Origin of the sequence: Shewanella sp. 6_MG-2023 (genome assembly GCF_030547195.1) — a bacterium.
In the GTDB taxonomy this organism is placed as follows: Bacteria; Pseudomonadota; Gammaproteobacteria; order Enterobacterales; family Shewanellaceae; genus Shewanella.
In genome coordinates, this window is the sequence record NZ_JAUOQU010000039.1 from 1 (window position 1) to 43386 (window position 43386).

Annotated in this window: 40 protein-coding genes; 25 read left to right on the forward strand and 15 right to left on the reverse strand. The window is 42.1% G+C overall.

The features are described 5' to 3' along the window. Positions 1 to 100 precede the first annotated feature (100 nt). Entirely contained in the window at positions 101 to 1402 is a 1302-nt protein-coding gene (gene purD, locus Q4533_RS17685) for a phosphoribosylamine--glycine ligase (RefSeq protein WP_102476016.1), read from the forward strand. Positions 1403 to 1524: 122 nt separating this feature from the next. Here the strand turns inward: purD and Q4533_RS17690 are convergent, their stop codons facing one another. Next, positions 1525 to 2532 (reverse strand): DUF2955 domain-containing protein, encoded by a 1008-nt coding sequence (locus Q4533_RS17690; protein ID WP_102476017.1) that lies wholly within the window; start codon positions 2530 to 2532, stop codon positions 1525 to 1527. After that, a complete protein-coding gene (locus Q4533_RS17695) occupies positions 2522 to 3586 on the reverse strand; it encodes an HlyD family secretion protein (protein WP_102436946.1) in 1065 nt (354 codons plus the stop codon). Before Q4533_RS17695 ends, Q4533_RS17690 begins: the two co-directional genes overlap by 11 nt. 442 nt (positions 3587 to 4028) lie before the next feature. Here Q4533_RS17695 and nhaC point away from each other — a divergent pair, with 442 nt between their 5' ends. The 3 genes from nhaC (at position 4029) to Q4533_RS17710 (ending at position 6560) form a co-directional block, all read left to right on the forward strand. After that, positions 4029 to 5510, forward strand: coding sequence for a Na+/H+ antiporter NhaC (gene nhaC / locus Q4533_RS17700; RefSeq protein WP_303503580.1), 1482 nt, complete (start codon positions 4029 to 4031; stop codon positions 5508 to 5510). A 419-nt stretch (positions 5511 to 5929) separates the two neighbouring features. Beyond that, complete coding sequence (locus Q4533_RS17705) at positions 5930 to 6253, forward strand: hypothetical protein (protein ID WP_303503583.1); 324 nt, start codon at positions 5930 to 5932, stop codon at positions 6251 to 6253. A gap of 10 nt (positions 6254 to 6263) precedes the next feature. Continuing rightward, complete coding sequence (locus tag Q4533_RS17710) at positions 6264 to 6560, forward strand: hypothetical protein (protein WP_303503586.1); 297 nt, start codon at positions 6264 to 6266, stop codon at positions 6558 to 6560. 483 nt (positions 6561 to 7043) lie between these two features. On the opposite strand, the gene Q4533_RS17715 is transcribed toward Q4533_RS17710, so the two are convergent. From Q4533_RS17715 to Q4533_RS17725, 3 genes are all read right to left on the reverse strand, one after another. Beyond that, positions 7044 to 8354 (reverse strand): serine hydrolase, encoded by a 1311-nt coding sequence (locus Q4533_RS17715; RefSeq protein ID WP_303503588.1) that lies wholly within the window; start codon positions 8352 to 8354, stop codon positions 7044 to 7046. Positions 8355 to 8918: 564 nt separating this feature from the next. Next, positions 8919 to 10310 carry an FAD-binding oxidoreductase gene (locus tag Q4533_RS17720; protein WP_303503591.1) on the reverse strand — a complete coding sequence of 464 codons (1392 nt, stop codon included), beginning with the start codon at positions 10308 to 10310 and terminating at the stop codon, positions 8919 to 8921. A 105-nt stretch (positions 10311 to 10415) separates the two neighbouring features. After that, positions 10416 to 11006, reverse strand: coding sequence for a GNAT family N-acetyltransferase (locus tag Q4533_RS17725; protein WP_102436952.1), 591 nt, complete (start codon positions 11004 to 11006; stop codon positions 10416 to 10418). Positions 11007 to 11240: 234 nt separating this feature from the next. Between Q4533_RS17725 and Q4533_RS17730 the strand changes: the two genes are divergently transcribed. The 4 genes from Q4533_RS17730 (at position 11241) to Q4533_RS17745 (ending at position 14968) form a co-directional block, all read left to right on the forward strand. Then, on the forward strand, positions 11241 to 11891 hold the full coding sequence (locus tag Q4533_RS17730) for a spondin domain-containing protein (RefSeq protein ID WP_303446375.1): 651 nt from the start codon (positions 11241 to 11243) through the stop codon (positions 11889 to 11891). Positions 11892 to 11901: 10 nt separating this feature from the next. Next, a complete protein-coding gene (locus Q4533_RS17735; protein WP_198589304.1) occupies positions 11902 to 12639 on the forward strand; it encodes a spondin domain-containing protein in 738 nt (245 codons plus the stop codon). Positions 12640 to 12735: 96 nt separating this feature from the next. Next, positions 12736 to 13464 (forward strand): response regulator transcription factor, encoded by a 729-nt coding sequence (locus Q4533_RS17740; protein WP_102436956.1) that lies wholly within the window; start codon positions 12736 to 12738, stop codon positions 13462 to 13464. 49 nt (positions 13465 to 13513) lie between these two features. Continuing rightward, positions 13514 to 14968: a HAMP domain-containing sensor histidine kinase gene (locus tag Q4533_RS17745; RefSeq protein ID WP_303503594.1), complete on the forward strand. Its 1455-nt coding sequence runs from the start codon at positions 13514 to 13516 to the stop codon at positions 14966 to 14968. Between the two features lie 119 nt (positions 14969 to 15087). On the opposite strand, the gene Q4533_RS17750 is transcribed toward Q4533_RS17745, so the two are convergent. After that, complete coding sequence (locus Q4533_RS17750) at positions 15088 to 15297, reverse strand: hypothetical protein (protein WP_102476021.1); 210 nt, start codon at positions 15295 to 15297, stop codon at positions 15088 to 15090. A 290-nt stretch (positions 15298 to 15587) separates the two neighbouring features. Next, positions 15588 to 16652 carry a uroporphyrinogen decarboxylase gene (gene hemE, locus Q4533_RS17755; protein WP_102436964.1) on the reverse strand — a complete coding sequence of 355 codons (1065 nt, stop codon included), beginning with the start codon at positions 16650 to 16652 and terminating at the stop codon, positions 15588 to 15590. A 468-nt stretch (positions 16653 to 17120) separates the two neighbouring features. Here hemE and rsd point away from each other — a divergent pair, with 468 nt between their 5' ends. Continuing rightward, positions 17121 to 17597: a sigma D regulator gene (rsd, locus tag Q4533_RS17760; protein ID WP_198590413.1), complete on the forward strand. Its 477-nt coding sequence runs from the start codon at positions 17121 to 17123 to the stop codon at positions 17595 to 17597. 110 nt (positions 17598 to 17707) lie between these two features. Here the strand turns inward: rsd and Q4533_RS17765 are convergent, their stop codons facing one another. Together Q4533_RS17765 and Q4533_RS17770 are read right to left on the reverse strand one after the other, a co-directional pair. After that, a complete protein-coding gene (locus Q4533_RS17765) occupies positions 17708 to 18751 on the reverse strand; it encodes an MJ1255/VC2487 family glycosyltransferase (RefSeq protein WP_303503597.1) in 1044 nt (347 codons plus the stop codon). 41 nt (positions 18752 to 18792) lie between these two features. Next, positions 18793 to 19305 (reverse strand): phosphatase PAP2 family protein, encoded by a 513-nt coding sequence (locus Q4533_RS17770; protein ID WP_102436970.1) that lies wholly within the window; start codon positions 19303 to 19305, stop codon positions 18793 to 18795. Positions 19306 to 19676: 371 nt separating this feature from the next. Here Q4533_RS17770 and rraA point away from each other — a divergent pair, with 371 nt between their 5' ends. The 13 genes from rraA (at position 19677) to Q4533_RS17835 (ending at position 31351) form a co-directional block, all read left to right on the forward strand. Continuing rightward, positions 19677 to 20162 carry a ribonuclease E activity regulator RraA gene (gene rraA / locus Q4533_RS17775; protein ID WP_076539310.1) on the forward strand — a complete coding sequence of 162 codons (486 nt, stop codon included), beginning with the start codon at positions 19677 to 19679 and terminating at the stop codon, positions 20160 to 20162. 171 nt (positions 20163 to 20333) lie between these two features. Next, on the forward strand, positions 20334 to 21365 hold the full coding sequence (locus Q4533_RS17780; RefSeq protein ID WP_303503600.1) for a formimidoylglutamase: 1032 nt from the start codon (positions 20334 to 20336) through the stop codon (positions 21363 to 21365). 279 nt (positions 21366 to 21644) lie between these two features. Further along, positions 21645 to 22400: a bifunctional demethylmenaquinone methyltransferase/2-methoxy-6-polyprenyl-1,4-benzoquinol methylase UbiE gene (gene ubiE, locus Q4533_RS17785; RefSeq protein ID WP_102436973.1), complete on the forward strand. Its 756-nt coding sequence runs from the start codon at positions 21645 to 21647 to the stop codon at positions 22398 to 22400. After that, positions 22400 to 23020: an SCP2 domain-containing protein gene (locus tag Q4533_RS17790; protein ID WP_102476025.1), complete on the forward strand. Its 621-nt coding sequence runs from the start codon at positions 22400 to 22402 to the stop codon at positions 23018 to 23020. The genes ubiE and Q4533_RS17790 overlap by 1 nt, the downstream gene beginning before the upstream one ends. After that, the gene (ubiB, locus tag Q4533_RS17795) at positions 23017 to 24666 is read left to right on the forward strand and encodes a ubiquinone biosynthesis regulatory protein kinase UbiB (protein ID WP_303503603.1); all 1650 of its coding nucleotides are present in this window, start codon (positions 23017 to 23019) and stop codon (positions 24664 to 24666) included. The genes Q4533_RS17790 and ubiB overlap by 4 nt, the downstream gene beginning before the upstream one ends. 105 nt (positions 24667 to 24771) lie before the next feature. Then, on the forward strand, positions 24772 to 25005 hold the full coding sequence (gene tatA / locus Q4533_RS17800) for a Sec-independent protein translocase subunit TatA (RefSeq protein WP_076539319.1): 234 nt from the start codon (positions 24772 to 24774) through the stop codon (positions 25003 to 25005). 6 nt (positions 25006 to 25011) lie between these two features. Then, complete coding sequence (gene tatB, locus Q4533_RS17805; RefSeq protein WP_102436979.1) at positions 25012 to 25410, forward strand: Sec-independent protein translocase protein TatB; 399 nt, start codon at positions 25012 to 25014, stop codon at positions 25408 to 25410. A gap of 12 nt (positions 25411 to 25422) precedes the next feature. After that, positions 25423 to 26181 (forward strand): twin-arginine translocase subunit TatC, encoded by a 759-nt coding sequence (gene tatC / locus Q4533_RS17810; protein ID WP_076539321.1) that lies wholly within the window; start codon positions 25423 to 25425, stop codon positions 26179 to 26181. A 52-nt stretch (positions 26182 to 26233) separates the two neighbouring features. Next, entirely contained in the window at positions 26234 to 26752 is a 519-nt protein-coding gene (locus tag Q4533_RS17815) for a hypothetical protein (protein ID WP_303503605.1), read from the forward strand. 3 nt (positions 26753 to 26755) lie between these two features. Next, positions 26756 to 27553 (forward strand): TatD family hydrolase, encoded by a 798-nt coding sequence (locus tag Q4533_RS17820; RefSeq protein WP_102436983.1) that lies wholly within the window; start codon positions 26756 to 26758, stop codon positions 27551 to 27553. After that, positions 27553 to 29457, forward strand: coding sequence for a diguanylate cyclase (locus Q4533_RS17825; protein ID WP_303503607.1), 1905 nt, complete (start codon positions 27553 to 27555; stop codon positions 29455 to 29457). Before Q4533_RS17820 ends, Q4533_RS17825 begins: the two co-directional genes overlap by 1 nt. 26 nt (positions 29458 to 29483) lie before the next feature. Continuing rightward, positions 29484 to 30494, forward strand: coding sequence for a porphobilinogen synthase (gene hemB / locus Q4533_RS17830; protein WP_102436987.1), 1011 nt, complete (start codon positions 29484 to 29486; stop codon positions 30492 to 30494). 305 nt (positions 30495 to 30799) lie between these two features. Further along, positions 30800 to 31351 (forward strand): thioredoxin family protein, encoded by a 552-nt coding sequence (locus Q4533_RS17835; RefSeq protein ID WP_102476031.1) that lies wholly within the window; start codon positions 30800 to 30802, stop codon positions 31349 to 31351. Positions 31352 to 31450: 99 nt separating this feature from the next. On the opposite strand, the gene Q4533_RS17840 is transcribed toward Q4533_RS17835, so the two are convergent. Together Q4533_RS17840 and rhlB are read right to left on the reverse strand one after the other, a co-directional pair. Then, entirely contained in the window at positions 31451 to 32377 is a 927-nt protein-coding gene (locus tag Q4533_RS17840; RefSeq protein WP_303503609.1) for an exopolyphosphatase, read from the reverse strand. Continuing rightward, entirely contained in the window at positions 32378 to 33673 is a 1296-nt protein-coding gene (gene rhlB / locus Q4533_RS17845) for an ATP-dependent RNA helicase RhlB (RefSeq protein WP_102436991.1), read from the reverse strand. A 153-nt stretch (positions 33674 to 33826) separates the two neighbouring features. Here rhlB and trxA point away from each other — a divergent pair, with 153 nt between their 5' ends. Together trxA and rho are read left to right on the forward strand one after the other, a co-directional pair. Beyond that, positions 33827 to 34153, forward strand: coding sequence for a thioredoxin TrxA (gene trxA, locus Q4533_RS17850; RefSeq protein WP_055023577.1), 327 nt, complete (start codon positions 33827 to 33829; stop codon positions 34151 to 34153). Positions 34154 to 34498: 345 nt separating this feature from the next. After that, positions 34499 to 35764, forward strand: coding sequence for a transcription termination factor Rho (rho, locus tag Q4533_RS17855; protein ID WP_076539336.1), 1266 nt, complete (start codon positions 34499 to 34501; stop codon positions 35762 to 35764). A 128-nt stretch (positions 35765 to 35892) separates the two neighbouring features. On the opposite strand, the gene nrfD is transcribed toward rho, so the two are convergent. From nrfD to Q4533_RS17875, 4 genes are all read right to left on the reverse strand, one after another. Then, positions 35893 to 36840, reverse strand: a complete 948-nt coding sequence (nrfD, locus tag Q4533_RS17860; RefSeq protein WP_102436993.1) for an NrfD/PsrC family molybdoenzyme membrane anchor subunit — start codon at positions 36838 to 36840, stop codon at positions 35893 to 35895. Continuing rightward, entirely contained in the window at positions 36837 to 37409 is a 573-nt protein-coding gene (locus tag Q4533_RS17865) for a 4Fe-4S dicluster domain-containing protein (protein ID WP_144211395.1), read from the reverse strand. Before Q4533_RS17865 ends, nrfD begins: the two co-directional genes overlap by 4 nt. Positions 37410 to 37421: 12 nt before the next feature. Then, positions 37422 to 39698, reverse strand: coding sequence for a thiosulfate reductase PhsA (gene phsA, locus Q4533_RS17870; protein WP_303503614.1), 2277 nt, complete (start codon positions 39696 to 39698; stop codon positions 37422 to 37424). 260 nt (positions 39699 to 39958) lie between these two features. Continuing rightward, the gene (locus Q4533_RS17875) at positions 39959 to 41803 is read right to left on the reverse strand and encodes a sensor histidine kinase (protein WP_303503616.1); all 1845 of its coding nucleotides are present in this window, start codon (positions 41801 to 41803) and stop codon (positions 39959 to 39961) included. Between the two features lie 154 nt (positions 41804 to 41957). Between Q4533_RS17875 and Q4533_RS17880 the strand changes: the two genes are divergently transcribed. Next, positions 41958 to 42554 (forward strand): response regulator transcription factor, encoded by a 597-nt coding sequence (locus Q4533_RS17880; protein ID WP_303503617.1) that lies wholly within the window; start codon positions 41958 to 41960, stop codon positions 42552 to 42554. Positions 42555 to 43386 lie beyond the last annotated feature (832 nt).

Genomic DNA, 43386 nt, shown 5'->3' on the forward strand with positions numbered 1-43386 from the left:
TTGTTTCAAGTTCAATGAAAACACGCGGAGCTTATAAGCATAAGTGAGCATGTTTGAAGCAGAAATTGAGACCATGGCGCAGCTATAAGAGGATTAAAAGATGCAAGTATTTGTTATTGGTGGCGGCGGACGCGAACATGCGTTAGCTTGGAAAGCAGCACAATCAGCTCAAGTTGAAACAGTTTTTGTTGCACCAGGTAATGCTGGTACAGCCTTAGAGCCAAAACTAGAAAACATCGACATTAAGGTTGAAGCAATTTCAGAGCTGGTTAAATTTGCTCAAGATAATAAAATTGAACTCACCATTGTTGGCCCAGAAGTACCATTAGCACTTGGCGTAGTGGATGCCTTTAACGAAGCAGGTTTGCCTATCTTTGGTCCAACTCAAGGCGCTGCACAGCTTGAGTCTTCAAAAGCCTTCACTAAAGACTTTTTAGCACGTCATAACATCCCAACAGCTGACTACTCAAACTTCACTGAAATTGAAGCAGCAAAAGCTTACTCAGTTGAGTTAACCAACAAAACAGGTTTCCCTGTGGTGATTAAAGCTGACGGCTTAGCAGCGGGTAAAGGCGTGATTATCGCGGCAGACCAAGCTGAAGCTGACGCCGCAATCGAAGACATGCTAGCAGGTAACAAGTTTGGTGAAGCAGGTTCACGGGTTGTTATCGAAGAATTTTTAAAAGGTGAAGAAGCCAGCTTTATCGTAATGGTAGATGGTAAAAACATTTTAGCAATGGCCACCAGCCAGGACCATAAAGCCCGTGATAACGGCGATAACGGCCCTAACACTGGCGGCATGGGTGCATATTCACCTGCACCAGTAGTGACCCAAGTTGTTCACGACTGGACCATTGCTAATGTTATCCGCCCAACGGTCGACGGCATGGCAGCAGAAGGCAATGTTTACACCGGCTTCTTATACGCAGGCTTAATGATTTCTCCAGATGGCAGCGCAAAAGTACTTGAGTACAACTGCCGCTTTGGCGACCCAGAAACGCAGCCAATCATGATGCGTCTGCAATCAGACTTAGTTGAGCTTTGTCTAGCCGCTACCCGGGGTGAGTTAGATAAAGTGACTGCTGAATTTGATTCACGCGCAGCAGTCGGTGTTGTACTTGCAGCAGGCGGATACCCAGATGCTTACCGTAAAGCTGACGTGATTGACGGTTTATCATTAGGTGATAACAACGCCAAAGTATTCCACGCTGGCACCGCCATGAAAGACGGCCATGTTGTCACTGCAGGCGGCCGCGTTTTATGTGCCACAGCACTAGGTAACACTGTGACAGAAGCACAAGCTAGCGCATACAAGCTAGTCGATGCTATCCACTGGGATGACGTCTACTTCCGCACTGATATTGCCTACCGCGCTATCGCACGTGAGCAAGATAAAGGTTAATTTTTTTAGCCTAATGCTGAATTAAAAAAATCCCTGTGATGGCAACTAATGCCAAAAGTCACAGGGATTTTTGTTTTAGCGTTCAAAATTCAATTCCATTAAAGTATTAGGAGCTTATTAAACTATTTATCTTCCTTTACTAAAGGCACCGCCGAGTGTTTGCTTAAATTCAAAATCAACACCCCAACCAGTATGGCGATAACAATCGAGATTAAACGGGTAAATTCAGACGACAGTGAATCTGCCGCTTGGTGCTTAATGATTTGATACGTTAATACGATAAAATTAGTAAACAATAACTGGTAAATACTAAAGCGACATTGTCGACGAATGCCAAAGCAAGCTAACTGCAGCCCGCAAAATAACGTCACCCCAATTAACATCCAAGTTGAAACCCCAAAGGCAAACAGTAGCATCACAGGTAAGGTAAATAAGATCCCAGTGGCGGTGGTGACAATTTTATTCTGGCTATAAATACGATGATCATTCGCGATAGGAATTTTAATCAAACTGCCAATGGTGATGGCAATCAGCATGGTTTGCGTACTGCCAATACTGATAAGTACCACCAGCGTAATACACATGGCGGTGGCTTTAAACATGATAAGCCCAATGTTAGTTTGCGCCCCTTCTTTAACGGTTTCATCCATTAAAATATCTTGCTCATCACCTGGGAATAATAAAAAACTGATGTAGGTGATAACGATGGCAATTAAAAAGGCTTCAAACATCAACCAAGGTAACACGTCCACTGGCGCACCCATTTGGAAATTCATCACTGTCATGATAATCACCACCATTAAGGCTAAGGTGGCAAGCATATCTTTAGGATCGTGATGACTGCGGTAAAAGCACCAAAAAAATAATCCCCAGCAAAATAGCGCATAACCTGTGGGAGTGTCTTTTAACACCCCAGCAAGAAACACCAATATAAAGCTAAGAAAGAATAATATGATAAGCAGTTTAAGTAACATACTCATAGGCGGCTTTGATGGCATGATGGTTAAAAATATCACCACAAACATCGGCGCTAAAATAGGCATAGCCGCCCCAGAGTATTGCAAATAAAACAGCAAAAAGACCGGGAAAAATACCAGCCTGATGATCGGATTCACCGCATTACGAAACATAGGTCCACACGCTCACAACTCGGATCCAAATTTTAGCTAACCATTCGCCAAAGCTGCTTTGCTCTGTAAAAAAGGCAACGGTAGCTTGGGAGCCATAACGAATGTTTTGCGGTATATCATCGTTTTCAAAAACAATGTTAACCGGATAACGCTGGGCATTTAACGAAGTGGTATCTGCGGTTAAAAAGCCTGTTGCTTGGTCAATATTATTACTGCCACCAGTCCCCCAACCTATGCTATCGACTTTGCCATTCAACACCCTCCCTGGCAGTGCATCGAGCACAATTTCAACTCGTTGCCCCTCACGAATATGCTCTAGAGAGTTTTCTCTAACCAGTGCTGAAATCCAAATACCGCGGGGATCAATAAAGGTCAGCATCGGCGTGCCAACCGTGGCTCTTTGCCCTAGAGTAAGTTGTAAATTGGTCACGACACCTTGTGAAGGCGCAATCACTTCGGTGCGCTGTAAGTCTAGCTGCGCTTGCTCAAGGTTGGCCATGGCCGCCAATAACTGCGGGTTATTTTCACCCTGTGGGCCTAAATTTTGTTTGGCTTGTACTAATGAGGCTTCTGCGGCGTTATAACTGGCTTGGGTTCGATCTCGAGACTCAATTGCATTGTCTAAATCAGATTGGCTTAATACCCCCTGCGCTGCTAACTCGGTGATCCTTACCGCTTGCTCTTTGGCGTTATTGCGGGCTGCTAACGCATCAATCACATTCGCTTGAGCAACTTCAACTGCTGCAGTATTGGCGCCAATACTTTGCCCTGTGATAGCAAGGTTAGCTTGGGCTGACTGTAAGGCAATTTGATAGTTGCGTGGGTCGATTTTAAACAGCACCTCACCCGCTTCTACCACTTGGTTATTTTTGACATTAACATCAACGATATTACCAGCCACTTGGCTGGCAACTCTCACCAAATAGGAATGGACTCTCGCATCGCCTGTCATAGGGGTGACTCTATCGGCCCATAGGCTATACAACCACACAAACAGGATCACGCCGATAATATAAAAACTTAACTTACGAGATGATTTTTCCGCTGCGGACATGATATTAACTCTCTAACTGATGATGAAATAGTGATGAAATAGTGCTGAAACTGAGCGCTAAGCTCTCAATAATATAGTCTAGGATATAAGTGAAAATATACATACAAGTATTTGTAAGAGTGATAAAAATTTATTCAAACAAAGGCTAAGGTTTCGATAAGAAGCACATTATAAATATTACATAGTTATTCACTTTTATTAGCCTAAGCGAATAGCTATTTTACTCAGTTAGCTTAATAGTCACAATCGCCTCATCAGCTCCAAAGAGCCACATTTTTTATCACTGCTGGTCATTGCCATAAAACATCGACTTACCCCTTAGACCTATGGCAGGATGTCACCCTGTCACAAGTTAATAACAAATAATACTGACAGCGCAACAGCCAGCATAAATATAAAAAATCTCATCACACCCCAAAAAAATAATAATAGAGATCACTCAATGTCTGATAAGCAAAAGCTAAACAAACACAAACAGCCCAGTTTGCTCGATGCCCTTGCACCCGTCTTTGCCCTCATAGCAATGCTAGGCACTGCGGTGTATCTTTTCTCTTCCGATAGCTCATCTGGTGCCAACCAAATCGCGCTGATCCTCGCGGCCTGTATCGCCATTTTAATTGGCTATAAAAATGGCTATAGCTGGAATGAAATGGAACGCGGCATCATTAAAAGTATTGGTGTTGCCACTGGCGCCTTGTTAATTCTATTTACCGTGGGCTCGCTGATTGGCACTTGGATTTTGGCAGGCACGGTGCCGACAATGATTTATTACGGCATGCAGATTTTGCACCCTCAATATTTTTATGCCGCTAGTTGTATTTTATGTGCTGTGGTCGCGATCAGTATTGGTAGCTCTTGGACTGTAGCGGGCACGCTCGGTATTGCCTTAATTGGTATTGCATCCGCTATGGGATTAGATATTAATATCACCGCAGGTGCGATTATTAGTGGCGCCTATTTTGGCGATAAAATGTCACCGCTTTCAGATACTACTAATCTCGCCCCCGCTGTTGCTGGCGCTGATATTTTTAGCCACATCAAATATATGACTTGGACTACCGTCCCCAGCATTATCATTGCGCTAATAGTCTTCACCGTTTTAGGGCTATCAGCCGATGTTGCTAGCTTCAATTCAGATCTTGATAGCACCCTGTTGCTCCTCGAAGCAACTTATCAACCTGGCCTGCATCTGCTTATTCCTTTATTAGTGGTGTTATTTTTTGCTAACAAAAAAATGCCAGCCTTTCCTACCGTAATTCTAGGGACGATTGCTGGGGCTATTTGTGCGGCGATTTTCCAATTTGATAATGTGGTCAGCTACGTTAATGAGGACAACTTATTACCGATAGTAGCACTCATTAAAGGTATTTGGGTTGCGATGTTTGATGGTTATGTGGCCACCACAGGTGACACGGTTTTAGATAACTTATTAAGCCGCGGCGGCATGAGCAGCATGGTCACCACGGTTTGGTTAATCCTCTGCGCCATGACATTTGGCGGCGTGATGGAAGTGACAGGATCATTATCGCGCTTACTGGAAAGTATCTTAAGTTTAGTGACGGGGACTAGCAGCTTAATTATCACCACTTTGGGAGTTTGTATCGGCGCAAATATTATTACTGCCGATCAATATATTGCCATTGTACTGCCCGGTAGAATGCTAAAAATTGAATATCAAAAACGCAAGTTGGCGCCAGTTAATCTAAGCCGTACTCTAGAAGATTCAGCTACAGTAACTAGCCCACTTATCCCGTGGAATACCTGCGGCGCTTTCATGGCCAGTACCTTAGGCGTAGCAACCATTGCTTATTTGCCTTATGCAATCTTTAACTTAGTTTGCCCTTTCATCAGCGCATCCTATGCGTATTTTAATATCAAGATTCAGCCATTAGATGAATCACAAATACTTACTGAGAATTTGTAAATTTTATACCTGCGGCTATAAAGCCGCGATGTATTACAGAATAACTAAAATAATTAATCGTAGCTCATAAATATTTAACTAATTTATTTAATATAAAATTAATAATTATATCCAGACAGAATATCGGTTATCACTAGTTGCAGCATCAATTTAAGAGTAAATGATTATTCATAACCTACAAAATAAAATAATACACTGTACTATCGATATATAGGCTTCTAATAAATTAGCCAATACAAATATAACTCTATACTAATTAACAACTTAATAAAAAAAAGTAAAACATCCCTTCCATAAAAAACACAAAAACATTATTATAACCCCCTCTCAACATTCAACCTCATTATGGGCAGCGAAACGTTACCAGAAAGAAACATATCTGCCTTCAGGGTTTGCTTCCAATTATTAACGGATAATTAATGAACACTTTTAAATGTAGCTTTTTAGCAATATTACTCGCTCTCAGCTTCCAAGCTAAATCACAAGATATTCCTTTAGCTAATGTAACGGTTGAATCTATTATAACTAATGAAAAGATGGAAATTAATAACTTATCAAATGAGTCATTTACTATTGACCTATATGGTAAGCAATTTCAATTAGTTCCAACTTCAGGATTAACTTTTGAATGTCAGGGAAATACCTATATAGAAATATTATTACCTGAAACTATTCATGACTACTTTGAAGTTGAATGTCACAGTAAGGTTACTTTCACCCCATCTTTCATTATCTCAAAATAAGCCTATTAAAATGAAAAAAACTCTTTTACTCTCAATATTCTTACTTTCAGCTTGTGGCGGCTCTAACTCTGATGGTTCAAGCAAAGAGACATACTCTTCTTGTCAAATAACTGCATCATCAGCTTTACTTGCTAGCGATATGACTAAAGATTTAAGCCAATGTTGGAACGCCTCTGGTAACGGTTACGAAAGCCAAGAAGACGCCCTTCAGTGGTGCCGACAGACGGTAGAAAACTATATCGCTAGTACTTATATCGTTGGCCATGATGTTCAGTTCATAGCAAAATCAACTTACTGTGCTAATTAAAACAAGTGGGCTTTTAAAATTAAAGACATTCATTTTAACCAAAGCGAACTTTTAGCCAACCATAATGGGTGTAATCCCATTGCCCTATTTGTCTTACTTTGGCAAATGGGGCTATGGGTGTTGATATAGCGGTAAATTAGCAATGTCAGAGGCTGTATCACCGGCAACGCTTTGGGCGTATAGCCTTTAGCGGCCACTATCACTTTATTTGCGCTTAACTCACCATGCTCAGTTAACAGTCAATGCTTGCCATTTTTTCTGCCCAGTCAAGCACCATGAGCTTTCAGATACTGTGTAGTGGCATGGCTTGACCAGAGCATTAGTGGACAATATATCACTCAATGTTATCTGGCCAAGTATATGCAGATGAACCGCTGTAAATCTTGGGTTAAGGACTTATTGTTACCTTTAACTACCTTTGTACTATCATCTATGTACTATCTTTTAATAGATATTTTCAGGTAGCTGCGTTATAGGTTTTATTTAATAAGATACAGCGATTTTACGGGCAAAAGATTCCATTGGAATATCGGCAAAACCAGTCGCAAACCAAGCTACCACCACATCTTTGCTAGGTGATACATAGATACCTTGTCCATTCATGCCACCTTTATAGAAATCGCCGTCAGCAAAAACCGCATCCCATTGATAACTATTAAATAAAGGTTTTTCTCCAAACCTTTTAGTTAGCATTGCCCCTATACGCCCATCTTTTAAAAAGTTTTCTTCTTTACCGCCTGTTTGTATTTTAACTAAAGTATTTTTAGATACCACTGGCTCAGAAGCCGTTTTATCCCAGCTTGGCGTATACAGTAAACCAAATCGAGCCATGTCGACTAATCGTGAGCTGATTAATCCATGGATGATCCCATTCCCTTGTGGTGATAGCGCTAATGTTGCATCACCGGTCATTCCGGCATGACGCCAAATACGTTCAGTGACTAAATCAGCGATTTTTTTGCCTGTAACGGCTTCAATTAATAACCCTAACATTTGTGTGTTAGCAGATGAATATTCAAATGCTTTACCAGGCTCTTGCTGCGCTTTTATAGAAAATAAGGCTTGATTGTGTGTTTGTTTAATACCTTTACTGTTAGGCGCACCCAATTCAGCCGCAAAAAATTGCATGATGCTTGAGTTAGGGTTTTTACGATTTTTATAGTTTTCAGCTAAATCTAAACCAGTTTGCATGTTGAGAATGTCAATAATTTTGATATTTTCCCAAGCGGTTCCCTTAGCTTCATCCATATAAGTGGACAATGTGTTGTTAACGTCAATTTTTCCTTCATCTTCCAGTTGCGAAATCAGCAAACTGGCGACAGGTTTAGCATTAGACATCCACACATGATTATCATTTTTTCGCATGCCGGGGTATTGCTCAAAAACGACTTTCCCCTTGTGTAAAACCATCACGCCTTGTACTGGTGATGCCTTATCATTAATCATGTTTTCTAACGATAAGCTTTTACCGTCTTTATTTGACAAGGTGATTTGGTCAACTTTTTTATCTAATTCTTGCGCTAATAAACTAACGTTACCTTCTCGATAAATAATTGCTTGGGGTAAAAATTCACCTAAATGAAAATAAGAATATGCTCCTGATTCCGTAGGAACGAGGAATTTGGGTAAACTCCATTCGCTGTGAAGGGCATAGGCCTTTTCTGCTGAATATCCATGCTTAAGTTCAGAGACAAACTCGGTGGCATGCAGTGGAGCAGAAAGTGATATGAAAAGTGTCGCGATAGGGAGAAGAGAATTTTTTATAATTGAATTTTTGTATTTTCTATTTTGCATTACCGTTAACCTTTCTTGTATTAAAGTAAATTTTATTCTCCCACAAACTTCGGAATAAGATTGTCATCTACATAACAATTGAATTTCATCAAAATTAACAAAAATCATTGTTTTCACTGTTTTAGGCTGTCAACTGATGTTGCTAGCTTCAATTCAGGTCTTGATAACACCCTGTAGCTTTTAAAGATGCTGACCAACCCGGTCTGCTTATTCCTCTATTAGCGGTGCTATTTTTACCTATAAAAAGTTGCCAGCCTTTCCTAGGGTTATTTTAGCTAAGCTAGTAGGGCTATTTGCGCTGCTGAATTCCAATTCCATACATGGTCAGCTATGCCAATGAAGACAACCTGCTACCGATTGTGACGCATATTAAAGGTATTTAGGATTGCCATGTTTGATAGCTAGCTTACTGACCTTACGCAATCTTTAACTTAGTTTGCCCTTTCATCAGCGCATCCAATGGGTATTTTAATATCAAGATTCAGCCATTAGATGAATCGCTACATCTCACAGAAGGTTTATAAGTTTCAATAATGCCGGCTTAGCTTGCTGCGATATAAATGACTAACCCAAACGGTCTTTCAACCAACCATAATGGTAGTAACCCCATTGCCCTATTCGCCTTGCTTTAGCAAAGGGCAAACGGGGTAATGGGTTTTGATAAAGTGGTAAATTAGCAATTTCAGTTGGTGTTTCACCGGCAATACTTTGGGCTAATCGAAAAGCCGCTTGTGCACTAAAAGACACCCCAGCGCCGCAATAACCTAAGCTGTAACCCACGCCGTTTTTCTCAACTACATGGGGCATATCATCCATTGATGCCGCTATCCAGCCCGTCCAGTTATAGGCCACTTTTTTAGTCGCTAATGCAGGAAAGCATTTATTCATGGCCAGCTTGAGTCGCTGACCATAAATCGGATCTGCAGCGTCTTTCCCCCACACAGCGCCGCGGCCGCCAAACAGTAATCGATTATCAGGCAGTAACCTGAAGTAATATTTTAAAATGCGGGTGTCCATGGTTACTTGATGGCTAAATAGACCAGCGGCTTGCAGCTCATCAGCACTAAGTGGCTCAGTGACGATAATATTACTGAGTATTGGCAAAAACTTTTCATCAATGCGGTGATTAAACGCTTTGGGCGTATAGCCATTGGCGGCCACTATCACTTTATTTGCGCTTAACTCACCATGCTCAGTGAACAGACGGTGCTTGCCATTTTCCTCGATCCAGTCAAGCACGCATGAGCTTTCAGATAGGGTGACATCTTGATGCTCAACCATTGATTTATAGCCCAGCAATAACTTTAGCGGGTTTACCCCAAAGCCATCACTTAATCGCAGTGCGCCATAGGCTTGGTGATGATTTAAATAATCTCGGCGAAAGTCTGCAGCATTAATAAATTGCGCATGCTGATCCATATTTGCAGAGCCTGCTGACGAGGGTGATTTACTGTCTAATGGTGAAGGTATTAAATGCTGCTGAATAAAGTCAGCGGCTGTTTTAAGCTGCTGCAACGCCTTAGGGTTATGCGCCACCTTTAAGTAGCCTTTCTCCTGCGGATCACACTCTATATTGTATTTATGAATTAGTGATTCAACGCGCTCGACAGCTTGGCTAAACTCGCCATAAATGGCTTTAGTGGTGGCTAAATCCCAACGTTTTGCCATAGCGGCATAGCCCAACCTGCCCGAGCCCTTTAATACAAAACCTGCATTACGGGCGCTGGCACCAAAACCCACTTGGTTTGCCTCTAATACATGGCAATCTATATGGTATTTACTGGCGAGATAATATGCCGTCAGTAATCCTGTATAACCGCCGCCAATTATCGCGACATCCGTTTGCTGATGACCACTTAGGTGAGGTAAGCGTGGCGGCAAAGCTTGGGTACTTGCCCAATAGCTATTGGCCAGTGGTTGTGAAGCAGCATTCGGGGTTATTAAAGGATCATACATAGCAGCGGCTCTTTTTATTTTGGTTATATGAGTGCAAATGCGGGCACTAAAATCTGCAATAAAGCCTTTTAGTAAAGCCTTTTGATAACGTCTCTCTATAAATGGTTAGCTAAATTCAATCACCATTTCACAAGCTGTGCAGTGGCAATCATCGCCGCAAAGCACACAAAGATAATCGCTACCGTCTACTTTTTGGTTCCAACGGCTCGGATGTTGTTTAATTAATTGCCCACCAGCATGAGTAAAGTAACCTACCGCCGAGTTATTTGGGCTTTGTTGCCATAAGTGACTCACCCCCGCTTTGGCGCCCTGTTGCTTAACAGCCGCAATAGACGCTTGCAGTAATTTAGAACCAATCCCCTGACCGCGATATGCTTCTGCTACTGTATTACATTTGAAATAACACATATTTTCAGCAGTAACAGGCCACTTTTCAGGAGTACACCATTGATCAACTGGCCACTTCCCAGCGGCATAAGTCAGCCTAAAACCGACAATATTAGCCGTCGAATTATGGGTATTTTTAGTTGGTGATAATTGTTCACTTTCTGCGATGAAGTGAGCATTGATATTATTTTTTATACCCATTCGATAAATTTTTTCAAGCGAAGATAGATTTAAATACCCTTCACCATGAACCAAGTTTCCGAGCTCAATAACTTGTTGAAAATCATCAGGAGTTAAGCTTCTTATCATTATTATATTGACTCCAGGTTGTCTTAATATATCGCCAAGATAGCACAATTATTTAGCAAAAATAACGATGTTAAACTTTTGTGATAATTTGGCGATAACACAGTGAGATCCCTTTGGCAGAATCGATTGCAATTAAACAAAAGGAGCTCCGTTATGAAATCATCTGTATTAAAACCTATCGCACAAAAAGCAAGCTTACTGACTTGTGGACTCATCGCCGCTGGCCTGTTCAGTATGTCAGCTAATGCTGCTGAAGTTGAAATCAGTGTTGTTAACCTAACCCACGGTAATCACTTCACGCCATTGTTTATTGCAGCACACGATGCTGACAGTCACCTATTCCAAGTGGGCGAAATGGCTACACCAGCATTACAAAAAATGGCCGAGGGCGGTGATATTGCTGATTTAGATGCCGCAGTTATGGGCGCAGGTGGCGTGACTGTTACCAACCCAGCCATGGGTTTATTAGCCCCCGGTGCTAATGTCAGTGATGTCATGCTTGATTCAATGGAAATGACGCACCTTTCTATCGTTGCTATGGTACTACCAACCAATGATGCCTTTATGGGGTTAGATGGCTGGGAGATCCCGACTGAGTCGGGTACTTACACAGTTTATGTAAACGCCTATGATGCGGGTACTGAAGCCAATGATGAAGTGGTTAATGGCGGCGGAATGTCCGGCGTTGCAGGTATTCCAGCAGCGCCAGGTGGTGACGGAGGTATGAATGGTACTGGTGTTATGGATGGTGCTACTAATGGTTATGTCCACACTCATCCAGGTGTGCTTGGTGATACTGATCCAGCCGGCGGCGCCAGTGATTTAGACAGCCGAATTCATCGCTGGTTAAACCCTGTTGCGAAAGTTGTTGTTACCGTTAAATAAGGGGCATGTGATGAAATATCCAATCAAAAATATCAATAAATATAGCCTGAGTGCTGCAGCATTAATTGCTGTGCTGGGCTTAAGTGGCTGTTCAGACAATAACAACTCACCGTCTCCTGAGCCGACTCCAACCCCAACGCCCGATACGGTAATGCAAACCTATAGCGTCACAGTGACAAACTTAACGGCTAATCAACCCATGTCACCGATTGCAATTGCCGTTCATAGCAATGATGTGATGTTATGGCAAGCAGGCGAAAGCGCAAATGTCGCCCTAGAGAAAATTGCTGAAGGCGGCGATTCAAGTGATGTAGCGGCTATTGAGGGTATCGAGGTTACGGCCAGTGGCGCTGGTATATTGATGCCAGGCATGTCAGAAACCATCACAATTACTTTAGATGAAGCCGATGTTGCCAACCTTACCGTAGCAACCATGCTGGTAAACACCAACGATGCCTTTACTGGATTAAACAGTTACGACATTTCGATGTTAGCAGTCGACACTATGGTCGCTATGAAAGGCATGGTTTACGACGCTGGCACTGAAGCTAATACAGAAGAAAAAGGTACCATGCCCGGACCTGCTGATGGCGGAGAGGGGTTTAATGCAACCCGTGATGATGTTGATTTTGTTCATATTCATCCAGGCGTGATCACCATGTATGACGGTTTAATGGACTCAGTCCTAACGCCATCACACCGTTTTGATAATCCGGCAATAGCCATATCAATCAGCCGCACACAATAGCAAGCATCAGCCTTTATGATTAAAAACCAAACAAGCTGAAAGTTTATCCGCCCATCTCAGGTCTGCTGGATAAGGACCTGAAATGGGAAATTCTGGATGAATGATTCTAATAAGCACCATCAGCACCAAATCAAGCCACATATTTTGTTGGTTGAAGATGAGCAAGATTTGGCAAGGCTCATCATGCTAAATCTAACCGCACTAAATTATGAGGTGTTTCATGCCACCACATTAAGCCAAGCGCTTAACATCATTAAATCTAGTGTAATAGATTTGATTTTGATGGACCGTATGCTACCTGATGGCGATGGCATTATGTTGTGCCAGCAACTTCGTGAAGCTGACAACTCGGTTGCTGTGATGATGCTAACTGCCAAAGATTCAGAAGCCGATATTGTATTGGGCCTTGAAGCCGGTGCTGATGATTACTTAGTCAAACCCTTTAGTGTGCTGGAGCTACGAGCGCGAGTAAAAGCCATGCTTAGGCGTAGTAAAACTCAACAAATCAGCTCTGAGCAACTGCAGTTTAATGGCGTTACCATTAACGCAGCAACCCGTGAGGTCATTACCAATGACTGCCCGCTGGAATTAACCGCTAGAGAATTTGATCTGTTGCTGTTTATGGCCAAGCATCCACTACAAGTATTTAGCCGAATGCAATTATTAGAGGCAGTGTGGGGTTACAACTATGACGGTTATGAGCATACGATTAACAGTCACATTAATCGCTTACGCAATAAACTCGCCCACAGCCCTGGGCATCCAGAATTAGTCAAAACCGTTTGGGGTGTAGGCTATAAGTTCTCTCCACCATCAGCAACTTAGCTGATATTCGTTTTAAGCATGTTATTTTTAAAGTGTATATGGGTCTCTAATGAACCGCTTATTTAACCGACTATTCTTATCTGCCACTTTAATGGTGTTGCTACTTTTTGTAGCCCTGTGGCAATGGTTACAACTCAACCATGAATTTAGCCGTAATCAAATTCAGCAATCATTACACTTACAACTTGCTGAACATATGGCGCACATTAATCCGTTATTGTCACAAGGGATTACCTCAGATGCAGCGCTAAAAGAAGCATTTCACGACTTTATGCTGCTGGGCCCAAGTTTTGAAATTTATACCTTAGATCCACAAGGTCGTGTCATTGCTTACGATGCCAAAGAAGAGAAAATCAAAACCACTCGAGTAAATTTAGCCAAGATAAAGCAATTTATTGCAGGTCGAGACCTACCGATTTTAGGCACAGATCCCCGCTCAAAAAAAACAGAAAAAATCTTTTCCGTCAGCCCGCTCATCACTACTGACGGGCTTCACAGTGGATACTTATATGTCATCATCGGCGGCGAAGATTATGATAGCTGGCAAGCACTAACAAACTCAGAAAATCAGCCCAAGCTGTGGGGCGCTACCATTGGCTTTTGGATTATTTTTGCACTGATGTTATTTGTGCTATTGCTGGGCTTTTTTACCCAACCAATTAAAAAATTAGCTAGCGATCTCAACCAATTAAAAGATTCGCCATTAAGCGGCACACTGGCCTTGCCTAACCGTTACAATGGCAGCGAAGAAATCAGAGTCCTCAGTGACAATATTAATCATTTACTGCATAAAATCAGCCAACAACACCAACAAGTCAAACGCCAACAACAAGCCAAACATGACTTCTTACTGCATTTGTCCCATGACTTAAAAACCCCACTCACCTCTTTGCTGGGATATATCGATACCTGGCTACTATTACCGCCAGCAGAGCGCCAACCAGAATTAATTGAGTACGCCGCTAATTCAGGGCAAAACTTACAGCAGTTACTGGCACAATTACTTGAATTAGCAGCACTGGAAAATGGTCAAATCAGTGCCCAAATAAGTCAAATTAATTTGCGAGAGGTATTACTGGATTTAAAACAAACTTTTGCACCCAGAGCGCAAAAACTTGGAATACTCTTAGACTTTAATATTGCCGATGAGCTGCAAGTGTATACCGACCCACAATTAATGCGTCGAATATTAAATAATCTTGTAGATAATGCCCTGAGATACACCCCAAAAGGTGGCACCATCAAGGTATACAGCGAAAGCTTAAATGGTCAAAGCTGGTTAGCCGTTAAAGATACTGGCGCAGGCATGCATAAGCATGAAGTCGAAGCCTTAAAACAATTATCCATGCAGCAGTTATCATTTGAGCCCAATCAAACATTGCCACAGTTGGGTGTTGGTTTAGCCATAGTGCGCCAATTGCTTGGACTCCTAAAGTGCCGTATTGATATTAAAAGCACTCCCGGCAAAGGAAGCCGTTTTATGATTGAACTAGCCACACACTAAATTAGACAAACACTAAAAATAACAAAGCCACCTATAATTAAGGTGACTTTGAGGGTCATAACTGAACACGCCCCTTTAGAGGGAGCGCCTATATTCAGCTACAGAAATAGCTATTAACTTTAGATAGATTGATAAAGTTTTTTAATTTTGTGGAAGAAAAGACTCACAAAACCAGCAGCTAAACTGCCCCACATTAATAATACTGCCGCAACAGTCACAAATTGCCCCATATAATAATCGGCATTAGCCACATAAATGTAATGGGTACCTGGTAGTAGCGCAGCAAATACAGCAAAGAACATTAAAGCAACAATAATTTGAATTTTCATAATTAACTCTTTTTGGCAAAGGCTACTAGTTTTTGCCTCTGTTTCATCATGAAACAAAGCTAGTTAGCTAAATAATACTTAATTCTCAGAATGACGATAAAGTATCAAATAAACCCCACTAAGAGTTTTGTTAAGATCACAATTTAGAATATTCAATTGTCACTTTGTGATAGAGAGCACTCATTACCATTAAAACTATGATGAATAAAATATGGTAAAGCTCAGTGGTCGAAAACGAATTAAAAAAAAGACGAGCATTGCTCGTCTTTTTTTGTGCGCATCATTATCAATTACTTATGATATTTCGCTGATAGCTCATGTACTGAGTTAATGAATGAACCAGCATGTTCTGGGTTAACATGTTGATGGATACCATGACCCAAGTTAAATACATGGCCAGTACCTTCACCGTAAGAAGATAGGATTTGATCCACTTCTTGATGAATACGCTCTGGTGAAGCATAAAGTACAGATGGGTCCATGTTGCCTTGCAGCGCCACTTTATGACCAACACGGCGACGTGCATCACCGATATCAACAGTCCAATCTAAACCGAGCGCATCACAACCAGTTTCAGCCATAGACTCTAACCATAATCCGCCACCTTTAGTGAACAAGGTAACAGGAACTTGGCGACCGTCAGCATGGCGAGTTAGGCCATCAACGATTTTTTGCATGTAACGTAATGAGAACTCACGGTAAGCGTGGTGAGATAACGCACCGCCCCATGAATCAAAGATCATTAACGACTGAGCACCGTTAGCAACTTGTGCATTTAGGTACAAGATAACTGAATCAGCTAACTTGTCTAAAAGCATGTGTAATGCTGCTGGCTCTTCGTAAGCCATTTTCTTAATTTTTTCGAATGTTTTGCTTGAACCACCTTCAACCATATAAGTGGCTAGCGTCCAAGGAGAACCAGAGAAACCAATTAACGGTACTTCACCTTTTAGCTCGCGACGAATCGTGCTTACTGCACGCATCACGTAACCAAGTTCATCTTCTGGATCTGGAATGCAAAGCTTTTTAATCGAGTCAACGGTATCAGCTCGACGTTCAAAACGTGGACCCTCACCAGTTTCAAAGTATAAGCCTAAGCCCATTGCATCTGGAATGGTTAGAATGTCTGAAAATAAAATAGCTGCATCTAAATCATAACGACGTAATGGCTGTAAAGTCACTTCACAAGCCAAGTCTTGGTCTTTACAAAGCGACATGAAATCACCGGCTTGAGCACGGGTTGCTTTGTATTCTGGAAGGTAACGACCAGCTTGACGCATCATCCATACAGGCGTTCTGTCAACAGGCTGTTTTAGTAAAGCGCGTAAATAACGATCATTCTTTAATTCTGCCATTGGGCTTGATTCCTAAACATATATTGATATCCGCTGAACCGTAGTTTAGCGACTTAAGGTATTAATGTAACCAGTTCTGCTAAATTTATGTGAGCTGCCCCTCCTACTAGTATCAAAATTGCTAATATAAACGTTAATATGCTCACAAAAAGGGTTGTTTTTGACTAGGTGTGAAGCTAATTCAACAAAAAAGTTGCACCCTCGCTGCACCTTTGATATAAAAAGTTTGCGCTAGCAAGAACAATCAAGAAGCACGATAAATCGAGCCCTTAAAAATCTATTTGCCCAGCGGTAGCATGCTATCGCTGGGCATTTTTCTTTAGATTACAATAACAAAGAATATTTCCCTCGTAACTCAGCCCATTCCTCTGGTCAATCCATTGCTTCTTTTGCAGAAAAGAGTTGATTAATCACTACTTTCTCTCATACATTAAGTGTTATGTATTGGTTACTAAATTGAGAATGATAATGCTGACAAAACTAGAAAAAGCCGAACAAAAATGGGGTGGCTCCAATAAGCTGGTTGATCAATGGCTGCAGCACCGCAGAGCATTACTGATCCAATACTTCAAAATTGCTGGCCTCGCCCCTTACTCAGTCCCTGCAAAAAGCTTACCTGAACTAGATACCGTTAAGCAGTTTTGCGCTCAATTAGTTGATTATGTCTCTGAAGGTCATTTTGAGGTATACGATCAATTGGTTAATGAGTGTGAAAAATCAGGTGAACAAAGTAAAGCCCGAGCACAACTGTTATTACCACAAATCAGTGAATCAACTGATGCCGCATTAGACTTCAATGACAAATATACTGAAGCAGATAGCGATTCTATGTTGCTAGAATTAGATAGCGATCTCTCTAATTTAGCTCAAGCAATGGAAGCGCGCTTTGCTTTGGAAGATGAGTTACTCGAGCAACTTCATCAGCATCATTCAAAAGTCAGCTAATGTGACTTATTACTTATTACTTATTACTTACCAAAGTAATTAGCAAAGCTAGCGGCTAACTGATTGATCTTGAGTCACAGACAAAGAAAGGCTCGATTTACTGATGCCATTTACTTGCGCCAGTTATCAGGTAGATCGACTTGGGACCATAAATCATGGCAAAGCGCTTGATGTTGATGCCAATTACCTTGTAGTAACCACCCCACCAAGGCATCACCAACTTGCGGATATGCAATAGGCTTGGGCGACGCCCCCTTTAACCATCGGGCTAACATTTTACTATCTAAGCTATCCATACTTTGTCCTGCAGCCAACAGCTCTAATGCTGCTACGTTTGATGATTGCTCAAATTGCCCCTGAAGCGGTTTAACCAGTAGCTTCTTACCTAATGTCATCGCCTCGCTGGCAAGCTCAAAACCTGCATTACCTATTACCCCACCACATTGCGACATGTGTTGTTTAAACCCACAGCGATCAAAGCTGAACCAATTAATATGATCTGGTAATGACTGCTTTGGCTTATTGCCATGGTAAACAAAAAATTGATAGTCAGGAAAAGGCCTTAAAAAAGCTGCTATCGCGTCGGCACTTTCAAAGGGTAAATACACCAAAATTTGATGACTGTGAGCACCACAACTTGGCTCAACTTCTACAAAGGGAGGTAAAATAGCAAAACCGAAATGATGCCAATGACAGCCTAATTTGATATCTGCAGGTGCAAAGTTGTTTAACAGTAATTCATCAAACCAGCTCATTCCCTGTTTAGGTACTGAGTATTGTAAGGACGCTTGATGACTGATCGCAATTGCGGTCACGCCCTGTTTTTTAGCAGCCCAAGCACTCACTGGCTCAAAGTCGTTTAACACTAAATCATAGCCGCTCAAATCAAGTTGTCTCACTTCAGACACAATGGGTGAAGTGATATTTCTTTTAATGGTTTTGCCAATGCTGACTCGCCCGTCTTCGGTAATAAAAGACATGCCCGTTCTAACTTGATAGTCGCCAAAACATTGCATATCAAAGTACTCATCTTTGGCGCGACCACTAAATAAAAAATCAACCTCGATATCAGTTTTACTTAACGCCTTTGCCATGACTCTGGCACGGCTAATATGGCCATTTCCCGTCCCTTGAACACCGTATAATATTTTCATGATTTACCTTGTTTAATGACCAATTTCAGCGCTATGACAAGCTAAATCAACGGCTCGGCTAAGATAACCACACCGACCCCCAACCCAATACCAGCAACAATATCCAATGGATAATGCACCCCAAGCGCTATTCGAGATAATCCAATCGCCACAGCCCAGGTCATTGCGATTGGCCACAATGCAGGAAAAGTCGAAGTGATAGCCATCGCCATAATAAAGGCCGCTGCAGTATGCCCCGATGGCAAACTAAATTTGTCTGATGCCTGAAAGCTGCTATCAAAGCCTGCAAAAGCGGCGCAAGGCCTAGTGCGGCGAATGGCATTTTTAAAGACAAAATATAACGGCAGTTCAATGATAAAACTCACTAACATCAAATTAAAAAACTGACTGCCTTGAGGATGTAAAAACAATAAACCTACCGCCATATACACGTAATAATGGCCATCCCCACTTGCTGAGATTCTTTTCGCTAAAGGGGTTAACTCATGAGTTCGACAAAAAGTAATAATGTGGCAAAACACAAACTTATCCAGTGCGCTAATCGTCATAGCCATACAAAATCCTTATAGTTCAATTGTTCAACCTTAATAAGAACTGTAAATAGGGCTAATGACGCTTAGATGACAAGCTATCGAAACTTTTATGACAATCATAACTTACTCAAAGGAGTCACCACAGACAGGGCAACAATGCAGTTAATCATATAAAAACAAGAACTAAGGCTAATAAAGGGCTTATCACAGCGATAAACAACAGCCGTTTAAGTCATCCCGCCTTAAGACCAAAGACTGAACAACTAACTGATTATCTTTATCAAGTGATGAATATCGCTGTTATTTTCATAAAAAGCTCATATAATTCATATATTATTGCTTTGATAACTGGCGAAAACCTCTGTGAATCGCTAACCCCAAGGAGTGTCACTATGGAATACAACACCTCAGAATTGTGTGATATGTATTTAGATGTCGTTGATGTAGTAGAACCAATGTTCAGTAATTACGGCGGTTGTAGCTCTTTTGGTGGTTCGATTAGTACCATCAAATGTTTTGAAGATAACGGCTTAATTGCTGATGCGCTGCAAGCAGAAGGCGAAGGTAAAGTCTTGTTAGTAGATGGTGGCGGTTCAATGCGCCGTGCATTAATTGATGCCTCGATTGCTGAAATCGCAGTGGCTAACAAGTGGGAAGGCATTATTGTTTACGGCTCAGTACGTGACGTTGACACCCTTGAAGAAATGGATATTGGTATTCAAGCATTAGCTTCAATCCCGATTGGCGCTGACACTAATGGCGTTGGTGAAGTTGAAATCCCAGTTAACTTTGGTGGGGTAACATTCCTGCCATGCGACCATATCTATGCTGACAATACTGGCGTTATCTTATCGCCAGAGCCATTAGATATCGAATAATCGATTGATATTGCTGGTTACATATTACCAGTTTAAATATCGACTAAAGCCAGCTATGCTGGCTTTTTTATGGCCTATTTTTAAGTCATAAGCTCTAAGTATTTGACTCTAGATATGTGGCTCGACATATTAGCCTTAAAGCTAACCCCAATTGAATGAAATAGGTTCTTAATGTTGCAGATAATGACCCGCAGTGAAGTTAATCAATACCTCTCCAGCAGAGATGGCGAAAGCAAACTGGGCCAAACCGTCAAGCTTATCTCCGAATCAGCCCCCTCTTTAGCGGATCTTAAACAGGCACTTTGTGAGGCTAAAACCAATGGGGTGCAATTTGTTATTGTCGGAATTACCGAAGATGCTGGTCCAAGGGCTAACTTAGGCCGCGGCGGCTCATCTGCAGCCTTTAGTGCCACTATGCAACAATGGCTTAATTTGCAGTCCAACCGCTACCTTGATGGTAAACAGTGTCTTATTTTAGGGGAAATATCTCAGGCCCCACTGCCAGAAGCGGCATCCCTAGAAGAGTTAAGGCAAGCGACTAAAGAACTTGATAACCAAGTCATTAGTGTGATCAGCCAAATTATGGCAGCAGAGCTTGAGCCCATAGTGATCGGCGGCGGTCATAACAATGCATATGGCATGCTAATGGCGACTAAGGCTCACTTTAATCAGGCGGCTGCGGCAGTAAACCTTGATCCCCATAGCGATTTTCGCCCACGGGAAGGGCGCCACAGTGGCAACGGATTTAGCTATGCTGCAGCCAATGGCGCACTGGCTTATTACCATGTGCTAGGTTTACATGAGCTAAAAAACACTGAAGCCACCTTAGAGCAATTAAGCTTATTTGGCGGTCATTGGCACAGCTTTCAGCAAATTTGGGTCAGACGAGAAATCGACTTAAGCCAAGCGCTGCAACAAATCGCCAGCAATCTTAATCAAACTCAACTGCCAGTGGCCTTAGAAATTGATGTAGATGCCATCGCCAAAATGCCCAGCAGCGCATCCACTTTTGCCGGTGTGCCCTTGTTAGATGCCTGCCACTATATTCATCATATCGCTAAACACTGCCCTTGTGCTTATCTGCATATTGCTGAGGCCGCGCCTCAATGTCACGATGCGGGTGATATGGCTGGTAAACGTGATGTAGGCCAAAGTGTCAGTGAATTAATGTACAGTTATATCCAGGCAAGAAAAGTAAGCTAGCTTAAGCAAGGGATATTTGAACTTCTCTCGCTTAAGGATCGTACAAAATTAAGCTGTTAAATTTATTGCACGCTATTACCTAATACTTTCACTATTCAATAACTGTGAATTTTATGCTCTAATGCAGGGCAATTTTGATGAGATAGAATAATACGCTGTCTTAACGCATTCTTAGCTATTTCAAGTAAACTTGATCACATTCTGGCTGATTGAAGTTTCTGCAAAGCAAGCAATGACATACACTCGCTGTTAATTACCGCACATTATAGGAATACACAGATGTCTGAGGGCGACCCAAAGAACACCCATTTTGGTTACAAAACCGTTGATTCAGAGAAAAAAGCGGATTTAGTTGCTGACGTATTTCATTCGGTTGCTGCTAAATACGACATCATGAATGATGTTATGTCATTCGGTGTACACCGTTTTTGGAAACGTCACACGATTGCGACCGCAGGCGCAAGACCGGGCATGAAAGTACTTGACCTTGCTGGCGGCACCGGTGATTTAACCGCTAAATTCTCACACCTTGTGGGTGAGCGCGGCCAGGTTATTCTTGCTGACATTAATGATTCAATGCTTAAAGTTGGCCGTACTAAATTGCGCGACAAAGGCATTGTTAGCAATGTCAGTTACGTACAAGCTAATGCTGAAGCACTGCCGTTTCCTGACAATCATTTTGATATTATTACCATTGCGTTTGGTTTACGTAATGTGACCGATAAAGACGCAGCATTACGCTCGATGCGCCGGGTACTAAAACCTGGCGGAAAGTTATTAGTGCTTGAGTTCTCAAAACCTCAACACGAAGTCATGCGTAAAGTTTATGACCTTTATAGCTTTAAAGTGTTGCCTAAAATGGGCGCACTAATTACCCAAGATGCTGACAGCTATGAATACCTAGCTGAATCAATTCGCATGCATCCAGATCAAGAAACCTTAAAGCAAATGATGCTTGATGCCGGTCTTGAACAAGTTGACTACACCAATATGACTGATGGTGTTGTCGCCTTACATCGCGGTTATAAATTCTAATGCTGCCGAACCACTGTTCATTACTGGCTTGTGCTGCAATGGAAACTGCTCTCGGACAGTTACAAGCACAAGATCAGGGTGAATATGCGCGACTAAAGCCGTTGCACGGTAAAGTATTCAAAATTCAGTTAACCCAAGTTAGTTGGCCAATATACCTTATTTTTGCACCGCAAATTCAAGTCATGAGCGCTTATGAAGCCACTGTTGACGTCAGTATTACTGCTGATGTCACTACTCTTTATAAGGTGACTGAAGGGGCTAACCTTACCGAGCTCATTAAGCAAGATAAGCTGATCCTCGATGGCGATATCAACTTATTGCAAAGCTTTAGTCATTACTTAAAGCACATTGAGTTAGATTTTGCCGAGCCATTATCAAAGTATATTGGTGATGCCCCGACTCATATGTTGCTGACTAATACCAAACACTTAGCCAGTTCAATGAAGCAAGTGTTTGAAAAGTCGCTCTCTCATGTGGGTCAATTAACCACTGAAGAATATCGACTCGCCCCTCATCAAATCGACTTCATTCATTTTCGTGATAATCTGGAACAGCTTGTTGATAGAACAACAAGCATTGAGTCCAAGATAGCAAAATTAAGAGAAAAAATTACCCCATGACAATTGCAAGTATCAGGCGTGGTTACCAAGTCATAAAAACTGTACTCCATTACGGCTTAGATGATGTTTTACCCAAAAATAAAACTCCCTGGTACTTTTCACTTCTGCGAAATTGTTTCTTTTGGATCCGCAACCAACACAAAGACAAATCTTCTGCTGAACGTTTAAAGCTGGCGATGCAAGATTTAGGACCGGTTTACATCAAGCTGGGACAAATGCTGTCAACTCGCCGTGACTTACTCAATGATGAGTGGGCCAGTGAGCTGGCGATGTTGCAAGACCGCGTACCACCTTTTGATTCAACCCTTGCCCGCCAAGCTATTGAAGCAGAACTAAAAGCGCCGATAGACTCATTATTTGACAACTTTGAAGACATTCCCTTAGCGTCAGCATCCATATCTCAAGTTCACACTGCTAACTTGAAAGAAAATGGCGCAGAGGTGGTGTTAAAAGTTTTACGTCCCAACGTTGAAGCGCAAGTTAATGCTGATTTACAACTGATGTGCCAAGCGGCCAATTTACTTGAAAAGCTATTAGGTGAAGGCAATCGTCTGCGCCCTGCTGAAGTCATTGATGATTATCGCACCACCATTTTAGGCGAGCTAAACCTTAAACTAGAGGCGCTCAATGCCATCAAGCTACGTAACAATTTTTTAGACTCTGATAGCTTGTATGTGCCTTATGTTTATGAAGATTATTGCTACCCTCGCCTAATGGTAATGGAGCGTGTTTACGGCATTCCTGTTTCAGATATTGAAGCCTTAAAAGCCCAAGGGACTAATTTAAAGCTTTTGGCTGAACGCGGTGTTGAGCTGTTTTTCACCCAAGTATTTCGTGATAATTTTTTCCATGCTGACATGCACCCTGGCAATATTTTTATAAGCCGTGCACACCCTGACAATCCATTTTATATCGGCATGGATTGCGGCATTATGGGCACCCTTAATGATGTCGACAAACGCTATTTAGCAGAAAATTTCTTAGCCTTTTTTAATCGTGATTATCAGCGTATTGCCCAGCTTTATATTGAATCGGGTTGGGTATCAGAAAACACTGACGTACTGGCATTTGAGCAAGCGGTTAAAGTGGTTTGCGAACCCATGTTTAATAAGCCATTAGACGAAATCTCATTTGGCCATGTGTTACTGGAGTTATTTCGCACTGCCCGCCGATTCGATATCGTCGTGCAACCACAACTTGTTTTACTCGAAAAAACATTACTTTACATTGAAGGCTTAGGTCGTCAGCTGTACCCACAGCTAGACTTATGGTCAACAGCTAAACCGTTTTTAGAGCAGTGGATGTCTGAACAAGTCGGCCCGAAAGCCATTTTTGATAAAGTTAAAATGAAGAGCCCTTATTGGGCTGAAAAGCTGCCAGAATTTCCAGAACTTATCTATGACAATTTAAAAATGGGTCGAAAACTACTGGGCACCCAACAACAAATGCTTGATAAGTACCTAAAATTTCAACATAAAGCCCATAAAAGTAATTACTTATTAATAACAGCTGCTGTAATGTTGATCTGTGGCACAATATTATTAAACCAATACGCTACACTATGGCCTGCTTACATTTGTATCACATCAGGTATAGTGCTTTGGTTCACAGGATGGCGATCCAGACCAAAAAACCGTAAATTTTAACTAGCACTTATACATTAGAGGTTCATAATACTCTATGTATAAAGGTTACAATTGTGAATGTAAAAATTCCAACATCATGTTTTTATTCTTATAGAGGAAATGTTCATGGGCGGCATCAGTATTTGGCAGCTTCTAATTATTGCGTTAATTGTTGTGTTGTTATTCGGAACTAAAAAATTACGTTCTTTAGGTGGCGATTTAGGTGGGGCTGTTAAGGGCTTCAAAAATGCAATGAATCCTGAAGATGAAGAAAAGAAGTCTCTAGAAGACAGCACTGCGAAAAAGTCTGAACAGGCAACTGAGCAGAAATCCGAGTCAAAGGATAAAGAACAGGCGTAATTCATTATGTTTGACGGTATTGGCTTTATGGAGCTACTGCTGATTGGAATTTTGGGGCTTGTGGTTCTCGGCCCCGAAAGACTTCCGGTTGCAGTACGTTCAATATCTGAGTGGATCCGCTCATTAAAGCGGATGGCAAACTCAGTCAAAGATGAATTAGAGCAAGAGCTTAAAATTGATCAGCTTCATGCTGACCTTAAAAAAGCAGAAAGCAAAGGTTTGTCGAACCTATCACCTGAACTACAAGAGTCCATTGATCAGCTAAAAGATGCTGCAAAATCGGTTAATCGTCCCTATCAAGTTGACGAAGTAGCCAAAGATACCTCTGCAGCTACACCCGCTGAAAGTTCTACTGCCAAAAGTGAACAAGCAAACGACTCTGACAGTTCAAATACCAAAAGCTAACACGGGTAACCAATGTCACAACAGCTACCTCTTATCAGTCATTTGCTTGAGTTACGAAATAAGTTACTTAGAGCTATCGGCAGCGTATTGCTGGTATTTATCTGCTTAGTTTATTGGGCAAATGACATTTACCATTATATGGCAATCCCATTAATGCAATCACTGCCAGAGACCGGCAGTATGATTGCAACGGATGTAGCCGCGCCCTTTTTTGCGCCATTTAAATTAACCTTAGTGTTATCATTTTTTGTGGCGATCCCCTACGTACTATTTCAAGTATGGTCATTTGTGGCGCCCGGTTTATACAAACACGAAAAGCGCATGATTATGCCGCTGCTATTTAGCAGTACGGTATTATTTTACCTCGGTATTGCTTTCGCCTATTACGTGGTATTTCCGGTGGTATTTGCGTTTTTCACCAGTGTCGCACCAGAAGGAGTGCAAGTAGCAACCGACATTAGTAGCTATTTAAGTTTTATCTTAAAGCTATTTTTTGCTTTTGGTTTAGCCTTTGAAATCCCTGTAGCCGTAGTATTAATGTGCTGGGCTGGCGTGACAACACCAGATGAGCTTAAACAAAAACGCCCTTACATTGTTGTAGGTGCATTTGTGGTTGGCATGATGCTAACGCCACCTGATATTATTTCACAAACAATGTTAGCGATTCCTATGTTAATATTATTTGAAGGTGGTTTATTAGCAGCTAGGCTATATACCCCAAAAGAAGATACAGATAACGAAGAGCCAGAGAACGAGAAAGCTGATAGTTAAATTGCGCATCGCACTCATGGACTAGTTAACCAATAAAAAGAAGGATTCTGTAATGCGTTTAACTTTGATTGCCACTTTTGCTTTGGCTATCTCTTCTCAAGCACAGGCCAGTGTTGAGCAACAACTGGCGAGCTGTGCAGCTCAAACTGACAAACTTGACCGGCTAATGTGTTACGACACATTAGCCGCGTCAGTTAACACCTCCCTCACTTCAGCGACAACAGAGACTGCTACTGCGGTATCGACGCCAGCAGTAGTAACTGCATCTGCCGTAACAACGGCTGCAGTTGCAACGTCTAACAATCCTACTGCAGAACAAGAGTTTGGTCTTAAAAAGAAGGTCGATGAGGATGTCACTCGCCTTTATGCTGACGTTGTATCGGTAAAAAAAGATCCTTACGGCTCATTAATTATTACCCTGTCTAATAATCAAACTTGGAAGCAATCAGGTACTGACCGCTATAAAGTGAAAAAAGATCAAACCGTCTTTGTTGAAAAAGGCGCTCTCGGTTCATTCCTACTGGGCAGCGATGATCGTAACTCCACTATTCGAGTGAAGCGTTTAAAGTAAATCATGCCGCAGCATATCGACATAGCCGTTAATTTGCTTAGCAGCAGGTTAATCGCTGATATTGACAACATAGTGACTCAAGCGGCGCAACATCATGTTTCGCCGTTAATTGTTATTGGCAGTGATATTACTGAAAGTAGCGACAGCGCCTCGCTGTGCGCAAAATACCCTCAGCAACTCTATAGCACTGCAGGGGTTCACCCTCACCACGCCAGTAGCTGGAATGCTGCCAGTGCTGATGAGATAAAAACCTTAGCAGCATTAAAGCAAGTGGTTGCTATTGGTGAATGCGGTTTAGATTATAATCGCGACTTTTCTCCCCGTAATGCCCAGCGCCTTGCCTTTCACGCCCAACTTGAATTGGCAGTTGCATTACAAATGCCGGTACTGATGCACTGTCGTGACGCTCACGAGGACTTTATTGCAATAGTAAGTCAATATCGCCACAAGCTCCCTGCAGCGCTGCTGCATTGCTTTACGGGCAGCAAAGATGAGTTACTTGCTTGTCTTGAATTAGATTTACATATCGGCATAACTGGCTGGGTATGCGATGAACGTCGCGGCGCTGAGCTGGCGAGCATAGTGCCATTGATCCCAAACAACCGCTTAATGGTTGAAACTGACAGCCCTTATTTATTACCTCGCAGCATGCGCCCTAAACCCAAATCTAGCAAAAATTTGCCACAATACTTGCCCTATATTGCCGAGTATATTGCTAATCTTCGTCAGCAACCCTATGCAGAGCTGGCAGCCCATTGCTACACCAACAGCCAGCGTTTTTTTAACCTAGGGCAGGATTAATGCAGCAAGTGCATTGGGCGTTTAAAGCATTTACTTTGTTTTTTATTATATTGCTAACTCAATTACAAGCAGCCCACGCGCTTGCCGTTGAGCACGCCAATACCCCGCTAAGATTAACCGCCTCATCCATTACAAAAATCAAATTAACGGATTGGATGTATATCAATCAGTCTCAAGATATTGAAGAGCTTGCCAGCTTAACACTGCTAAAAAATAGCCAACAAGATTGGCGCAAGTTAAGCCGCGGCGATATGCGTAAAATTGGCGCTAAAAATACTTGGTTGAGTTTTAGTATTTTTAGCCCTAATGACCATCTATCACGCATGATAGCGCTGAATAACCCACTGCTAGATAGCATGAAACTATATCATTTAGTCAATAACAAATTAGTAAAAGTGGAGCTAATGGGTGATAGCTATCCGTTTAAACAGCGCCCACTGCAAAGTAATTTATTTCTTTACCCCTTTGAATTACAGCCAAACGAAACACATACCTTTTACTTAAAAATCGATAATCGCGGCAGCTTAAAATTTCCATTGGTACTATGGAGTAAAAATGATTACAGCCATGCCATTGAGTCTCAAAGCCTTGCTAATGGCTTTCAAATTGGGATATTGATTGCCATTGGGCTATTTAGTTTGTTTATTGCCCTCGCATCAGGGTCTTTTAGTTATAGTTACTATAGTGGCTATGTACTCAGTTTAACTCTACTTGTGGCCACTATTCATGGTATTGCCTTTCAATATTTATGGCCCACACTGCCGGTGGTGCAAAACTTAGCCATTCCAATATTAATCCCGATAGCCTTAGCTTTTGCGCTGATGTTTACCGAAAAAGTGATGCTACTTAAATATCATAATAAACCGATGCTATTAGTCGGTCGTTACCTTGCGGTTTACTGCGTTTTACTGAGTCTGGTTATCTCGTTTATTGATTTTAAATTCAGCTTATATTTGCTCACTTTCTCGGTAATCGCCATTAGCTGTGTACTGATTACAGTATCTTTAATACAAGTAATTAAAGGCAGTAAAAATGCACGTTTATATGCTATTGCCCGTATCGGGCTATTTATTGGTGCCATTCTCAGCGGGCTCATTTATCTGGGCTATTTACAGTGGTATATGCCAGCGCATACTCCAATGATGATCGGACTGACCTTTGAAGTCATTGTCATGGCTGCAGTGCTAGCAGTGCGCTATAACGATGAACGAAAAGCCAAACTTCAAATGCAAAAAAAGGCCCTAGAGCAAGCCCAAAAACTACAACAAAACCGTGATGAAGCTTTAAAAGCAGAAGCGAGAACCAATGAACGTCTCGAACAAATGGTCGCTGAGCGGACTCTTGAGCTCGAAGTCACCTTACGTGAGCTAAATGATGCCAATCAAAAGCTGCAGCAACAAAGCACCACTGACAGTTTAACTGGGGTAAAAAATAGAAACGCCTTTGATAAACGCCTAACCGCAGAAGGACGCATTAGTCGTCGTCAGCAAACCTCACTTGCTATCCTAATGGTTGATATTGATAAATTTAAACAGATTAATGATCAATTTGGTCACCTTGCTGGCGACCTTGCAATTAAAGTGATTGCGACAACAATTTCTGAGTTTTTAAAACGACCAACCGATCTGGTGTCACGTTTTGGAGGTGAAGAGTTTGCTATTATATTACCAAATACTGATAGTGTAGGAGCGATGCTATTGGCTGAAAGAATTCGCCAAGCAATCTCTAATTTATCAATCGATTGGGATAATAACCCTATTTCCCTTTTCGTAAGTATCGGTGTGAGCGCTGCCATTATCGAAACCAATGAACAGCCAACTCAGTTACTTGAACAAGCAGATAAAGCGCTTTACCAAGCTAAGCGCAGTGGACGAAATCAGGTTTGTCTGTTTTCGTCTGATTAAGATCAGTCTAATTTCAGGAGTCGAATGTGAATATAATTACTAGTGCTTTTCCACAGCGCAGAATGCGCCGCATGCGTAAACATGATTTCAGCCGCCGTTTAATGTCAGAAAACAAACTGTCGGTGAATGACCTTATCTACCCAATGTTTGTTCTTGAAGGCAACAATCGCACCGAAAAAGTGGCGTCGATGCCGGGTGTTGAACGCTATTCAATCGACTTATTACTCAAAGAAGCCGCTGAATTAGTCGAACTTGGCATTCCTTTGATTGCCCTGTTCCCAGTTACACCTGCGGAAAAGAAAACCCTCATGGCTGAAGAAGCTTACAATTGTGACGGTTTAGTACAGCGCGCCGTACGTGAGTTAAAACAAGCTTTTCCTGAGCTTGGGATTATGACAGATGTGGCACTTGACCCCTTCACCACCCATGGTCAAGACGGCATTATTGATGACACAGGTTACATCCTTAACGACATCACCACTGAGATCTTAGTCAAACAAGCCTTATCACACGCTGAAGCCGGCGCTGACATTGTCGCTCCTTCAGACATGATGGATGGCCGAATTGGCGCTATTCGTGAAGCATTAGAAGCTGCAGGCCACGTTAACACTCAAATTATGGCATATTCAGCCAAATACTCTTCTAGTTACTACGGCCCTTTCCGTGACGCTGTCGGCTCAGCAGGTAACCTTAAAGGTGGCAACAAGCATAGCTACCAAATGGATCCAGCCAATAGCGATGAAGCCTTACATGAAGTCGCATTAGATATTCAAGAAGGTGCAGACATGGTAATGGTAAAGCCTGGCATGCCATACCTTGATATCGTTCGCCGCGTAAAAACCGAACTAGCAGTGCCGACTTTTGCATACCAAGTGAGTGGCGAATATGCCATGCACATGGCAGCAATTCAAAATGGCTGGTTAGCCGAAAAGGCTATCGTGATGGAATCACTGCTGTGCTTTAAGCGCGCTGGCGCCGATGGTATTTTAACTTACTTTGCTAAAAGCGCAGCTCAGTGGCTTAAAGAAGATAAGTAAATAAAAATGTTATTTATACAAGATGAATAACAAACAGGAGACCTATTGGTCTCCTTTTTTATAGCGCATTTTGCAGGCTAAATGATTCAAATTGATTACAAAGGCGACTAAAACACCCCCCAATAGTGACATTCATCGCCGTAGCAATAAACATTAACTCTTGCTAATGCACTATGAGCCAGTGCAAAGTTATCTTTGAATTTTACTTATATTAGTGATCTAGCTAACAGCTAGCTAATATTCAACTTCACTAACCTAAGGTTAAATGATTGAATTGTTTTATTGTTCTTTCTTGAGGCCTTATCATGCATAACACTGTTAAAACATTATTAGCTACAACCGCAATTTTCTTTGGCAGCCATTTGGTTGCTGGCTCAGCCATGGCTGGCAGTGGTTGTTCATTCGATGAAGAGCAAACAGGCTTCATGGCAACATGCAGCGAGGAGAAACAAGAAGTGATTATTACCGGACTTGTTGATATTTCAACACTTGAAAAAGACTTACCAGGTTACGCTGCAGAGTATGAGCAGTATAAAATTGATGCTGCCGCATTAACTGAATTAAAAGCGGTAACTACCCCAACAAATATCGTGGTAATTATTGGTACTTGGTGCCCTGATTGCCATCGTGAAACGCCACGTTTCATGCGCCTTATCGAAGAAGCGGCCAATCCGAATATTACCGTGACTTACATAGGTATTGATCGCAGCAAAGTTGATCCAGAAGGCCTAGCGGCAGCATATGAATTCACCCGAATCCCGACCTTTATCATTCAGCAACAAGATGAAGAAATTGGCCGAATCGTTGAACGTCCAACAGTGTCGCTGGAACAAGATTTAGTCAACATTCTGAAATAGTCTGTTTTGAAAGCCTCTTGAGTTTTTTCAGGCAAATAAAAACGGGATCAAATGATCCCGTTTTTTGTATTCGATTTTTATTACAAGGTCATTAAAGCATTAAGCCATTCTTGCAGCCAACATGCTTAGCACTCCTTCACGCAGCGCACCACCCGATAAATTAAGCGACTCAATATCAAGTAACTCAAATAAGGCGATTAAAATCGCAATCCCTGAGGCAAATGTCGGTGCTTTTTCAGCAGATAAGCCTTGAATATGATGCAGTGACTCATTTTGCTGTGCCAACACTTCGTCTCTAAAACGATGCAGCACTTTCAAAGTGATGATCTCAGACAGCTCGCGATGATGAAGTACTGACACCACAGACTGTACAGCCCCTGATGCGCCCACAACGCCTTGCCAACCCAATTGTGTCAGTTGTTGCAAGCAAGGCTTCAGCGCCATCAGTACCGCAGCTTTAGCTTGCTCAAAATCAGCCATTAGATAAGGCGTTTGCTTAAAAAACTGTTGATTAAAGCGCACACAGCCAAAGTCTAAACTGGTTTTAAACAGCACTTGATTACCATTTCCGATAATAAACTCAGTACTGGCGCCGCCAATATCAATCACCAAGCGTTGGCCGCCACCTTCTGTAGTGGCCGCCATACCTTGGTAAATTAATTCAGCTTCTCGCAAACCACTAATGACTTCAATCGGATGACCTAAAATCGGTAATGCCCGTTGGTGAAACTCATCAGCATTGCTGATCACACGTAAAGTTGCGGTGGCAAATACCGCCACATGCTCAGCTGCGACTTGATGTTTATCAAGCATCTCAGCAAACATTTGCAAACAATCTAGCCCGCGCTGTAATACGGCTTCATCAAGACGGTTATCAGCCCCAATACCTTCAGCCAAACGTACTTTACGTTTGTATTTTGCAATAATAGTGGGTTGGCCGTTCAGGGTGTGAGCGACCAACATATTAAAACTATTTGAGCCGAGTGTTATCGCGGCATATGCAGGCATTGCAGCTGTCATTGTCATTTACGAATGTCTACGTGCCCTTTGAGGTGGACGTCCACCACTGCGATGCGCACCACTTCTCGCACCATCACGCGTACGTGTTGTTGGGTGCTTACGATGGATACGAACCGGTGGCGGTAAATCGTCTAGCAAAGCTTCACGATCATAATTAGTGACTGGTATTGAGTGCTTAATATACGTCTCAATGGCCGGTAAATTCAGTGCGTACTCTTCACAAGCAAAACTCACTGACACACCTTTTTGTCCTGCACGACCTGTACGACCAATACGGTGAACGTAATCTTCACAATCATCTGGTAAATCATAGTTATAAACATGAGATACATCAGAAATATGTAAGCCACGCGCCGCCACATCAGTTGCAACTAACACATCAAGCGCGCCTGAAGTAAATTGCTCTAAAATGCGAATACGTTTTTTCTGCGGTACATCACCGGTTAATAACCCCACTCGATGGCCGTCGCCTTCTAACCATGACCACACCTTTTCACAGCTGTGTTTGGTGTTTGAAAATACGATAGCCTTTTCTGGCCAATCTTCTTCCATTAATGTCAGAAGCAAACGCATTTTATCTTCAGTCGAAGGGTAGAAAATTTCTTCTTTGATGTTCTTTGAGGTTTTTTCGCCAGGTGAGACTTCAACTTTTTCTGGATCATTCATATGATCGTAAGCTAATTCCTGAACCTTCATTGATAACGTCGCTGAAAACAACATATTTAAGCGTGACTTAGCATCAGGCATACGCCTAAACAAGAAACGAATATCTTTAATAAAACCTAAATCGAACATGCGATCAGCTTCATCAAGCACAACGGCTTGAATTGCATTTAAACTGATCACACCTTGGCGTACGTAATCGATAATACGACCCGTAGTACCAATTAAAATATCAACACCAGCATCAAGCACTTGGCGTTGAACATCATAACTCTCACCGCCATAAACAATACCGACTTTTAAACCCGTATGTCGTGCAAGCAATTTAGCATCTTTGGCAATCTGAATCGCAAGTTCGCGAGTCGGTGCCATGATGATAGCTCTAGGCTGATTAATTTGACGACCTTCTGGCTCAGCAACTGAGAGAAGGTGGTGAAAAGTGGCCACTAAAAAGGCCATTGTCTTGCCAGTTCCTGTTTGTGCCTGGCCAGCAATATCTTTTTGTTGTAATAAAATGGGAAGAGATAACGCCTGAATTGGCGTACAAAATTCAAAGCCATTTTCGTTCAAAGCCTGTATAACCTCTGACTTCAGAGGGAAGTCGGCGAATCTTTGTGTTGATAAATGTGTTTCGCTCATAGCGCAAGCATACCCGTTAGTGTTGCAAAAAAAGACTCGATCGTTTCAAATAGCTACATTAATAGAACGGTCACTTGAAAAGCTATTTAACCGTCCCAATATACATGGTAAGCCATTAATAAACTAGCAATGGTGCCAAATCTGGAGATCTACATGAGCGATAAAATTGTATACCTAAGCGATGACAGCTTCGAAAACGACGTCATTAACTCAGAATTACCAGTACTGGTAGACTTCTGGGCAGAGTGGTGTGGTCCTTGTAAAATGATTGCCCCAATCCTAGACGACGTGGCTGAAGAGTACGCGGGTAAGCTAACTGTAGCTAAATTAAACGTTGACCAAAATAATGTTTCACCTGCTAAGTACGGTGTACGTGGCATTCCAACATTATTAATGTTTAAAGGCGGCGAGTTAGTTGCTACTAAAGTGGGTGCTTTATCAAAAACTCAACTTAAAGAGTTTATTGACGCACAAGCTTAATCAAGTCTATTTATAAAATCGCGGCACTATTGATTAATGACATAACCTGCTAACCCCGTTAGCAGGTTATTGCTAAAAAAAACGCTATTTTAGTGTAATGAACAACAATCAATTTTAATAATGTTGCGTGTTTTACGTTTGAAAAGTGACAATCGGCACAATATATGAACAATTTGTGCCGTTTTTTCGCTAAAATTCTGGACGCACTGCCCATATAGTGCTAATTTATTCATCAGATTTTTCAACCAAACCCCTACTCGCTTATCAATCGACTATTTCAATTTCGTAAGACCCAAAGAAAGATTGATTGCAGTAAGCATCGTCGCGTAATACAAGACCCCCAACATGAATTTAACTGAATTAAAAGACACGTCTATATCAGATCTGGTTTCACTAGCAGATAGCATGAAATTAGAGAACATGGCCCGTGCCCGTAAACAGGACATCATCTTCTCTATTCTGAAATCCCACGCCAAAAGCGGTGAAGACATTTTTGGTGGCGGTGTGCTTGAAATCCTCCAAGATGGTTTCGGCTTTTTAAGAAGCTCAGATGGTTCATATTTAGCAGGCCCTGATGACATTTATGTCTCTCCTAGCCAAATCAGACGCTTCAATATGCGTACCGGTGATACCATCTTTGGTAAAATCCGCCCACCGAAAGATGGTGAACGCTATTTTGCACTCTTAAAAGTTAACGAAGTTAACTTCGATAAGCCTGAAAATTCTCGCACAAAAATCCTCTTTGAAAACCTTACCCCACTGCATGCAGAAGAACGTATGCGTATGGAACGTGGTAATGGTTCAACAGAAGACATCACCTCACGTATTTTGGATCTATGTTCTCCAATTGGTAAAGGTCAGCGTGGTTTGATTGTGGCTCCGCCTAAAGCGGGTAAAACCTTATTGCTACAAAACATGGCGCAAAGCATTACCTATAACAACCCAGAAGTGGTGTTAATGGTATTACTTATCGATGAACGTCCTGAAGAAGTAACCGAAATGCAGCGCATGGTAAAAGGTGAAGTTATTGCTTCTACCTTTGATGAGCCAGCAAGTCGTCACGTTCAAGTTGCTGAAATGGTTATTGAAAAAGCCAAGCGCTTAGTTGAACACAAAAAAGACGTGGTTATCTTATTAGATTCAATCACTCGTCTTGCCCGTGCATACAACACAGTAATCCCATCATCAGGTAAAGTGCTTACTGGTGGTGTTGATGCAAACGCATTACATCGTCCAAAACGTTTCTTCGGTGCTGCACGTAACATCGAACATGGCGGCAGCTTAACCATTATCGCAACAGCGCTTGTGGATACTGGCTCTAAAATGGATGAAGTTATTTACGAAGAATTTAAAGGTACTGGTAACCAAGAGTTACACCTTTCTCGTAAAGCAGCTGAAAAACGCGTTTTCCCTGCAATCGACTTTAACCGCTCTGGTACTCGTCGTGAAGAGAAACTAACCACGCCTGATGAGCTACAGAAGATGTGGATTTTACGTAAAATCCTTAATCCTATGGATGAAGTTACCGGCATGGAATTCCTTATCGATAAATTGGCAATGACCAAAACTAACGATGAGTTCTTCACTGCAATGAAACGCGCTAAGAGTTAATTCTCTTTATTGTTTTAATACAGTAACGAAACTGAATACAAAAATGCCGCTAACTGAGTTAGCGGCATTTTTATTGGGTTACTTTGTTTGCTTAACTAAATGTATTGTTAGTTTCTTTAATACCGTCACTAGCTAATATAACTTTGTCCGGCATAAACCACGAAGTGTCTTAGTGCTAATACCCCTAATATGGTGCTACACGACACCGTAATCAAAAAGCCTTTAGTATGCTTCCAGCTTTTGGGTGATAAAGTGCTGGCAAGTACAGGAACCACTAGCCCTAATCCCACAACACCAATCCAGAATACACTCGCCCAAGCACCCGTCGTTATTGCAGAGGTTGCTGCTTGCGCTGCAGGTCCTGAAAAGTTGAGCCCGACAAATAACAATACTAAACAAAGCGCTTCATTAAATGCCACAGGGTATTCAATACGGTGAACTTGCTCGATGCAATCTGATTCTTTCTTACTAAAGAACAAGGTTGCCACCAAAATATTACCCGCTGAGCCCACTGACAATGACGATGCTAAGAATAACGCCGGTAACACCGCAGTATTTAATATCGGATAACTAATTAACGCCGATAATAAAAAACCGGTATACACTCCCACACCCAACGCTAACGCAAATATCAGTTTATTTAAACTACCTTCAACTTTACGGCAGACGTTTATCACTCCCGCTAACCAAGGTGCAAAGCGTATAACTTGCTTATCAAAAACTAATATCGCGAACACAAACACCAATGGAATGTAAACCATTAGCGCTAATACTCCCCATGCCATCACAGAGGTAAAATTATAGTTGAGCAGGATATGATAAAACTCAAACGGCTTAGTTAAATCAAGTACCAACAACGCCATGCCTAAACAAATCGCAGCTGGACCCAGTACCGCAGCAGCTTTGATAACAGGTAAGCCTTCAGTAGGCAGACCTCGGCTTTGCTTGTACCATTTTAGTCCTATAGCCACCAGCATTGAACCTGCTGATAATCCTGCCATAAATAAATACACTGCGATTATCCAATTCCAGACAACCGGATCATATTGCTCCATTGAGCCCCAGATATTATTCATGCTTTAATCCCCCCTCTACGGCTAGGAATACGATAGACCCTTGGCTTAGTGCCAAGATTCGCCTTGTGCTGATAGTGCTGTTTAGTATCAAGTAACTTACTGACTTCAGAAGTCAGATCATTGGCATCACCAAAGGTTAACGCTTGGGTTGGGCATACACTCACACAAGCAGGATCTTCACCTCGCGCTAAACGCGATTCTTTACAGAAATCACACTTATCAGGCGCTTTGGTTTCAGGATTAATGAAGCGTACTTTGTAAGGGCAAGCTGCCACACAATACAAACAACCAACACATTTACCTTCGTTGATAGAGACAATGCCGTCATCATTTACGTAAGCTGCACCTGTCGGGCAAACCTTCACACAAGGTGCATCTTCACATTGCTCACACGAAACACGATTGTACTTAAAATGTAAGTTTGGGAAGTTGCCATAAGGCCCTTCTACTCGAACCTGAATACGAGTAACCGACTCAGGGACATTATTTTCACTGCGGCAAGCTACGTTGCAAGCTTGGCAGCCAATGCACTTGTTTTCATCGTGCACAAGAACATAACGTTTAGTCATAATGAACTCCGCTTAAATCTTAGCTATTTTGACGCCGGTGGTATGTAGATTCATACCTGTAACCGGAGCAGTAATATCGGGAAGAAGGTTGCCACAATGAATACCTTTACCTGTGGCACGAGCAAGCTCTTTGTTTTTAGAACCACAGCCCATATAAGCAAACACGGTGTCAGGTCGAATACCCGGTGTCACCAATGCATGGCCTTCTTCACTGCCGGTGTCGTTATAAATCCGAATAGCATCCCCAGTGGATATATTCAATAACTCAGCAGTCACGGGGTGGATCCACAAGGCATTGTCAGACATGAGATTGGCTAACATCGGCACATTTTGAGTGGCGGCGTTGGTATGAACAGCGACTTTACCTTGGATAAAAAATAGCTCATCCGCTTTTTTCATAGTCACTTCTCGGAACTTAATAATTCCGCGACCCGGTGCCATTTGTTCCACTTTGTCGGAGCTCAGTTCAATCTTGCCAGTAGGTGTTTTAAAGCTCATGTGGCTAGCGTAAGTTTGATCCTCATCAGGGGTTTTAGCATTGGGGTAATCAGCGACAAAATCTTGCACCATACTCGGCTCACGTAACATAAGAGGTTTACCATAGCTCACCCAACCGTCACGTTTGATTTTGTTCAACAGGGCAACATCTTTATCAACTTGGAACAGTTGCAATGTTTCCATTGAATCCCAAGGAAAAAAGTCGCCTTGACCTAACTTGCTGGCTAATTCTTTCCAAATTAACCAGCTTGGTTTGGTATCACCAATGGTATCAACCACTTTTTGACGCACGTAGTAAGCAGGATTTTTACCTGACTTATCGACAATTTCTTCGTCACGCTCGAGGTAAGTTGATTCAGGCAAGAAGATATCGGCGTAGGCAGCACTTTCACTGATGTAGATATCACAAGCCACAATGAAGTCGAGTTTCTGCATCGTCTTAACAATACGCGCTCTGTCTGTCATGGTTTGCATTGGGTTAGTTCGGCTCATAACCCAACCATGAAGCTGGTAAGGTACGGCGTCTAAACTGGCATCCAGAATCGTTTGATATATACCACCAGATGACCACAATAAAGAATACTGTTCATCAACCATATCGATACGCTTAGCATCAATCTTAGGCATATTTTTTACGCCCGGCTTGGCTAACGTAGGTGCAGCCTTTTCACCAGCAAATTTGTTGTATGTCGACGCTTTCTTACCAAAGTACAAACCGCCTTTACGCTCAATATTGCCAACCAAGACGTTGGCTGCATAGATGGCGCGGCGCATTTCAAATTCTTCAGTGGTGAACGAAGAACGATGACCAAAATCAACAAGTGCATGCGGTGCAGCTGCGGCATATTCGTGAGTAATACGGCGGATATCTTCAGCAGGCACATCAGTAATCGATTCCGCCCATTCCGGCGTATAGGCTTGCACTTCTTTAGCAAAATCTTCAAAGCCAGACACATATTGCGCGACAAAATCTTTATCGTATAAATCGTCCTTTATTAAGGTATGGCAAATTGCCAATGCTATGGCGACATCGGTACCAGGTTTAATGGCATACCACTCATCCGCTTTGTCAGCCACAATTGAAAAACGAGGTTCGAATACCACTAACTTGGCGCCCTTTTCCATTTGCGCATTCATCATACCTCGTGTTTCAGACATGTTGATGCCTTCATACAAGTTATGACCAAAGTTAATAATGTATTTTGAATTGCTTAAATCACGCTTGGCTTTAGTGCCAAACATCGCTTTAGCTGCGACAACATAACCCGCAGGACAAGTTGATGCATGGGTGAACGTATTAGGGCTGCCAAAAGCTTTAGCAAGATGAAATAGATGACCTGACAAGGAGCCAGATTTAGAAGAGAAAGCGACCGATTCTGCGCCATGTTTAGCTTTAATCTTATTAAGATTTTCAGCGATGATAGAATAGGCTTCATCCCATTCAATTTCAGCCCATTTACCTTCGCCACGCTCACCAACACGCTTTAGCGGTTTAACAATACGCTGCTTATCATAAAGCTGACTATGGCCTGCTCCACCACGGGCACAAACCGCACCGCCATATGACTTGGCATTTTTGTTGCCTAAGATAGAGACGTTTTTACCATTAACAACACGGGCCGAAATAGGACAGCGCGTAGAACACATTTCACAGATACTAGCGACTGATTCTTCACTTCCGTGTAGCTCAGTCTTACCAAGGGCAGCAATAGAACCAGGTAAGGTTGCAAATGCACACCCTGCGGTTCCAGCTCCAACGCCCTTGATAAAGGTTCGTCGATTTAATTTCATGGTTTATCTCCCAACTGACAATGTTGCCCAAGAACGAAATCGACGGTCATCAACCTAAACTAAGGTCTGCTAATGTGATTGTCGTGTTCCAAGGTTTGCACCATTGTTAACTAGGTTTGAGAGATTGAATATTGTGGTAAACCACATATCTACAAGTCTATAGCATGCTTTGTGACGCTATTCACAGTTCAAAAAATCACCATCACAAACAAGTAAGTTTTACTATTGTGGTAAACCACATATTGAACAAACTCAGAGGTTTATGCCTGTATTTTTTGCTTACTACCGCGCTTTTTTAATGCTATCAGCGCACTACAACCATGGGATTCATCTTCGCGATTTTTAAGTTTAAAGATTCCCTCATGCTCTTTAATCACGTCATTACAGATGGCTAACCCAAGACCTAAGCCTTCTTCTTTAGTGGTAAAAAAGGTCGCCATTACCGCGTCAGAATCTTGCGCTAAACCAGGGCCGTTATCGATGATCACGATATTGACTTGCTGATCCTTAAAGTGGATAGATATACTAATTTCCCCAGTAGTTTCATACAGATGTTCATCAATCGCATCAATACTGTTTTTAATCAGATTGATCAGTACTTGTAACAGCCCAACTCTGTCAGCGGTAATAAAAAACGGCTCACCTTTAATATCTTTAGCCACTTTAATATCACGCCGAGCAAGCTCCAGCCGCAGCAAGGAAATACTCTCATCCACTAGCGTTAGAATATTTACATCATCCATTACCGCTTCTCGGCGCTTCAATAAACCTCTAATACGGTGCACAACCTCACCCGCCCTAGTGGATTGTTTGTGGATTTTTTCTAGCAGTTCTATGGCTGTTTGATTATCTGGTAATTGATGACTTTGTAGGCGCATAATACCGCCTTCACTGTAGCTGGTAATAGCCGCTATGGGTTGGTTTATCTCATGTGCGAGTCCTGCACCAATTTCACCAATAATAGCTGCACTTTGCAGCCGTTCTAGCGCGATTTCTTGCTGCTTTAATTGGCGCTCCGATGCAATTAATGACTCACTTTTTTGATGAAAACGGTATTCAATCCACAAGTGATAAACCGTTGCGACCACAAAAAGAAGTACTGCAAAAATGCCCCAGTGGCGATTATCATTCAACCAATTTCGTAAGGTTTCCCAGCGGTTGACGTCAGTCACCTTAACCCTTAAATCACTAAAGAGTTGAATAACAGCAAGCTGACTGATTGGCGATGTCCATCCCATCAATTGCGCTTTAATGGCTGCGGGGTGGTCTGAAGGTAAATCCATTAATGCTTGGGTAATTTCTTTGCTGAGCACATTACTCACACTTTCGTTCGCAGCAAAAGACCAGTTAGGATAGAGTTTGGTGCTGCATTGGCAATCAAAGCCTTCGGGCTTACTTGGATTTAAAACTCGGTAATCAGCAGCATTAATTAACCCTCTAGCAATCATGTCTTCAAAGGTACATAACGGCGTAATCGCAGCATCGACATTGCCGTCGCGTACTTGATATAACAATGGATCAAGCGGAAAACCTAAAAACTTGACCTCACTAAAGTAATCTTTGGATTTCATACCTAGCTTGTGCATTAAACCGATTGTGGCTTGATACCCTCCCAAAGCATTTGGGTCACTTGCTGCAATCACTTTGTGTTTTAAATCAAATAGGGTGCGATAATCACTATTGGCCTTCACTATAATGGCTGATCCAATAGCCGATGTTGCCCCATTGTGGCGGCGCGATCGCATCGTCGCTAGCCAAGATAATGGATATTGATTGGAGAGATAAAGATATTGTCCAGGGTTGGTAATAATGAATTGAATGCTACCGAGTTCCATAGCCTCATTAAGCGCCTCAAAATCTCCTGGATAGACATTAAAATTCACATCATCAATATGTTTATTTAAATATGCCATCATCGGAGCCCAGCGCTCAGCTGCTTGTTGGTGCCCCCAATTAGCTAATACACCAACATTGAACTCTTGAGGCTTATGCCCGTGAGTACTCAACGCTTGAATGCGCATTTCTTGATTAATAGGCTCAGAAGAGGCTGAAAACGCTGGATACATTGAACATATAACCAGTAAACCCAATATAAAACGCAGCAAGTTAGCATCCTTAATAAATGAACTTTAATAAGCTTACGTTAGAGTCGTCCCTAATCAACGTGATGTGATTCATGCTTTGTGTAAATAAAGTTAGCTAAAGGTTTCAAACTGAGATATTTATCAATTATCGATATGGAGAGTTAAAGGAATTAGCGTGCAAAATATAACTTCTGGCCCGGTATATCTTGTCGATGATGACGAGGCAATTATTGATTCCATCACTTACTTGATGGATAGCTACCACTACAAAATCATTAGCTTCAATTCAGGCAGTACATTCCTTGAATCAATCGATCTGACCCTGCCCGGCTGTGTCATTTTAGATGCCAGAATGCCGGGACTCACAGGTCCTGAAATTCAACAATTATTAAGCGAAGCTCACAGTCCATTATCGGTAATATTTCTCACCGGCCACGGCGATGTTCCCATGGCGGTAGATGCCTTTAAAAAAGGCGCTTTCGACTTTTTCCAAAAACCAGTCCAAGGCAATGTGTTATCGAAATCTATTGAGAATGGTTTGAGTTACAGCGCCAATCAGCATTGGAAGCTTTCTAATATTCGCCTTATTGAAGGGTTGTCTGCACGTGAAAAGCAAATTTTCGAGCTCGTTATCGCAGGCAATACTAACAAGCAAATGTCGAATGAATTGTGCGTCGCGGTGAGAACTATCGAAGTGCACCGCTCAAAACTAATGGATAAGCTTGGGGTACAAAATATTGCTGAATTAATGCTGCTGGCACCTTTGGTTTAGTTATATCTACCAATGTCTTCAATGGATAAAGTTTGAAACTCATTTTTGGACAAAAATCATTTAGAGCTAAAACTCTGAAAGCAACGACTTCCATTAGGTAAAGTATGGTGACCTGATATGTGGTAACGCCGCATTAAGTTGTGAGCAACGCAATACCGAAGTCGCTGCATACCACCTTAAACACTTAAATCAACGACACCTAACGCCACTGTTTAAGCGGAAGGATTAAAAATTAACACTTAAGATGCGGAACAAGAAAAGTATCAGGAGGTGCTAAGGAATTGATATTTTAGGTAAAGAAATTAGCTGACGATGCTAAGGGATCTATGCGGCTAGTAAAAAATGTAACTGCTCTGCACACATCGAAAAAGCGTAAGATCTTACGCCGATATTTACACTATAAAGGTATCACTCGGGCTTGTTCAACACTTGGGATAAGGACGCGGCTACGCGCGGCCTATCCTTATCTGTTATGCGTATTTGGAGAGGACAATGGAGCACAAAGACTGGAACAGTATTTATGTACTCAGGCCGACCGATGGCGCGAAATGCGTAAGCCGTAGAGCAGGAGAGGAAGGATATAACTCGGAAACGATATTTAGCGCAGAAACATCTACTTTTAGAACGTTTGCGGATAAAGGCAATCGATACGTAATTACTATTTGGAAAAACGACGAGTGGTATTACGCATAACGATTTAGTTCACGAGCCGAAGGTCTCGTGTAACGGCTTGTTCTTTACTTTCGGAGAGAGGAGGTTATCGCTACTCAATCCGTGAGTTCATATTCCATGCCCTTGGGGCTTAATTGATGCCCCCTGCGGCGTGAGGGAA

What these genes read in the sequence shown, in the direction of transcription:
- rho (WP_076539336.1), top strand. Translation starts at nt 34,499, where the DNA reads ATGAATTTAACTGAATTAAAAGACACGTCTATATCAGATCTGGTTTCA.
- Q4533_RS17840 (WP_303503609.1), bottom strand. Translation starts at nt 32,377, where the DNA reads ATGACAATGACAGCTGCAATGCCTGCATATGCCGCGATAACACTCGGC.
- Q4533_RS17740 (WP_102436956.1), top strand. Translation starts at nt 12,736, where the DNA reads ATGAATGATTCTAATAAGCACCATCAGCACCAAATCAAGCCACATATT.
- trxA (WP_055023577.1), top strand. Translation starts at nt 33,827, where the DNA reads ATGAGCGATAAAATTGTATACCTAAGCGATGACAGCTTCGAAAACGAC.
- Q4533_RS17705 (WP_303503583.1), top strand. Translation starts at nt 5,930, where the DNA reads ATGAACACTTTTAAATGTAGCTTTTTAGCAATATTACTCGCTCTCAGC.
- tatC (WP_076539321.1), top strand. Translation starts at nt 25,423, where the DNA reads ATGTCACAACAGCTACCTCTTATCAGTCATTTGCTTGAGTTACGAAAT.
- Q4533_RS17770 (WP_102436970.1), bottom strand. Translation starts at nt 19,305, where the DNA reads ATGGCTATGACGATTAGCGCACTGGATAAGTTTGTGTTTTGCCACATT.
- nhaC (WP_303503580.1), top strand. Translation starts at nt 4,029, where the DNA reads ATGTCTGATAAGCAAAAGCTAAACAAACACAAACAGCCCAGTTTGCTC.
- Q4533_RS17695 (WP_102436946.1), bottom strand. Translation starts at nt 3,586, where the DNA reads ATGTCCGCAGCGGAAAAATCATCTCGTAAGTTAAGTTTTTATATTATC.
- Q4533_RS17825 (WP_303503607.1), top strand. Translation starts at nt 27,553, where the DNA reads ATGCAGCAAGTGCATTGGGCGTTTAAAGCATTTACTTTGTTTTTTATT.
- rhlB (WP_102436991.1), bottom strand. Translation starts at nt 33,673, where the DNA reads ATGAGCGAAACACATTTATCAACACAAAGATTCGCCGACTTCCCTCTG.
- Q4533_RS17735 (WP_198589304.1), top strand. Translation starts at nt 11,902, where the DNA reads ATGAAATATCCAATCAAAAATATCAATAAATATAGCCTGAGTGCTGCA.
- Q4533_RS17710 (WP_303503586.1), top strand. Translation starts at nt 6,264, where the DNA reads ATGAAAAAAACTCTTTTACTCTCAATATTCTTACTTTCAGCTTGTGGC.
- Q4533_RS17725 (WP_102436952.1), bottom strand. Translation starts at nt 11,006, where the DNA reads ATGATAAGAAGCTTAACTCCTGATGATTTTCAACAAGTTATTGAGCTC.
- nrfD (WP_102436993.1), bottom strand. Translation starts at nt 36,840, where the DNA reads ATGAATAATATCTGGGGCTCAATGGAGCAATATGATCCGGTTGTCTGG.
- Q4533_RS17765 (WP_303503597.1), bottom strand. Translation starts at nt 18,751, where the DNA reads ATGAAAATATTATACGGTGTTCAAGGGACGGGAAATGGCCATATTAGC.
- Q4533_RS17815 (WP_303503605.1), top strand. Translation starts at nt 26,234, where the DNA reads ATGCGTTTAACTTTGATTGCCACTTTTGCTTTGGCTATCTCTTCTCAA.
- hemE (WP_102436964.1), bottom strand. Translation starts at nt 16,652, where the DNA reads ATGGCAGAATTAAAGAATGATCGTTATTTACGCGCTTTACTAAAACAG.
- rraA (WP_076539310.1), top strand. Translation starts at nt 19,677, where the DNA reads ATGGAATACAACACCTCAGAATTGTGTGATATGTATTTAGATGTCGTT.
- tatA (WP_076539319.1), top strand. Translation starts at nt 24,772, where the DNA reads ATGGGCGGCATCAGTATTTGGCAGCTTCTAATTATTGCGTTAATTGTT.
- Q4533_RS17820 (WP_102436983.1), top strand. Translation starts at nt 26,756, where the DNA reads ATGCCGCAGCATATCGACATAGCCGTTAATTTGCTTAGCAGCAGGTTA.
- Q4533_RS17865 (WP_144211395.1), bottom strand. Translation starts at nt 37,409, where the DNA reads ATGACTAAACGTTATGTTCTTGTGCACGATGAAAACAAGTGCATTGGC.
- ubiE (WP_102436973.1), top strand. Translation starts at nt 21,645, where the DNA reads ATGTCTGAGGGCGACCCAAAGAACACCCATTTTGGTTACAAAACCGTT.
- Q4533_RS17835 (WP_102476031.1), top strand. Translation starts at nt 30,800, where the DNA reads ATGCATAACACTGTTAAAACATTATTAGCTACAACCGCAATTTTCTTT.
- Q4533_RS17790 (WP_102476025.1), top strand. Translation starts at nt 22,400, where the DNA reads ATGCTGCCGAACCACTGTTCATTACTGGCTTGTGCTGCAATGGAAACT.
- ubiB (WP_303503603.1), top strand. Translation starts at nt 23,017, where the DNA reads ATGACAATTGCAAGTATCAGGCGTGGTTACCAAGTCATAAAAACTGTA.
- phsA (WP_303503614.1), bottom strand. Translation starts at nt 39,698, where the DNA reads ATGAAATTAAATCGACGAACCTTTATCAAGGGCGTTGGAGCTGGAACC.
- Q4533_RS17745 (WP_303503594.1), top strand. Translation starts at nt 13,514, where the DNA reads ATGAACCGCTTATTTAACCGACTATTCTTATCTGCCACTTTAATGGTG.
- Q4533_RS17750 (WP_102476021.1), bottom strand. Translation starts at nt 15,297, where the DNA reads ATGAAAATTCAAATTATTGTTGCTTTAATGTTCTTTGCTGTATTTGCT.
- Q4533_RS17690 (WP_102476017.1), bottom strand. Translation starts at nt 2,532, where the DNA reads ATGTTTCGTAATGCGGTGAATCCGATCATCAGGCTGGTATTTTTCCCG.
- Q4533_RS17730 (WP_303446375.1), top strand. Translation starts at nt 11,241, where the DNA reads ATGTCAGCTAATGCTGCTGAAGTTGAAATCAGTGTTGTTAACCTAACC.
- Q4533_RS17720 (WP_303503591.1), bottom strand. Translation starts at nt 10,310, where the DNA reads ATGTATGATCCTTTAATAACCCCGAATGCTGCTTCACAACCACTGGCC.
- Q4533_RS17715 (WP_303503588.1), bottom strand. Translation starts at nt 8,354, where the DNA reads ATGCAAAATAGAAAATACAAAAATTCAATTATAAAAAATTCTCTTCTC.
- Q4533_RS17780 (WP_303503600.1), top strand. Translation starts at nt 20,334, where the DNA reads ATGTTGCAGATAATGACCCGCAGTGAAGTTAATCAATACCTCTCCAGC.
- rsd (WP_198590413.1), top strand. Translation starts at nt 17,121, where the DNA reads ATGCTGACAAAACTAGAAAAAGCCGAACAAAAATGGGGTGGCTCCAAT.
- purD (WP_102476016.1), top strand. Translation starts at nt 101, where the DNA reads ATGCAAGTATTTGTTATTGGTGGCGGCGGACGCGAACATGCGTTAGCT.
- tatB (WP_102436979.1), top strand. Translation starts at nt 25,012, where the DNA reads ATGTTTGACGGTATTGGCTTTATGGAGCTACTGCTGATTGGAATTTTG.